The sequence below is a fragment of the Flavobacterium cryoconiti genome (genome assembly GCF_048158645.1).
In the GTDB taxonomy this organism is placed as follows: domain Bacteria; phylum Bacteroidota; class Bacteroidia; order Flavobacteriales; family Flavobacteriaceae; genus Flavobacterium; species Flavobacterium cryoconiti.
Genome location: NZ_JBLNKW010000001.1, coordinates 692,056 through 736,670, shown reverse-complemented (window position 1 = coordinate 736,670; position 44,615 = coordinate 692,056). Strand labels below are relative to the sequence as shown.

Here is a 44,615-nt window from a genome sequence, read left to right as displayed (position 1 = left end):
AAAATAAAAGCATTCAGATCAAGATTTAGAGGCGTTAGAAATGTAGAATTCTTCCTTTTCAGGCTAACCAATATTTATGCTTAATTTTTGCTTCTCCACAGGTTTTAGGATTGATCCGACTTGCAGCGGATAGCCCGACCCCATTATAACAAAAGAGGCAACTACCTATAATGATAATTGCCTCTTTTTTCATAATGGGAAACGCCCAAATAGTATTTCTAGTAAGTCATTTTAGCTCAGAACTCCCCTGAATCAATATAATGATTATAAAACAATCCCCAAAAACCTTATAAATAGACAATCCTATAGGACTAAACCCATTTAGACTAACCAATATCCATGTAATAATTTTTATCACTCCACTGAGTTTAGGACTTGATCTTGATTCGCTTTAACCTACAAACTTCCTGAAATCAAAAAAGCCTTTCAGTTACGAAAGGCTTTTTTTTTTAAATCTAGCGGTCTGGACGGGACTCGAACCCGCGACCCCATGCGTGACAGGCATGTATTCTAACCAACTGAACTACCAAACCTGCTTTATTTTTAATCAAAAAAGCTATCCACAAAAGTGGAAAGCTTTTCATTGGTCTAACTACTAAACCCGCTACGAGTTACAAATTCGCAGCAAACAACACAACTAGCTTTAGATACCTTATTGGGACAAAAAAGCCTTTCAGTTATGAAAGGCTTTCCCCAATATTAGCGGTCTGGACGGGACTCGAACCCGCGACCCCATGCGTGACAGGCATGTATTCTAACCAACTGAACTACCAAACCTGCTGCTTTATTGCGGTGGCAAAGATACAATAGATTTCCGTTTACGCAAGCGTTTTTTGAAAAAATATTTGATAAAAATTCGCCGTATCACCCAAAGTTTTGTTTTTCAACTAAGTATGTCATTAAAATTTTTTCGAAACTTTCATCTACCCCTACCGGAATGTACTTTATTCGGTTTTGCGCGCAAGTTAACGCCAGCTTCTTGAAGTAACTTTCTACCTGTTTTTCGTATTCTTCTTTTACATTATCTGCAAAAACCGCCACTTCTTCACCCGATTCCACATCAATAAACTTTCTTGGCGCATTGTCAAAGTCAAAATTCAGCTCCGTTCTGTTATCCACAACATGAAATAAAACCACTTTATGCTTGTTGTGTTTCAAATGTTGCAGGGCATTAAACAGCGCTTCTTCTCCAGACGTGTCAGAACCGGACTGAAACATATCCGTAAATAGGATAATCATCGAACGACGGTGGATTTTCTCCGCTATTTGATGCAAGAATGTAACCGTATCAGTGCTTTTTTTGATTGCAGGTTTTCCCAGCAACCCTTCAAGTGCATTCAAAATCATTCTGTGATGGCGATCACTACCTTTTTCAGGCGCGTAATACTCATATTGATCCGAAAACACACTTAGTCCCACAGCATCGCGTTGTTTCTTTAAAAGATTCATTAAAACTGCCGAAGCCAAAACCGAGAAGCCAATTTTGTTTTCATAGAATTGCTGACTGTCTTTTAATTTAGGATAATGCATCGAAGAGGAATTGTCAATGATGATGTGGCAACGTAAATTGGTCTCTTCCTCAAAACGTTTCGTGTACAAACGATCTGTTTTGGCAAACAACTTCCAATCGATGTGTTTGGTGCTTTCACCCACATTATAGACCTTATGCTCCGCAAATTCTGCTGAAAATCCATGAAACGGACTTTTGTGCATGCCCGAAATAAAACCCTCCACAACCTGATTGGCCAGCAATTCAAGGTGCTGAAAACTGGAAATTTTCTCTATTTGCGATTCGATCTTCATATTCCAAATATATTAAAAGATTGAACGATTTAAAAATTTAAAGATTTTAAAAATAAAACTAAATCGGGAAGCTGAAATAAGTTCAGCTTATACAAAAAAAAGGTCTGACTTTCGTCAAACCTTTTATCTGAATCCGTACAGATTCTATGTAAATCATAATCTACCGATTACAACAAAGCGTCTAAACTATCTGCGTAGGTTTGTTTCGGAGCAACTCCTACTTGTTTTCCTACTACTTCTCCGTTATGAAAAACCAATACTGTTGGAATATTTCTCACTCCGTATTTTGCAGCAAATTCTTGGTTTGCGTCAACATCAACTTTTCCAACTACTACTTTCCCTGCGTATTCTTCGCTGATTTCGTCAATGATTGGTCCAACCATTCTACAAGGCCCACACCATGCTGCCCAAAAATCCACCATTACCGGTTTGTCTGATTTCAAAACTACTTCATCAAAAGTAGCATCTGTTATTGCTAATGCCATATTTTTTTTATTTAAATGTTTAAGGTTTCAAACCTGAGTACAAATTTAGAAATTAAAAACTAATCAAATGCCATTCGTAAATTAGTTTTGATTATAAGTGTATTGTCAATTGCTATTTTCAGTAAATTCAGGAGCTATTTCCTGCTGTACGCTGTATCTTTCCTTGCTTAAAGAAGACAAGGAAAGGATGTCGCTTCCATCAGGGCTAGGGCATTGTGCACTAATTCAACTTAAAATTAATTTGCATTTTCTCCAGCTCCACCAGCAATTCATTTGAGATTTTGATTTTCAATTTTCTGCTCGGCATCGTCAACTTGGTTACAACCTTAATTTCTTCGACTTCTTCCACTTTTGCTTCAGTATTTATCTCCGGAATTTCGAGAGCTTCCATTTCAGAATCTTCATTTTCATCGACAAAAACTTCTTCCTCATTTTCTATTTCAACAGGAGCTACGGTAACTAGTCGTTTTATTTTCTCCAGTTCCATAATTTCAAAAGACACCGTATTATCGCCTTTATTTTCTTGAAAGAGGTGACTTAATTTATGGATAAAATCATTTTCTAAATCTGATATGTTCAGAAGCAAGATTAATTTCTTAGCAAAAATGTCCAATACATCCTGTAATTGTTTTGCATCAGTAAACTGCATTCTTGGTTCAGATTTTTTTCCAGTTTCTCTATTGACCCATCCGTCTTTAATCAGGATTTTAAAATAAACAAAATTATTAGGAAGCAAGTATCGATGAAAATTCAGGTACTCTTCATTAAATATTTTAAATTCAAAACTTTCGTCAAAACCTTCTAAGTTAAAAATCGCCCATTCCTTACCGTTTTTGGCTATCCGTCTTTGCACATTAGAAACTATACCTCCAAAAGCAAGGGTTTTACCCACGTAAAGCTCCATGTTTTTAAGCATCTCCAATTTCGAATTGCAGAAATACTTCATTTCAAATTTAAAATCGTCTAAAGGATGTCCCGAAATATAAATCCCTACGACTTCCTTCTCTTTGGCGAGTTTTTCCATCGTACTCCAATCCTCGCAAGGCGGCACGACAGGTTCTGCGATTTGTACTTCGCTGGTATCGCCAAACAAACTTACTTGCGATGAATTTTCATTTTCCTGAAACTTCGACCCATACCGAATCGCTTTTTCATAAAAGGTAATTCCATCCCCATCATCATGAAAATATTGCGCTCTCGTTGTTCCTAAAAACGAATCAAAACCTCCAGCCAAAACCAGATTCTCCAATGCTTTTTTATTTGCTGCACGCAAATCAATGCGTTTTGTCAAATCAAAAATCGACTTATATCTTCCATCTTTTCTATTCTCAACAATCGTAGCCACAGCTCCAGACCCAACGCCTTTTACGGCTCCCATTCCAAAACGCACCGCATAATTATCATTTACGGTAAATTTATAAAACGACTCATTTACATCAGGTCCTAAAACCTGTAATCCCATACGCTTGCATTCCTCCATAAAAAAAGAAACCTGCTTAATATCACTCATATTATTAGACAAAACCGCAGCCATATATTCGGCAGGATAATTGGCTTTCAAATAAGCAGTTTGATAGGCAATCCATGCATAACAAGTCGAGTGCGATTTATTAAACGCGTATTCCGCAAAAGCTTTCCAGTCATTCCAAATTTTCTCTAATTTATCTTTAGCATGTCCTTTAGCCATAGCTTGCGAGATGAATTTTGGTTCCATTTTTGCCAAAACATCAATCATCTTTTTCCCCATAGCTTTACGCAAAACGTCGGCATCACCTTTGGAGAAATCCGCCAGTTTTTGGGACAAAAGCATTACTTGTTCTTGGTAAACGGTAATTCCGTAGGTGTCTTTCAGCAATTCTTCGCAGTCATCCAAATCATATTCGATAGGTTCTTCCCCGTTTTTCCGTTTAATAAAACTTGGAATATAAGCAATCGGTCCCGGACGATACAACGCATTCATGGCAATCAAATCGGGAAACACTGTCGGTTTTAATTCCTTCATGTATTTCTGCATTCCGGGACTCTCATATTGAAAAATCCCTACCGTTTCTCCTCGTTGAAAAAGCTCATACGTCTTCAAATCATCAATCGGGAATTCATCGGGATTCAGGTCGATTCCAGTTCTATATTTTACTAATTTTACGGTATCTTTTATCAGAGTCAGGGTTTTCAAACCCAAGAAGTCCATCTTCAACAAACCGGCACTTTCTACAACCGAGTTGTCAAATTGAGTCACATACAAATCGGAATCTTTGGCGGTAGCCACAGGAACAAAATTCGTAATATCGCTTGGCGTAATAATCACTCCACAAGCGTGAATTCCGGTATTCCTTAAATTCCCTTCTAAAACTTTGGCTTGTTGAATGGTTTCTCCACCCAAATCACTTTCATTAGCAAGATCTATTAATTCTTTTATTTTATCGTATTCTTCCGGACGAACCGCTTTCTTGATTACATCTTCTTTTTCATTCAAAAATCGCGCTAAATTCCATTTTGACGGCATCATTCCCGGAATCAATTTCGCAATTTTATCGGCTTCAAATAAAGGTAAATCCAGTACACGAGCGGTATCTCGAATAGCCGATTTAGTTGCCATTTTACCATAGGTGATAATTTGCGCCACTTGTTTCGAACCGTATTTTCGAATCACATAATCCATAACGCTGCTTCGTCCCTCATCATCAAAATCGATATCAATATCGGGTAGTGACACACGATCCGGATTCAAGAAACGCTCAAAAAGCAGGTTGTACATTAACGGGTCAATATTGGTGATTTTCAAACAATATGCCACCACTGAACCTGCCGCAGATCCCCGACCGGGCCCAACAGAAACGCCCATACTTCTCGCCTCGGCAATTAAATCCTGTACAATCAGAAAATAACCCGGATAACCGGAATTCGATATCGTCAATAATTCAAAATCCAGTCGTTCTTGAATTTCTTCGGTGATTACAGGATATCTTCTATTAGCTCCTTCAAAAGTCAAATGCCTTAAATAAGCATTTTCCCCTCGTACTCCGCCATCAACTGCATCTTCGGGATTATTAAATTCAACAGGAATCTCAAATTTTGGAAGTAAAACTTCACGAGCCAAATCAAAAATTTCAATTTTATCCACAATCTCAGAAATATTCGAAATCGCTTCCGGTAAATTTGCAAAAAGCTGTTTCATTTCGTCTCCCGACTTGAAATAGTATTCCTGATTGGGCAATCCATACCGATAACCACGACCACGTCCTATTGGCGTAGTTTGTTTTTCACCGTCACGCACACAAAGTAAAATATCGTGCGCATTCGAATTTTCTTTGTCTATATAAAAGGTATTGTTCGTCGCTATAATCTTGACATCATGTTTTCTCGCCAATGAAATCAAAGACGCATTCACCCGATTCTCATCTTCCTGATTGTGACGCATCACCTCAATATAAAAATCTTCCTTGAACTCGTTTTTCCACCAAATCAAGGCTTCTTCAGCTTGGTTTTCACCAATATTTAAAATCTTGTTTGGGATTTCGCCATAAAGATTTCCAGACAAAACAATAATATCTTCTTTGAATTCCTGAATGACTTTCCTGTCGATTCTTGGGACATAATAAAATCCTTCCGTATAAGCGATGGAAGACATTTTGGCCAAATTATGATAGCCTTTTTTGGTCTTCGCCAAAAGCACTATTTGGTACCCATTGTCTTTAACCGACTTGTTGTTATGGTCTTCACAAACAAAAAATTCGCAACCTACAATCGGTTTCATAAGGACTTCGGTAGGCTCTTCACCATTTGCGACAGCAGCTTTATTTTTCGTTTCAGCGGCTTTATTATGGTATAAAATATCGCGAACAAAATGAAAAGCACCCATCAAATTTGCATGATCCGTCATGGCAACCGCAGGCATTTTTTGTTGTGCCGCCGCTTTTACCAATGCCGCAATACTTATGGTAGATTGCAACACCGAAAATTGGGTATGATTATGCAAATGCACGAAAGGCGTATCAACAAGTACCTTTTTATTCTCAGAAAGCTCTTCTCTTGAAACGGCCGGCGCTTGTTTTTCTCCAAACTGCTGGCGAATTTTATCGGACGCTTCCTTAAGATTGATATGCTTTAATCCAATCAGTTGAATCTCATGTGGATTCTTATTTTGGAAATCTTTAAAATAACCAATTTCTACATCGAGTTCTTCTTTAGTGAAAACATCACGACGAATTAATTCCAAGAAACAACGCGTAGTTGCCTCCACATCGGCAGTGGCGTTGTGCGCTTCCCCAAAAGGTTTATTAAAAAGATAAGAGTGTAATTCCGTTAAGGTTGGTAATTTAAATTTACCACCACGACCACCTGGCAATCGCAATAAAGAAGCGGTAACTTCAGTACAGGTATCCAAAATAGGCATGGAACTCATTTGGCTTTCAACCCCCATCCTGTAAAATTCACAACCCATAATATTGATGTCAAAACCTAAATTCTGACCTACAATAAATTTGGCTTTGCCTAAAGCTATATTGAATTTTTCCAAAACTTCTGCCAACGAAATTCCGTCGGCTTCAGCCAATTCCGTAGAAATACCGTGAATTCGTTCCGCATCATACGGAATATTAAAACCTTCGGGCTTCACCAAATAATCCTGATGCTCGATGAGTTTTCCCATATCGTCGTGCAACTGCCAAGCGATCTGAATACAACGTGGCCAGTTATCCGTATCTGAAATGGGAGCGCCCCAACGCTTTGGTAATCCTGTAGTTTCGGTATCGAATATTAAGTACATAAATCCCCTCCCCAGCCCTCCCCGAAGGGGAGGGTGCCTAAACCTATAGATTCAGACCGTGTATTTAACTGGTTTTAAACACTTTAAATTTATAATAAATTACAAAAAATGAATTTCAAATTTAGGATTTTTTTAGATAGAATAACACCTAAATCCGAACAAAAAAATTCAAAATAATCGTTAAGAATCACCCTACGAATTACTTCATCTTTTAGGACAAAATCACCCAATAATACTCCATCAAAAAGAAAAATAAACGCACTGTGGGTTTTTTGGATGTCGTAGTATTTCATCAAAACAAATTGAAATAAAAGCCCAAAAAAAATACTGCTTTAGTTATGTAAAAAGCCCAAAAAAGGCATGCTATAGAAAATAAAACACAAGGCTAATTTTGTTAATTATTACTATTTTAATTCGTTTTGTTACATTTTTTGAATCAAAAAACCCTCATTTACACCAAAATAGCGATGAATTTGCAGATTATCAAATTGGACTTATTTAAAATAAAAATAGCTTTAAAAAGAAATTTAATATCAAAATAAAAAGAAGGCATTCAAACTACAAACCTATAACAGAAGAGGTAAGGTGTTGTAAAAACAGTTTGGGTATCGTATATAATGAAATATTAAAATTGACAACCTTATTTCTTTTTTTAAATTTGTTCCCATTGTTACAACTTTATGTAAATAATTTGGTTGTAAAAAAAGAAATACACTTAAAAAATATTTAAAATGAGTACTACATTATTTGACAAAGTATGGGATTCGCATGTTGTGCGTAAAATTGAAGATGGACCAGATGTGTTTTTTATTGACCGTCATTTCATCCATGAAGTTACTAGTCCTGTAGCTTTTTTAGGTTTAAAAGAAAGAGGGATTTCGGTTTTATACCCAGAACGCACTTTTGCAACTGCCGATCACAATACACCAACAATAAATCAACACTTGCCTGTTGCTGATGCCTTATCTGCCAATCAATTAAAAGCATTGGAAGACAACGCAGCAGAATATGGTATTTCTCACTGGGGATTAGGTCACCAAAAAAATGGAATCGTTCACGTGGTAGGTCCTGAAAACGGAATTACTTTACCTGGCGCAACTATTGTTTGTGGAGATTCTCATACTTCTACACATGGTGCTTTTGGCGCTATTGCTTTTGGTATCGGAACTTCTGAGGTAGAAATGGTGATGGCTACACAATGTATCATGCAACCGAAACCAAAGAAAATGCGTATCAACGTAAATGGTGAATTGAGTAAAGGTGTTGGTCCAAAAGACGTTGCACTTTATATTATTTCTCAATTAACTACTTCTGGAGGTACGGGATATTTTGCAGAATATGCGGGAGATGTTTTTGAAAACATGTCTATGGAAGGTCGTATGACTGTTTGTAACTTAAGTATCGAAATGGGTGCTCGTGGTGGTATGATTGCTCCGGACCAAAAAACATTTGATTTCTTAGAAGGAAGATTATACGCTCCAAAAGGCGAAGCTTGGACAAAAGCAGTTGAATATTGGAAAACGTTAAAAACAGATGCTGATGCAATTTTTGATGCAGAATTAAACATCAATGCTGCAGATATTGAACCAATGATTACTTATGGTACAAATCCTGGAATGGGAATTGGTATCTCAAAAAATATTCCAAATGCCAACCAAGTTGAAGGTGGTGAGGAAACGTATAAAAAATCTTTGGCTTACATGGGCTTTGAAGAAAATGACGTAATGATTGGTAAACCAATTGATTTTGTTTTTCTTGGAAGTTGTACCAATGGTAGAATTGAAGATTTCAGAGCTTTTACAGAAATTGTAAAAGGAAGAAAAAAAGCAGATAATGTTACGGCTTGGTTAGTTCCAGGTTCTCACGTAGTAGAAGCTCAGATTAAAGAAGAAGGGCTGCTGGACATTCTTACTGAAGCCGGTTTTGTATTGCGTCAGCCAGGTTGTTCCGCTTGTTTAGCGATGAATGATGATAAAGTACCTGCAGGAAAATATGCTGTAAGTACTTCAAACAGAAACTTCGAAGGTCGTCAAGGTCCAGGTTCAAGAACATTATTGGCAAGTCCAATTATGGCAGCAGCAGCAGCAGTTACTGGAAAACTAACAGATCCTAGAGATTTATTCTAGTTGAAGGTCAATTTCAATGGCAATAATACTATCAAAAGAGAATTAAAAATAAAGATTTTAGTTTTTTAAAATTCAATTTTTCGAAGGAAAATCTGAAATCAAAAAATCCTAAATCAAAAATCATAAATCACAATGGCATACGATAAATTTAATATCCTTACGAGTAGTGCAGTGCCACTACCAATAGAAAATGTGGATACCGATCAAATTATCCCAGCACGTTTCTTGAAAGCTACCAAACGTGAAGCTTTTGGAGACAATCTTTTCAGAGACTGGAGATACAATGGAGATAATACTCCAAAAGCAGATTTCGTATTGAATGACGCAACTTACAGTGGAAAAATATTAGTAGGCGGAAAAAACTTTGGTTCGGGTTCTTCAAGAGAGCACGCAGCTTGGGCAGTTTACGATTACGGATTTCGTGCCGTTGTTTCAAGTTTCTTCGCAGACATCTTCAAAGGAAATTGCTTAAACATTGGTGTTTTACCAGTACAAGTTAGTCCAGAATTTGCAGAAACAATCTTCAATGCTATTGAAGCTGATCCAAAAACAGAATTGGAAATAAATCTTCCTGAACAAACCATTACGCTAAAAGCAACTGGTCAAAAAGAATCTTTTGATATCTCCGGATACAAAAAAGACAATATGGTTAACGGTTTTGATGATATTGATTATTTACAAAACATCAAAGAAGAAATTGTTGGGTTTGCCAATAAGCTTCCTTACTAAAAAACAAATCACATTTAGTTAAGAGACCCGACAGATTTTTTAAAACCTGTCGGGTCTATAAATAAAAATTAGATATGATTTTAGAAGTTGCCATACTTTATATAAAAAAAGGAGAAGAATTACTGTTTGAGAAAGATTTTGAAATTGCAGGACAACATATAAGCTCAATAAATGGATATGTTGGCCATAGTTTAAGAAAATGTATCGAACAGGAAAATAAATATATCCTGCTTGTTGATTGGGGAAAAATCGAAGATCATACAATTGGTTTCAGAGAATCTGAGCAGTATTTAGAATGGAAAAAATTACTTCACCATTATTATGACCCTTTCCCGGTTGTAGAGCATTTTGAGACGATATTGGAAAATAAAAAACAATAATTTCCAAATAACACAATTTATTTATATAATGACAATTAACAAACACATTCAAAGAGACGGACAACAAGCCTCAAAGATATTTGACAATAGAAGCCTGGCAAATGACTACAGACATCTAACTCAAATTTTGAAGCCCGGAATGAATGTTTTGGATGTTGGTTGTGGAACTGGTGCTATCTCGAAAGATATTGCCAATATTGTTGGAGAAAACGGAAAAGTTACCGGAATTGACAATACTGAAAATTTTATTTTAAGTGGCCAAGAGACATATCGGTCCGTTGTCAATTTAGAACTAATCTCAGTTGATTTATTCGAATATAATTCAGAAGAAAAATATGATTTAATTGTTTCAGCAAGAACTTTACAATGGTTGAGTAATCCAAAAGAGGCTTTGATTAAAATGAAATCAATGTTAAAACCTGATGGTCAAATTTCAATTCTTGATTACAATCACAACAATCTAAATTGGAATCCGTTGCCGCCAGAAAGCATGCAAGAGTTTTACAAAACCTTTTTGAAATGGAGACAAGATGCTGGAATGAATAATGAAATTGCAGAGGATTTACCTAATTTATTAGAAGAAGTAGGATTTCATTCTATTGAAAAAATAAATTCAGATGAACATTATAATCAAGAAATATCTGATTATAAATCTAAAATGGGAATTTGGTCGAAAGTAGCTGGCTCTAAACAAATGGTTGAGGAAGGTTATTTAAATAACGAATTGCGATTAAAAGCGATTGAAGAATATGACAATTGGATTGGAACTTTAGCAATTTCTATGACAATGAAATTAAATGAAGTACGAGGAAAAATATAATCCCGTTCTTTCTCATACAGACATTTACAAATAGTAAAAATAAACATTTACAATACCTGAATTAGTATTTGCAATTTGTTTTTTTAATAATACCAACAGTTTAAACTGTTACAACTTATTTTAATCGATATGACAAAAAGAAAAATTGAAATAATGGATACGACGCTTCGTGATGGTGAACAAACCTCGGGAGTATCATTTTCTGCTGCAGAAAAACTAACCATTGCACAATTGTTACTGGAAGAATTAAATATTGATAGAATCGAAATTGCTTCTGCACGCGTAAGCGAAGGCGAATTTCAAGGTGTAAAAGGGATAATGACCTGGGCCAATGAAAAAGGATATTCTAACCGAATCGAAGTTTTAACATTTGTTGACGGTGGACTTTCAATAGACTGGATGAAAAAGACTGGAGCTAAAGTCCAGAATTTATTAACCAAAGGATCCCTCAACCATTTAACGCATCAACTAAAGAAAACGCCCGAGCAACATTTCACCGAAATTGCTCAGGCCATTGCATTAGCTCAAGAAAATAATATTGAGACCAATGTCTATCTTGAAGATTGGAGTAACGGAATGCGTAATTCACCTGAATATGTGTTTCAATATTTAGATTTTTTGACCAAACAACCTATAAAAAGAGTCTTATTACCGGACACTTTAGGCGTTTTAATCCCTTCTGAAACTTTTGAATTCATTTCGAAAATTATAGCGAGATACCCAAATACCCATTTTGATTTCCATGCACACAACGATTACGATTTAAGTATCGCTAATGTAATGGAAGCTGTAAAGGCGGGTATTCAAGGACTTCACGTAACCGTAAACGGAATGGGAGAACGTGCTGGAAATGCACCACTTGAAAGTACCGTTGCTGTAATCAATGACTTTTTACCAGAAATAAAAATCAGTGTAAAAGAATCTTCATTGTATTCTGTGAGTAAATTGGTAGAAACTTTCACAGGATATAGAATTCCTGCTAACAAACCTATTGTTGGAGACAATGTGTTCACCCAAACAGCAGGTATTCATGCCGATGGAGACAATAAAAATAATTTATATTTTAATGATTTGCTTCCGGAACGTTTTGGAAGAAAACGAAAATATGCATTAGGAAAAACATCTGGCAAAGCCAATATTGAAAAAAACCTTCAGGAATTAGGGTTAAAATTAAATCCCGAAGATCTAAAATTAGTTACCCAACGCATCATTGAATTAGGCGACAAAAAAGAGACCGTTACCAAAGAAGACTTACCTTATATTATTTCTGATGTTCTAGACAGCCAGACTTATGAAGAGAAAATTGTAGTGGTATCCTATGTATTGGTTCATGCCAAAGGAATGCGACCTTCTACTACACTCTGTTTAAAAATAGATGGTGAAGTAATCGAAGAGCATGCTCAAGGTGATGGACAATTTGATGCTTTTATGAATGCTTTAGCAAAAATTTATAAAAGTAAAAAAATGGAATTGCCTAAATTGATTGACTATGCTGTGCGAATTCCTCCAGGAAGCAGCTCTGATGCATTATGCGAAACCATAATTACATGGACTAATCATGGAAAAGAATTTAAAACAAGAGGATTAGATTCAGACCAAACAGTTGCAGCAATCATTGCTACGCAAAAGATGTTGAATGTAGTTACTGCTCAATAAAAATAAATAAAAAACGATACTAATATAAAACTTACCTAATGAAATTTAACATAGCTCTTTTAGCCGGAGACGGAATTGGACCAGAAGTAATCAATGAAGCAGTAAAAGTTTCTGATGCTATTGCTAAAAAATTTAACCACGAAATCAATTGGACTCCAGCTCTTACAGGAGCTTGTGCTATTGATGCCGTTGGAGTTCCTTATCCTGATGAAACGCATGAAATTTGTATGGCTGCCGATGCAGTTCTATTCGGAGCTATCGGGCACCCAAAATACGACAATGACCCAAGTGCTCCAGTAAGACCAGAACAAGGTTTATTGTTAATGCGTAAAAAATTAGGCTTATTTGCTAATGTACGTCCTACATTTACTTTCCCTTCTTTGATTGACAACTCTCCTTTAAAAAGAGAACGTATCGAAGGAACTGACTTAATTTTCCTTAGAGAACTTACCGGAGGAATTTATTTTGGTGAAAAAGGAAGAAAAGACGATGGTGAAACTGCTTTTGATACTTGTACGTACACCAGAGCTGAAGTAAAACGTTTAGCAAAAAAAGGTTTTGAACTGGCTATGACACGTTCAAAAAAATTATGTTGTGTTGATAAAGCAAATGTATTAGAAACTTCCCGTTTATGGAGAGAAACAGTGCAGGCTATGGAAAAAGAATATCCTGAAGTAACTGTAAGTTATGAATTCGTTGATGCCGTAGCAATGCGTTTGGTTCAATGGCCAAATTCTTATGACGTCTTGATTACTGAAAACTTATTTGGAGATATATTAACGGATGAAGCTTCTGTGATATCTGGTTCTATGGGATTAATGCCATCAGCATCAGTAGGAGAACATACATCATTGTATGAGCCTATTCATGGTTCTTATCCTCAGGCGACAGGATTAAATATTGCCAATCCATTAGCGACGGTATTATCTGCAGCAATGATGTTTGAAGATGCTTTTGGATTAAAAGAAGAAGCAGAAGCAATCAGAGCAGTAGTAAACAAATCTCTGGAACAAGGAATTGTAACAGAGGATTTAGCTGGAAAAGGTGCAAAAGCGTATAAAACTAGTGAAGTTGGTGACTGGTTAGTTGCAAATTTGTAAAATAATTATAATTCTCTAGAAATGCAACACGTTGCATTTCTAGAGAATATCTACCAAACAAAAAAGGTGTCAATTTATTGACACCTTTTTTTATATTGTAGAAAAAAATATTAATATCCTCCTCTGTTTCCACCACCACGGTTATCTCCACCACGGCTGTTTCCACCACCATAACCACCGCGTGAATCACCACCACGACTGTTATTGTTAAAACTTCTTCTTTCACCTTCTGGTTTTGGCTCAGATTTGTTTACTACAATTGCACGTCCTTGAACAGTAGCTCCGTTCAATTCATCAATTGCTTTTTGAGCTTCGTCATCATTTGTCATTTCAACAAAACCGAATCCTTTACTTCTTCCAGTAAATTTATCAGTGATGATTTTAACTGAATCAACTGCTCCGTAAGCCTCGAAAGACTCTCTTAAATCTGCTTCCTCAATACTGAATGGAAGACTTCCAACAAAAATATTCATATGTACTTATTTAAATAATAGAACAAATGTACTCTTATTTTATTCTAATCTACTATATATTAGCTTATTTATGATTTTTATTTTAATCCCAGAAAAAACAACACTATCATAAAGTACCTAAGTAAAGCCTCTTAAGAATACAACTTACCCTAGTTTATTGAATAGGTGAACTTACAGGAACTTTATAAAAAACGCCTTGTTGGAAATTTACCAAAGGGCCCGCCAAAGGGTTATTGTAGGTGTTTTCTGCGTTAAATTTAAAAGTACCGGTAACCGTTTTATTTACAGCATCATATTCTGTTATTACAATTTGACCATCTCCAATACCAAAACCCGTAGAAAAAGTAATCAAACTACCCGTAGCATCCGTAATAGTATACGTCACTTTTTTTGATTCACTGGTTCCTAAAAAATAGGTTTGAGCTTTTGTAGCAGTAGTTTTCAAAGACAAAGTCTCATTACTGGTGTAGGCCTGAATAAGCAAAGACCCATCTGCAGCTATACTTGCTTTAGATTCTACTGCTCTCCAAAAAACATTATCCTTAAGACCTTGCAGTGAAGGATTATTAAACCGAACATCTTCCTGACAAGAGATTAAAGAAAAAAGCACGACAATAAACAGAAAGTATTTTTTCATAAACGCATCTTTTAAACAAACAAAAGTATGATATTATAGCTAAAAAAAAATAAAGTAGACACAAAAAATACCGATCAAATACTCTCTAACACATTACCATTCATTAAAATACTATTCGAATTAGCATTTATAAATAAAAAATGTATCTTTGCACCCTTAATTAATCGAGGTCGAGTACCTCAAAATTTAATCACAAGATTATGTCAGTAAAAATTAGATTACAAAGACACGGTAAAAAAGGAAAACCTTTTTACTGGGTTGTAGCAGCAGATGCTCGCTCAAAAAGAGATGGTAAATATTTAGAGAAAATCGGTACTTACAATCCAAACACAAACCCAGCAACTATCGACTTGAACCTTGATAGCGCAGTAAAATGGTTGCACAATGGTGCTCAACCAACTGATACTGCAAAAGCAATTCTTTCTTACAAAGGAGCTTTATTGAAACATCACCTTGATGGTGGTATCCGTAAAGGAGCTTTAACTCAAGAACAAGCTGATGCAAAATTAGCTACTTGGTTAGAAGCTAAAACTGGAAAAGTTGATGCTAAAAAAGAAGGTTTAACAAAAGCACAAGCTGATGTTAAAGCTAAAGCTTTCAAAGCAGAACAAGATGTTAATGCTAAACGTTTAGCTGCAGCTGCTCAAGCAGAAGCTGATGCTATCGCTGCTGCAACTCCAGCTGTTGAAGAAGAAGTTGCTGAAGTTGAAGCTGAAGAAGCTCCTGCTGCAGAAGAAAATAACGAAACAACTGAAGCATAATTTAGAAGGCGAACATGCGTAAAGAAGATTGTTTCTATTTAGGTAAAATCGCTAAAAAATTTAGTTTCAAAGGGGAAGTTCTTGCCTATTTAGACACGGACGAACCTGAGTTATACGAAAACTTGGAATCAGTGTTTGTTGAATGCAACAAGCACTTGGTTCCATTTTTTATTGAAAATAGTTCACTACACAAAAACGACTTCCTCAGAATTCGTTTTGAAGATATGAACACCGAAGAAGATGCTGATGCCATTATAGGCAATGCCATTTATCTTCCTTTAAATATGTTGCCAAAACTTACCGGCAATAAATTTTACTTCCATGAAGTAATTGGTTTTGAAGTTGAAGACAAACGCTTAGGTGTTGTTGGAAAAATCCAATCCGTAAATGATACTAGCGCCCAACCTTTTTTTGAAGTTTTAAACGGTGATGTAGAAATCCTTATTCCTATGATTGACCATTTTCTTGTAAAAATTGACAGAGAAAATAAAAAAGTCATTATGGATTTACCTGAAGGATTAATCGAAATGTATCTTTAAAAAGTTCAATCGGTTATTTGTTTATTCGGTTAATCGATAAAATCAAAGACTTCATTTTACTATACTATTTATTGAAATCCAGTAAATCCGCATTTACAAAAAAATCCAAAATCAAAAATCGTTAATCTACAATCTTAAATCATCATGTTTTCATTCAAGCAATTTACAATCCAACAAGATCGTTGTGCCATGAAAATTGGGACCGATGGTGTTTTACTTGGCGCTTGGACACCAATTGACAACAATCCATTTAGTATTTTAGATATTGGAGCCGGAACAGGAATTATCGCTTTAATGCTTGCGCAAAGAAGCAATGCAGAACAAATTGACGCTTTGGAAATAGACGAAGAAGCCTACGAACAATCCGTAGATAATTTTGAAAACTCCCCTTGGAGTGATCGCTTATTTTGTTTTCACGCCGGTTTGGATGAATTTGTAGAAGAACCAGAAGATGAGTACGATTTAATTGTTTCCAATCCCCCATTTTACACTGAAGATTACAAATCCGAAAACGAACAACGCGATTTAGCCCGTTTTACTGACGCGATGCCTTTTGAAGATTTAATCGAAGCGGCCGCTTTACTACTTTCTGAAAACGGTATTTTCTCCGTCATAATTCCTTTTAAAGAAGAAGAACTTTTTTTGGCTCTTGCCAAAGAATATGAATTACATCCTTTGAAAATCACCCGGGTAAAAGGAACTCCAACTACCGAAATCAAGCGCAGTCTATTGGCTTTAAGCCGAAATGAAAATGCTATCATTACTATTGATGAATTAATTATTGAAACTTCAAGACATCAATACACACCCGAATATATCGAATTGACAAAATATTTTTACTTGAAAATGTAATTTGGAATTTTATCCAAATACGTCAACTCCCTTATTTAAAATAAATTTCGAACACAATTAGCTATTTTATTGTAAATTAGTAGTCAATGATTTTTCACTAAAATCATACTTTAACAAACACCTTATTTGATTGTAAAATTTTGTTATTTTCAATAAAATTAAAAAAATATAACATTTATTAATGCTTTTGTTATATTTCTTTATGTAAATTTGTCGCATAAAAATTACCAAACCATGAAACCAGACTTATTTCAAGCTCCAGATTATTATAACCTAGACGATTTACTAACTGAAGAACACAAATTAGTTCGTGATTCTGCCCGTGCATGGGTAAAACGCGAAGTCTCTCCTATTATAGAAGAATATGCTCAAAAAGCTGAATTTCCAAAACAAATTATAAAAGGTTTGGGTGAAATTGGCGGTTTTGGCCCTTACATACCTGAAGAATATGGTGGCGCAGGTCTAGACCAAATTTCGTATGGTTTAATCATGCAAGAAATTGAACGTGGAGATTCTGGTGTTCGTTCTACTTCATCTGTACAATCTTCTTTAGTGATGTATCCAATTTGGAAATATGGGAACGAAGAACAACGCATGAAATACTTACCAAAACTGGCCACTGGTGAATTCATGGGCTGCTTTGGACTAACGGAACCCAATTACGGTTCTGACCCAGGAAGTATGATTACGAACTTTAAAGATATGGGCGATCATTATTTATTGAATGGTGCCAAAATGTGGATTTCGAATGCTCCTTTTGCAGATATTGCAATTGTTTGGGCAAAAAATGAAGAAGGACGAATTCACGGTTTAATTGTGGAAAGAGGAATGGAAGGTTTTACCACTCCAGAAACACATAACAAATGGTCCCTTCGTGCCTCTTCTACAGGAGAGTTGATTTTTGATAATGTTAAAGTACCAAAAGAAAATTTATTGCCAAATAAATCTGGATTAGGAGCGCCACTTGGTTGTCTTGATTCAGCACGTTACGGAATTGCCTGGGGAGCCATTGGTGCAGCAATGGACTGTTATGATACGGCGTTGCGTTATGCCAAAGAAAGAATCCAGTTTGACAAACCTATTGCAGGAACTCAATTGCAGCAAAAGAAATTAGCTGAAATGATTACTGAAATCACCAAAGCACAACTATTGACTTGGAGATTAGGTGTTTTAAGAAATGAAGGCCGAGCAACAACAGCTCAAATCTCTATGGCCAAAAGAAATAATGTAGATATGGCAATACATATTGCTCGCGAAGCCAGACAAATGCTAGGTGGAATGGGAATTACTGGTGAATATTCTATTATGCGTCACATGATGAATCTGGAATCAGTAATTACGTATGAAGGAACGCACGACATTCACTTACTAATTACAGGAATGGACATTACTGGAATTCCAGCTTTTAAATAGTAATAAACGACTATTAAAGTATTTATAAAATTGATAGTAAAAGCTTCTTGGAAACAAGAAGCTTTTTTATATTTACATAAAAATACCACCGATGAATATTGAAACAATCAACAATAGGATACAGCCCCAAAAAGAACTATTGTTACAACATCCTTTATACAAAAAAGTAAAAACCATTGAAGACTTACAGTGTTTTCTAGAGAGTCACGTGTATGCGGTTTGGGATTTTATGTCATTATTAAAAGCATTACAATCCAAATTAACCTGTACAACAACTCCTTGGTTCGCCACAGAAAATCCAGAAACCAGATATCTCATCAACGAAATAGTCCTTGCTGAAGAATCAGATTTGACCATCGACGGTCGTCGCCAAAGTCATTATGAAATGTACATTGAGGCGATGATAGCCTGTGGAGCTAACACGACAGGTATTGAACAATTTTTATCAGAAGTAAATTCGCTTAAAAATATATTTGTTGCTATCAAAAAAAGCAACTTACACCCTAATATCAAAGCATTTTTAGATTTTACTTTCAGAGTTATTGAAGAAGGAAAATCGCATGAAATAGCTGCTGCATTTACTTTTGGAAGAGAAGATCTTATTCCGAGTATGTTCACCGAAATTTTAAAAAACTTTCAAGCTAATTTTCCTAAAAAAGATTTGAGCAAGCTAATTTATTATTTCGAAAGACATATCGAATTAGATGCTGATGATCATGGCCCTATGGCTATGAAAATGATAACGGAACTTTGTGGAACTGATGCACAAAAATGGTCAGATGTAGAAGAAATTTCGATTTTAGCTTTAGAAAAACGCATCGGACTTTGGGATGCCATCGAAGAAACCATAATGATGAATGTGGAATTAGCTTAAAAGCAAAACCAATACCATCAAATAAACGTAACTATTATTTAGAAATGACTTATCCCAAATTTCAAAATAATGAAAAACCAATTCAAAATAATAGTTGCGGTCTTTTTACTACTTTTTATCGTGAGTTGTAGCAGCGAAAGTCCAATCCCCACTAAAACAACTTCCGCACCAATAGTTACAAATCCTGCAACCACTACTAATCCTGTAGTGATAACAGTCCCACAAACACAAAATCAAACCTTTAGTTATTTAGCTCTTGGCGACAGCTACACTATTGGACAAAGCGTTTGTGAAACCTGCAGATTTCCGGAACAACTCAAGAAAAGCCTGAGTCATTTAAATCCAAACAATACCTATCCTTTAAAAATTATTGCGCAAACTGGCTGGACAACCACCAACTTAATTTCGGCAATTGATTTACAAAATCCAGCATCAGATTATGATTTGGTCACGTTATTAATTGGCGTAAATAATCAATATCAAAACAGATCTTTTTCGTTATACGAGAAAGAGTTTCCTGAATTAGTAACTAAAGCTATTGCTCTTGCAAAAGGGGATAAGGCAAATGTCATTGTAGTTTCTATTCCAGATTATGCCTATACTCCTTATGGACAAGGATCAGGAATTCAATCGAAGATTTCTATGGAAATTGATGGGTATAATGCTTTTGCAAAAAAGTATTGCACCGATAACGCTATTGAATTTATAAACATTACTGATATCACCAGACAAGGTTTAACAAATACCAATCTTGTTGCTCAAGATGGATTGCATCCTTCGGAATTAGCGTATTCTTTATTTGTAGAACGGATTTTGCCAAAAGCGGCCACAGCCATACAAAAATAAAAAAAGCGTTCACCAAGAGATGAACGCTTTCAATTAATTTTCCGGAGCCAACTCCAGTTCTAATCCTTCGAGGCTTTCGGTGATTGGGATTTGACAGCCCAAACGACTGTTGGATTTTACATAGAATGCTTCAGAGAGCATCGCTTCCTCATCGTCTCCCATTTCAGGTAATGCAACATCATTAAGAACATAACATTGACAAGAAGCACACATGGCCATTCCGCCACAGGTTCCTTCTACAGGAAGTTCATATGCTTTACATAATTCCATGATATTCATGGCCATATCTGTAGGAGCCTGTAATTCATGCACTACTCCTTCTCTGTCTTTAATTTTTATTAATACATCCATTTTTTACTATTTGGAATTGGTTGGTTAATCAATTGTATCTTTTTGGCATCCATATTTTTTTGCGTGAGAGATAGCAGCTAGCTACCGAAGTAGCGCGGATAGCCCGACCATTTTAATAAAAAAGGCTGTTACCCATTATATCGAGTAGCCTTTTTTATTAAAAGGGGCACGCCCTAATCATTTATAGGATATTTACAACAGTTTCTATTTGAGGAGCAAACTTTTTGATGGTAGTTTCCACGCCGGCTCTCAATGTCATTTGGTTTACACTGCAACTAGTACACGCTCCTTCGAGACGCACTTTTACATGTTTGTCGTCCTCGATGGAAATAAGGGTGATGTCTCCGCCATCAGAGTTCAAAAAAGGTCTGATTTCTTCAAGTGCTTTTTGAACTTCTAGTGTTAATTCTTCTGTTGTCATTTTCTTTATTTAAAGATTGAAAGATTAGAAAATTGAAAGATTAAAAATCATTTTCAAAGATTCTAATTTCTATTTTTTTACTGCTGAACAACCTGCCATAGTTGTAATTTTAACAGCTTCGGTAGCAGGCAAACTTTCGTTTCTGCTTACTACTTCCCGCACCACATTTCTGGTGATTTCTTCAAAAACGGTTTCAATAATTGAACCTGTTTGCATCGCTGCAGGACGACCGTAATCTCCCGCTTCACGAATTGATTGCACAATTGGCACTTCTCCAAGGAATGGAACTTCTAAATCTTCTGCAAGATTTCTGGCTCCTTCTTTTCCAAAGATATAATATTTATTTTCAGGTAATTCTTCCGGTGTGAAATAGGCCATGTTTTCAATAATTCCCAATACAGGAACATTTATTGCTTCAGACATGAACATAGAAACTCCTTTTTTAGCATCGGCCAAAGCTACCGCTTGCGGTGTGCTTACAATTACAACACCTGTGATAGGTAATGATTGCACGATTGAAAGGTGAATATCACCTGTTCCCGGAGGTAAATCAACCAACATAAAATCTAATTCTCCCCAGTCTGCATCAAAAATCATTTGGTTTAATGCTTTGGAAGCCATGGGTCCTCTCCAAATTACCGCTTGACTTGGCGCCGTGAAAAAACCTATAGAAAGAATTTTTACTTCGTAACTCTCAACCGGTTTCATTTTTGATTTTCCATCCACCATTACGGAGACTGGTTTTTCATTTTCTACGTCAAACATGATTGGCATCGATGGTCCGTAAATATCAGCGTCAAGAATTCCTACTGAGAAACCCATTTTAGCCAATGATACCGCTAAGTTTGCGGTAACGGTAGATTTTCCTACTCCTCCTTTACCAGAGGCAACTCCGATAATATTTTTAATCCCAGGTATTGATTTCCCTTTAATTTCCGGTTTGTCCGGAACCTCAACTTTACTATTGATTTTGATTTTAGCATCAGGAGATACTAATTCAAGAATTGTTTTTTTGATATCGTCTTCAGCACGTTTTTTAATGTGCATTGCCGGTGTGTGCAATACTAAATCTACTACAACCTCATCGCCAAAAGTAATTACGTTTGCTATTGCGCCACTTTCAACCATGTTTTTTCCTTCTCCAGCTATAGTAATCGTTTCTAAAGCTTTGAGAATGTCTTTCCTATCTAATTTCATTTTTAGTTTATTGTTTTCTATTGGCATTTTAGCGCCAGAATATTATCTTTATTTAAACTGATTTCAGATTACAAAGATACTATGAAAAGTTCTTATTATAAAGGATTTGTATTGCATTTATTGATATGGAAATTGACGGTGTTTATAAGCCAATTTCAGCGTTATAATTTTCCAATACCAATCCATCAAAAGGGAGTTATTTTCTTTCTGATATAATTAAAAAACAACATCATTAAATCCAATAAACTAAAATTTATAATTTAAATTTATAATAAAAAATTATGGGATTAAGTTTTCATTATAAGGGTGCCCTGAGAGACCCTACCCTTTTAAAAAAAATGATTGAAGAGGTGACTGACATCGCGCAGGCAAACCAATGGAAATTTCATGTTTTTGAAGAAGCATTTCCAAGTCCTATTTTTACTCTTGATAGCTATAATGATTCCATTTACGGTATTTGTTTTAGTCCTCCCAATTGCGAAGTTGTTTGCTTAACTTTTCTATCCAACGGAAAAATGTGTACTTTCTATAATTTCGAATCTTCCAAAGTTTCCGCAAATGAGTTAGACGAGAACTATTTATCTGTAAAAACGCAATTTGCCGGACCTGAAATTCACAAACAACTGATTAACATCTTCGATTATATAAACAAAAAATATTTAGAAAATTTTGACCTTACCGATGAAGGAAATTATTGGGAAACAAAAAACGACCAATTACTCCAGGATACATTTGAGAAATACACCAATTTAATTAATGGATTTGATAGCTTATTAAACAATATCCCAATTGGAGAAAACGAAACCATCGAAGCCTATTTAATTCGAATTGCCGAAATAAATAATAAAAAGAACGATAAAAATGAATAAAGAATAAACAACAACGAAAGTGAACTTCTAAAACTGTAAAAATCACTCCTGCCTAACTTCTGGCTGCCAAAAATGTTTTTCGAAATCCACAATTTGATTGTTCACAACTTCTACCCCTTCGTTTTCCAATAATTGTTGCATAAGATTCGTTCCGTCAAAATGAAGTTTTCCGGTAAGCAAACCCTTTCTATTCACCACCCGATGTGCCGGAACATCTTCCATATTATGCGAAGCATTCATCGCCCAACCCACCATTCGGGCAGAGCGCGCAGTTCCTAAAGCTTTTGCAATAGCGCCATAAGAAGTGACTTTTCCATAAGGAATTTGTCTGGCGATGGCATATACTCGTTCGAAAAAATTTTCGTTTGACATGGTTATAAATCTGATGAAAAATGCTTTTTATTTTGCGCAAAGTAAAAAAACTAACTCAAATAATATCGTATAATGTTGAATAACGTTACTGCAGCAATCAATCCGGTTATTGTTCCAATAATCGTATTCATATTCCTCATGATATAATCCGTTTTGTTTTGTATTTTTTCAAAGAATGTGATATAGCAGTAAAAAACCAAAAAAGAACCCAACACCACACCTGTCACAAAAACAAAAATATAGGCCATATCATAAAAAAACAAATTGTAAGACGACAAAGTGATGCTTACAAAAACATAATAGGGAATAGGAAAAAAGTTAAGCGCAGAGAGTAACATCCCCAGAAAAAATCGTTTTGTACTACTGTACTTTTTTATTTTCCCCTTTTTTTTCTTTGGCTTTTTTGCAATCCAAAGAAAATAAATAGTTAACAATGTAAAAACACCAAATCCCGCTTCCCGCAATAAAATTAAAATATCAGGATTTTCATTAATATAGCGAGCAAATAGTATCGCAAGATAAGCTTGAAAAAATATTATAATAACAGCCCCTGAAACAAACCATAATGCACTTCTTTTTCCTTCTTTGAGATTTACTTTAGCAGCTGTCATATTGAGTAAGCCTGGAGGCGTAATACCAATAAAAGCAGTAATAAATCCCAAAAACAAAGATATAATTAGATTCATAGGCAAGTTTTTTGCATTAAAATAAAGAGTACGAATTCAAGTTATAAACGTGAGGCTATTCTTTAATTTTGAATCTAATGTACGTAATTGCTTTATTAATTTCCAAATATTGTTTTTCGTAAAAAGTTTGAAAAGCAGTCACTTCCTCCGGACTTCCTTCGTTTACATACACATTATGATTTGCATACAAAACTTCATGACCTTCCCCATGCAGCAATCCCAGCGTATATCCATGCATGAACTCACTGTCGGTTTTTAAGTTTACGACTCCGTCTTTTTTGAGGATTTTTTTATACAACTGCAAAAACTCCGAATTCGTCATTCTGTGTTTCGTGCGTTTGTATTTTATTTGCGGATCTGGAAAAGTAATCCAAATTTCGTCCACTTCATTTTCAGCAAAAATATGATTGATTAACTCGATTTGAGTTCTGATAAAAGCCACATTATGAAGTCCTGTATCAACAGCCGTTTTGGCACCACGCCAAAAACGAGCTCCTTTGATATCGATACCTATAAAGTTTTTATTTGGGTATCTTTCGGCAAGACCTACTGAATATTCTCCTTTTCCACAGCCTAATTCCAGCACCAATGGATTTTCATTTTTGAAGAACTCCGAGTTCCATTTCCCTTTAAGCGGAAATAAATCCCCTACTACTTCTTCTCTTGTTGGTTGAAAAACGTTGTTGAATGTTTCGTTTTCCTTGAACCTTTTTAATTTATTTTTGCTTCCCACTTTTTCAGAATATTTCGGCAAAATTAAGGAAATATATAAGACCGAATGGTTTGCTGAAGAAAAAATAAAGAAAATCATTTCGAGAGCCTTTTCTATTGCAAAAGTATTTGTGCTATGAATCGTTTTTATCAGAAGATTTCCAATTCTTGCCTTAATTGGACTGACCAAATCCTTTGAACACAAACTCGATTGTCATTCGTTTTTCCCCAAGAAAATATTTCATTATCTTTATATAAATAATTACGCTATGAGAAACTTTGTAGTATCGTTTGTAATTATATTTTTCGGCTTTACTCTTGCCATCGTTTACCGCAATAACAAAGAAAACGAGATGGTAAAAGCAATTGCTATTGCCTTATCCCTTCAAAAATCATCGGATGCTAAATCCGTAATTCTCATCAACAGCGCTATTATATCGGATTTTTTTAAGAAATATCCTGATTTAAAAAAATACAAATCAGATGTTAGTGCTTTATACAAAAAACGAAACTATAAATCTATTTGGTATGATCGCAAAGGAGTCATTGAGTTTGCTAATTTGTTATATTCGAAAGTAAATCTGCTTGATGAAGAAGGTATAGCATCCAATTTAGCCTACAAAGATAAGATTGACGGGATTTTCAAAGAAAAACGCACAGACGACCTATCTCCTGTCTATACCGAATTATTATTATCCTCTCTTTATGTTTTCTATGCTAAAAAAGTATTCCAAGGAATTGACACTAAAAAAATCAGGGAAATAGGATGGTTTTTACCCCGAAAAAATGTCTCGTATGAAAATCTATTGGATTCACTACTAGTCGATCCTCAATTGCTGAGTAGAAACGAAAAACAAGTATTTGGACAATATTATAAGCTACGTGAGGCTTTAAAAAAATACCGTCAGATAGAACAAAATGGAAATTGGAATCCCATAACAACTGATTTCTTGCCAAAAGAATACAAACCTGGTGACAGCTCAAAAACCATTGGTCAAATTAGGCAACGTCTGGCGGTTACCGGAGATATAAAACAGGATTCCAAAAGCAATTTATACGACAAAGAATTAATGGCGGGTGTATTGAATTACAAAAAAAGAAACAGCATGAAAATGGATTATTCAATAACTTCAATGCTTATTCAGCGCATGAACACCCCAATTGAAAAATACATCAAAGCCATTATCGTTAACATGGAACGCTGCAGATGGATTGCTCCAGAAATGACTAAAGCGGATGAATATATCATTATAAATATTCCATCCTTCAAACTGATTTTTAAAAGAAATGGTAAAAAAGAATTAGAGTCGGATGTATTTGTAGGCGAAACCATGAACGAAACAGTTATTATTAGCAGCAATGTGACACAAATTGTATTCAGCCCGTACTGGAACGTTCCTAATAGCATCATAGAAAATGAGTTGATTCCTGCTATGTCTCGCGAAAAAAATTATCTGGAAGCCCATAATATGGAATGGAATAACGGTAAAATCAGACAGAAACCCGGAGAAAAAAATGCCTTGGGACTAGTGAAGTTTATTTTTCCGAATGCTAATGATATCTATTTACACGACACTCCTTCTAAAAGCTTATTTGAATCGGAATACCGAGCCTACAGTCACGGCTGTATCAACATGAGCAAAGCCAAAGAACTGGCTTTATTACTTTTAAAAGATGATCCTGACTGGCCTATAGAGCGAATTAATGACGCCATGAAAGGGGAAAAGGAAACCATTTGTATCCTAAAAAAGAAAATCCCTATCCATATAGGCTATTTCACAACTTGGGTAAACGATTCCGGCGAAATTAGTTTCTATAATGACGTGTATGAAAGAGACGACCGCTTAGCCGAATTGCTATTTTCGGATGATTCCAAATAAATAATTCCATACAAAACACCAGTCTATTCTTCGTCAATAACCAGATCTGAACACTCAATTGGATAAAGTGTTTCGTCATGCTGCGAAAGGTCCAATCCTATAATCTCCGATTCTTCGGTAACGCGCATTGGAATAATTCTATTGGTTATTTTAAATAAAATATAAGCACCAAAAAAAGTATAAATGGAAACCAAAACCAATGCCATCATGTGATGCCCAAAAACGTTCCAGCCACCATGAAGCAAACTGGCATCTTCGCCATGCGCAAAAATTGCCGTTAGAATCATTCCCATAATTCCGCCAACACCATGACAAGCAAAAACATCTAAAGTATCATCAATCCCTTCTAAAAATTTAGCATTGACAACCGAATTTGAAACAAGAGCAGCAACAAAACCAAAAAACATACTTTCAGGAACGGATACATATCCTGCTGCCGGAGTGATTGAAACCAGTCCTACTACAGCACCGATACAAGCTCCAAGTGCCGAAACTTTTCTGCCATTTATACGATCAAAGAAAATCCAAGTTAACATGGCTGCTGCCGATGCGGTTGTTGTCGTAGCAAAAGCCATTGCCGCAACGCCATTGGCTTCCAAAGAAGAACCGGCATTGAAACCAATCCAACCAAACCAAAGCATTCCCGTTCCCAATAAAACAAAAGGAATATTAGTAGGTACATGACGGCTATTTTTTCTTTTTCCCAAAACAATAACTCCTGCCAAAGCGGCAAATCCAGCACTCATATGTACAACTGTTCCACCTGCAAAATCTTTAACCCCAAAGTAGGAACCTAAAATTCCCGTAGGATACCAAACGGCATGGCACAAAGGCGCATATATAAACAACGTAAACAAACAGATGAATAGTAAATAGGAAATAAAACGAACACGCTCTGCAAAAGACCCCGTGATAATAGCTGGCGCAATCACCGCAAATTTCATTTGGAACAAAGCATACAACATAAAAGGAACCGTACTGGCTATTTTTTTATGTGGCAACATCCCAACATAATCCATAAACGCAAAAGTTCCTGGATTACCCACAAAACTATAAAAACCGGAACCTATATGAATTCCCATAGGTTCACCAAAAGCCAAACTAAAGCCTACAACTACCCACAATAATGTGACTACACCCAAACAAATAAAACTTTGCAACATGGTAGAGATTACATTTTTCTTTCCTACCATTCCACCATAAAAGAAAGACAATCCAGGCGTCATTATTAACACCAAACAACAGGACGTTAGCATCCAGGCAACATCCGCAGGAATAATGTGATCTGTTGTTGCAAATTGTGAAAGAACAGGACTAGTTCCTGACACCGCTGGCCATAATACACCAGTGATACAAACCATACTTATAATGACAAAGGATATGATCCAGCGTTTCTCTATTTTCATTTTCTTTACTTAACCCCGATTTATTAGGGGGCAAAGTTAAAAAAAAATTGATTTCGAGTCATAAAACAATTTAAAATAGGGGTCGACAAAACAATTATCACTGAATTAGCAATTATAAAGGCATTTTTTTAAATTTATTCGATTTAGCACCTATGTTTTTAAGCATTTATTGAGGAATATATTATAATGAATTCTTTAGCAAAATTAAAAATGGAATATAAGTACTACTTATTTTGCAAGCGCTTTATAAGTGCCTCTTCTAAGGGTGCTTTTATTTTGATGACAGCGTCTACATTTTCATTAGGAATGGTCATTGATAAAACATATTGTTTTATCTTCCACTCCTTACCTATTTTTACAAGTACTCCTGAACCCCGACAAATTTTCATTTGGGTATCCAACAACTCATCAAACCAAGCCGTTTTTCCTGTTTTATCAAAATAAATGTGGCGTTCCAATGCGGTAAAATTCCAAGTTTTACCTTTATCAAAAAAAGGTTTTGCCCAAACTTTGAAAGCCTTTTTATTCCAATTTTCCGTGGCATCCGTGCCAATGAAAATAGCATCTTCCGTCATGACATTAAAATACGCATTATAGTTTGCTTCGGCGGCAGCTTTGTGCCAAGCATCAAGCACAGTATTGATGCTTTCTTTCTCGTTTTCAGCTTCTTGATTCTTTGGAATAAAAGCTGAAAACAGTAAAAAACTTAAAGAAAACAGGATTATTTTTTTCATAATTTTTGGATTTACATAAATTGATTTGATAAAAAAAATTGATTTAAAAATTAAATTAAATACATAAAACATTAATAAACAGTAAGTTATTAATTAATTTTATTTAATTACTACACCAAAAGTAAAGATAGAATTTAAAGCTTAAAAAACACCCCCTTTTAGAACAGGTATTACAACACTCGATTTGACGTATTTTTGTAATGCCTTCAAATGAATTATTACGCATTAAAGTTCAACCTATGAGAAAGTTACTATTCCCAATTATAGTTATTGTTTTTACAATAGTATTCACCACCGTTTCCTGCAAAAAGAAAAGCGAAAATAATCCTGCAGGAAAACAGCAAAACACAAGCAGTCCAGAAGACATGGCTTTTGACAGCACTCAAGTCGAAACGTTTTTCGCGAAGTATCCAAAACTGGAAAAATACAAACCTGAAGTAGAATCGTTATATCGCAAACACCAATTTCATTATGTATGGTTTGATAAAAACGGAATCAATGAATTTGGAAATTTGCTACATAACAAAATCAATAATCTGGCACAAGAAGGCGTTCAGACTGTTATTCCTTACAAAGAAAAATTAGACGAAATTTACGATGATTCTGATGACAATCAAAAACCAAACATTGATATCGAACTGTTAAATTCTGCACTGTACTTTTTTTATGCTGACAAAGTATATCATGGTTTAGACGCACAAAAAACAAAGGATATTGGATGGTATTTGCCTCGAAAAAAACAATCTTATGTCAGTTATTTAGATTCATTGCTCATCAATCCTTCATTAATCAATAAAGACGAAAAAGGGGTGTTAGGGCAATATTATTTACTGAAAGACGTCTTGCAAAAATACCGTCAAATAGAAAAAAAAGGCGGTTGGAAAGCCATAACTGTTGATCCAGACATGAAATCATACAAACCTGGAGACAGCGCTGTAGCAATTGCTCAAATCAGACAACGGTTATTTGTCACTGGCGATATTACAGCCGATTCAAAAAGCGCTGTATATGATAGTGCATTGGCCACAGGAATTTTGAAATACAAAAAAAGAAGTGGCAATACCCTAAATAAAACTATTTTGCCGGAACACATCAAAAACATGAATGTGACTGTAGCCGAACGTATTAAAACTATCATGGTCAATATGGAACGCTGTCGTTGGATTTCAAATGACATTACCAAAGCCAGAGAATTAATTGTCATCAATATTCCCGCATACGAATTAACGTTTCTTAGAGATGGAAAATCAGTATTAAAGTCTAAAGTCGTAGTGGGAAAAGCCTTGAATAAAACGGTTATTTTCAGCGCTCCAATGAAATATATTGTATTCAGACCATATTGGAATGTCCCAGCGAGTATTTTAAAGAAAGAAATCCTTCCGGCAATCGAGAAGAATCCAAATTACTTGGCGGAACACGATATGGAGTGGAAAGACGATTACGTAAGACAAAAACCGGGACCTGAAAATTCATTAGGACTCGTGAAATTTTTATTTCCTAATTCGAATGCTATTTATTTGCATGATACGCCATCCAAAAGTTTGTTCAGTCAAGAAGACCGCGCTTTCAGTCACGGATGTATTCGTGTCGCCAAGCCAAAAGAGCTTGCAGCTATGATTATGAAGAATGACAAAAACTGGGATCTTGAAAAAATAGAAACGGCGATGAACAACGGAGAAGAATATTGGTACACCCTCAAAAATAAAATTCCGGTTTACATTGGCTATTTTACCGCTTGGGTGGATACTGACGGAGTGGTTCATTTCTATGAAGATGTTTATGACAGGGACGAAACATTAGCGCGATTGCTGTTTAACAGATAAATTAGTCGGTTTTCAAAAATCATAAATAAATTCAGAATTAAATTTGAGATCAAATCTAGGACTGGTTGTTGATTCTATTTTATCATAATACTAACCTTTGGATGTAATTAGTTTTTGATGATATTTTTTCGTCAGTTCGAGTGTGAATAGTATCGAGAAGTTTTGTTCCGTTTTACTACACAAAAAACACTCGAATTGACGTTTTTAATAATTATATCCAACGAGTTTTAATACTATTCCTTTAATTTATCATTTTTCTCTTTTAAAATTTTTGCATTTTGTGAGCTAACGATTTTTTTACCGGTTTGTTCTTCAATTTGTTTTCTCGTATCGCCCGCAATTTCACCACCTTTTAGGGCTATTCTTTTATTGTCTGCAAAAGTTTTAGGATTGTTTTCTTTGCTTATTTCTGTCGTAGTTGCTTCAGCCAACATATTTAAGACCAACTCTAAATTGGTCATATTATCTCTTAGATTTTCTTTTTTCAACCCTTTTAGATTCTTTGTTTTACCGTATTCCCACTCCAAGCCTGAGTAATTATATCGGTAAGCGAGGCAAATTCATGCCCTTTTTTAACGCCCCTATTTTCCCATTCATCGGTAAGTTCTTTTCTAACTTCTATGCTTTTCAACCGCTGATTAATCCAAGCCGTACTGTACCCTAAATTCAAATAATTTTCCATGGCGCGATCAATCGCCTTTTCAGGATCTTGACTTTCCTCTATTCTTTCATAACCTATTTTGGCTAACCATTGTTTAAAAGGCTCTGCTTTTGGCGACGGAATGGATTGAATCAAACGAAATAGTTGCTCGGTATCTGCAACATCTGTTTGTCTCATTTTACCATCATCAGCCATCATTTTCAACTGTCCCAAATTATGGGACAGTTCGCTTCCTTCCTTTTTAAGTTTTGTTTTCAGGGCACTCCAATACTTCCTTGGTCTTGGGCTATCCGTCAGAACTTGTATAATATCTACAATCGAAAAAAACCACTTCTCTTGTTCGTTATCCCAAGAGGAACGTATTTTTTGACTTTCAAATAATTTTATGTTTTCCATTGTTTTGCTCTATAAAAATTCGACACTAATGAGTTGCAAGTTTTAAATTCCGTTTCATCCTTAAATTGAATATACTAATTTACTGCTAAAACTAACAAAAACCACTATCGCAATTCTAAAGAATCTTAACCCCAAAAAAAAATGACACTTTCTTATTTAAAAGATTGTGTCATTTTTTTTAATTACTATCTGCCCAAAGGCAACCTATTTTAATACGTTTTCTGTTTTTCGAAAGTTGTATCCAACACTTTTTTAATTTTATCCAATGCCCCGTGAAATGCTTTTTCCGTAGTATCTGCATGGTGAGTAACCGCCACAGGTTGCATGTTTATTGGTCGTGCCTCAATAAGACATCGCTTGTCATTGATTCCGGATTTATCACTGTTTTCATCTCCAAGATGTACTTCTAAACGAGTAACTTTTTCTTCAAAACGCGTTAACGCTTTTCCTAGTTCCTCTGAAATATACGCTTTCAAACGTGCGTGTCCTTCTACATTGTTGTCTGTGTTGATTTGTATTGTCATAATAATATCTATTTATTGTTGTCTTTCAAATTTACCGATCCCTTTATGAAAAACCGAGTCCATTAGTAAAACATTGTGATAATAAAAAAGAGAAGAAGGGAATTTCAAGGAAGGAATTGAACCGTGATTTGTAATTTACAACCTAGTTTTTTTTGATTTTCTTCGAAATAATTTCAAACTGGATTTTTAACCACTCAATCCTTCCAATTTTTTCTAATTTCCCCTTTTGAACAAGACAAACGCACCAGTTTCAAAAATAAAAAATCAGCCACGAATTACACGAATTAACACAGATTTGAATGTCATATATTCCAAGAATCTGCCAAAGGCAGATAAAATTCGTGTATTTTTTTTTTAGAATCACTAAAATTAGTGCAAATTAGTGTAATTCGTGGCAAAAAAACTCGTGCGTTTGCCCTCCCCTTTTGCACTTTATCTTTAGAATTAAAATCTTTTTCCTATATTTCTCCGACCATTCAATTCATTTTATGAACAGAGACAAGAGTATTGATTTTCTCAACCAAAACAACATAACCTGGGATGTAATTATCATTGGCGGTGGTGCTACGGGATTAGGCATTGCATTAGACGCCGTATTGAGAGGGTATAAAACGCTACTGCTGGAACAGGCCGATTTCACCAAAGGGACTTCCAGCCGAAGCACGAAACTAGTCCACGGAGGCGTGCGGTATTTAGCCCAAGGCGGCATCCGATTAGTGTTTGAAGCATTGCACGAACGGGGATTGCTCTTTAAAAACGCTCCGCATCTCACCCAAAATCAATCTTTTATAATCCCTTCTTTCAGTATTTTTGGAGGCTATTTTTATACTTTAGGCTTAAAAATCTATGATTTGATGGCAGGCAGATTGAGTCTGGGCAATTCGGCTTTTATCAATACGCGGCAGGTTCAAGAATACTTACCCGGAATTAAGTCAAAGCACCTGAAAAACGGGACACTATACCACGACGGACAATTTGACGATGCCCGTTTGGGGATAAACCTTGCACAAACCAGTGTCGAAAATGGAGCACATTTGCTCAATTACATGCAAGTAACGGGTTTAGGAAAAAATAAAAACGGAAAAATAAATCAAGTGCAAGCCACCGATTTAGAAACAGGAAAATCATATTCCCTAAAAACCAAAGCGGTAATCAATGCCACCGGCGTTTTTGCCGATGCCATTCTTGGCATGGATGTGGTGAAAAAAAAGCCCATTATAATGGCCAGTCAAGGGACGCACCTCGTTTTAGACCAATCTTTTCTCCCTACCGATTATGCCCTGATGATTCCTAAAACCAGTGATGGAAGGGTATTGTTTGCCATTCCGTGGTACAATAAAGTAGTGGTAGGAACAACGGACATCGTCATAGACCTGGAAAGCCTGGAACCTCGGGCACTAAAAACAGAAGTTGATTTTATACTAGCTACTCTCAACCAATATCTTGTTAAGACCGCAACCCGAGCCGATGTCTTATCCGTATTCAGTGGCTTACGCCCTTTGGCCAGACCGCAAAAGAAGCATCAAAAAACCAAAGAAATTTCAAGAAGTCATAAAATAATTGTGTCCAAAAGCGGCTTAGTCTCCATCATAGGCGGCAAATGGACCACCTACAGACGCATGGCCGAAGACACGCTGGACCGTGTGATCAAAAAAGGAAACTTAAAGCCCAGCAAATGCAGCACCAAAGATTTTAAAATACATGGTTACACCCTAAAGCAAGATCTTAAAGATCCGCTGCATCAGTATGGATCGGATGCAGAGGGAATTAGGAAATTAGCGCTTAAAAATCCAAAATGGGCAGAAAAACTGCATCCCGATTATTCTTTTATAAAAGCCGAAGTCATCTGGGCCGTACGCCATGAAATGGCACGCAAAGTCGAGGATGTACTCGCACGAAGACTCCGCATTCTGTTTCTGGATGCCAGAGCAGCGCTGCTAATGGCTCCCGAAACCGCACAACTCATCGCCACCGAAAGAGAAAAACCGGATTCTTGGGTACAGGAACAAATCAAGGATTTTGAGGTTTTGGCAAAAGGATATTGGTTGGAGTAAAAACAGGATTTATCAGTTTTTGGTAATTAGAATTGGCTTTTTTGATTTTGTTTCGAAATAATTTCTGACTGGATTTTAGCGATGCAATCCTCGAGATTTTTTTCTATCTCCGCACTCCAGAAACGAAGCACTTTCCAGTTTTGTGATTCGAGATTAGTATTGACCTCAACATCTCGTTCCATGTTTCGTTCTATTTTCTTTTGCCAAAACTCCGTATTGGTTTTCACGCGGTCTTTTTGGTTTTCCCAATCTTTGCCGTGGAAGAATTCGCTGTCTACGAAAATAGCGATTTTGAGTTTTTTGAAGGTTAAATCCGGTGTGCCGAAAATCGTTCTGTTGTTTTTACGGTAACGGTAGCCGAGATGCCACAGGGCTTTTGCCAAGCGAACTTCAACTTTGGTATTCGTGCTGCGAATGGCTCGCATAATTTTGGAACGTTGTAGTGGAGTTATACGATCCATGATACAACAATTTAAAATTGCTACTCAAAGTTAAGAACTTTTTTGCATACTAAGCGAACAGAATAAAACTGCATTATTTAAGACTCGAAAGCTTTTCCTTAGTTATAATTTGAGTACTCTCAATCACTTTAACTGTTGGGGGATCGGAAAACATATATTGTTTCAGTTCCTCTATTAAATCATTGAATTCCTCGCTAGTTGCTACTACAACTTTATCCAGCCCAATAACATCACCGCTTTTAATTTTTGCTTTTACTCCTTTTGCCTCATTAACGTCAAGAGTTACCAAATAGCTTAGTGCTTTTCTATGAACATATTTTAAAGCAATTGCCTCAAGGTCGGCTTGTTTATATCTTTCTCGTAAGCTTGTCTTTGCAGATATACATATCGGACCTCGTTCTGTTGTATAAAACATCAGATCATATATGACATTTGGCACGAATGCAACTTTAGCACTTAAATATAAAGGCAAAATATTTTCCCGAACACATAAAGTCGCAAGTATATATTCAAATATCTTCCCATTAAGATTGTTATTACCTTCAGGATGATTTTTATATGCTTCCCAATAAATCGAAATATATTCGGAAGGTTTTTCATATTTAATATCTAAAAAATTTGGAAATAAGCTATCGAATATAACATTGGCTTTTTTACCCTTTCCGACAGCTATTCCCAGTTGATTAAGTTTACTCATTTTATAAATCGAATTTGTAAATTTAGTTTAAAGAACAACTCCCCATTTTCTTCATAAACACATCCAAAGTCATGTCTTGTTGAACTAGCTGTATCCAATTTTGTATTATTTATTAAATAGTTTTCAAATTCATTTTTATTATAAATATGATAACATAAAACATCCCCATCTTCTTTCACAATCAAATATCCCCCAGTTGCATCATACTCTCCAGACCAAACTTTTGAAGGCATCATTCCTAAAGCTATATCCGTTAAAAGTCGCTTAGTTTTATATGTGTAAAATTTATGTCTGTCAGAAACATCAAAATTCAAAGGATTATCCTCTTCAACTTTCGAAATCAAATCAATGATTTTTGAAGAGTTACTCGTATAAAAATTAAAAATCATGCTTGCCAGAATTTGTGGCAGTAAACTATCAATTAAAACTAAATTATTTGAAAAAACTTTCTGTTCAGTTCTAAAAAATTCAAAAACTCCTCCTATGTTTTCTAAACACTCGATACGATCTTTTATCTTACTTCTAGTCTCTATAGCGTTAACCTTATTAATTCCTTCTTCATCAAGATTCAATCCATTAATTTTAAAAATAAAATTTGTAGTTCTTCCTGCATTAAGTAAAGTTGAAGGATTCCCTAATTGAGATTTTATGCTAAATCCAAGAGTCGGTTGTTGATTTGTTCTTTGATCATGAACAACAATTGTGATGTCAGTTTTAGTATTAGAATCTGCTTTCAAGGAAATACAATTAATACTAAGCATAAACTGTTCAATTTCAGGAATAGAAAAGGTAGTTTCTCTGTTTAATTTTATTAAGTTTAATAAAAAAATAGCTTTCTCTTTAAATTCTTGAATAGGAATTCTTAGAACTTCTTCATTACCAGAAATCAATACAATATCATCTTGAATTGAATATTCATAATTCCCATTTGTGCCAGAGCGTAATATCTTGATTATAGGGTAAAATACATTTTCAATTTTCATGATATTTTCATCTCCAGGCTGAAGTATTTTATCACCTAAAAGCTTGAATAAAGTATATATTTCACTCCATTCCCCTTTATTTCCTGTAATCATAGTCTAGCCTTTATAAGATCAATAATTTTTTCTGCTGTTGCCTGAATAGCTGGTACAGCAACCGAATTCCCAAATTGTTTATATGCAGATGCATCAGCAACAGGAATTATAAAATTATCGGGAAAGCCTTGTAATCTAGCCCATTCTCGTGGAGTCATTTTTCTGATTCCTTCACGATTGACTTCTCCTTTGATATGAGTTGTTGGAGTATAATCTGTTATTCGATTATCAATAACTAAATTTCTTTCTCTACCCATTCCACCAACTACAATTGCATTTGATATCTCATCATCTTTAATAATTTCATATCCAAATCCATTTCCTTTACTTGCGTGTCTTTCTTTATGACTAATTAGAGTACGCAAATATTGAGTTGATAAATAATATTTTGTAGGAACTACGTTTTCTTCTTTTACTTTTCCGAAAAAGACTTTTTCTTCTAAAGGTTCAGGATACGAAAATGAATCTATATTTAAATCATTTCTAAAACCAACTATATATATACGCTCACGATTTTGTGGCACTCCAAAATTTTTAGCATTAACTATTTGAGGTTCTGGGACAAAATAACCCAAGTCATTACGTAAAACATTTAGGATTGTTGCTAACGTTTTCCCTCCATTATGATTTCTTAAACCTTTTACATTTTCTAAGAAAATTGCTTTTGGTTTTCTGTTTTTTATTACCTCTGCAACGTCAAAAAAAAGCGTTCCTCTTGTGTCTTCAAAACCTCCTCTTTTACCTGCAATTGAAAAAGCCTGGCACGGAAATCCTGCACACAAAACATCAAAATCGTCTGGTATATAATTCTTAGTTCTTTCTTTAGTTATGTCACCGAATGGTGTCTCTCCATAATTAGCTCTATAAGTTTTCTTTGCATTTTCATCCCATTCAGATGTAAAAACACATTTCCCTCCAAGATTTTGCATTGCCATTCTAAATCCTCCAATCCCCGCAAAAAGATCAATAAATTTAAAAGTGTAATTTTTAGGTGTTGGAAATGGAACAGTTTCAACTTCAAATAATAATTGTTGTAATGCTACATCAGAAACGAGATTTAATTTCTCTTCATCATTTTTATATTCAATTATTTCTTTTAAATATTCTTTCGCTTCTTTTTCAAAATGCTTTTTTACACCATTATCATAATTATGAAGATAATGTGTCAACACAGCTTTTTTATTGTCTTCTTGTTCAACAAAACGCATTTTGAATTTCTTGTTATCGAATTCTTCAATTGATATATTCTCTTTCATTATCATTTTTTAAAACTATTATCATTAAAGAAGCTTGCAAAATCAGTGTCGAGTGCGAGTATGATTTTTTCAATTATTGTTATTGAAACATTTCTTTTTCCTTTCTCGATGTCAGAAATATAATTCCTGTCAACATTCGAAATATTAGCCAGTTGCTCTATAGAGAAGCCTTTTTGCTCCCTTAATTCTTTTACTTTTTGACCAAATTTTTCTTTAATCTCCATATTTGATAAAATTAGTTTTACGCCTACAATTGACCCGCCTACAATTGACCTCATTAATTTTTAGTTTTCAACTTGATTTGTTAAAACAAAAAAACGCTACTCTTTCGAATAGCGTTTTTTGAACTTCTTGTTGGTTTATATCCGTGATGTGATTGCTTCGTTCCTCGCAATGACAATCGTCTGGGGAATCGAATGCCCTAGCCCTGATGGGAACGGCATCCTTTTCCTTCCGCCTTTTTCGGCGGAGGAAAAGATACAGTGTACAGCAGGAAATAGCTTCTGAAATAAATTCAGAATAAATCCTGAAAAAAATCCTGAAATGAATCCTGAAATGAATTCAGGATAAATCCAGGGCAAGCCTAATTAGCTAACTTTTTCAATTCCGTTACACCCATATTGTACAACGTAAATACCTGAATATCGACGTTTTCCTGAATAGTTGCCGCCACGGATTTACCTGCGCCATGTCCTGCATTGATGTCAATTCTAATTAAAGTTGGATTGGTTCCCGTTTGTTTTTCCTGTAATTCGGCAGCAAATTTAAAACTGTGCGCCGGCACAACTCTATCATCGTGATCGCCCGTGGTGACCATCGTGGCCGGATATTGAATCCCTTTTTTTATGTTGTGTACGGGAGAATAGCCCTTGATGTAGGCAAACATTTCCTTGTTGTCCTGCGCGGTTCCGTAATCATATGCCCAGCCCGCGCCTGAGGTAAAGGTGTGATAGCGCAACATGTCCATCACGCCTACGGCCGGCAAAGCGACTTTCATCAAGTCCGGGCGTTGCGTCATGGCAGCACCTACAAGCAATCCTCCGTTTGACCCGCCACGAATGGCAAGAAATTGCGAAGACGTGTAGTTGCCGGCAATCAAATATTCGGCTGCTGCGATGAAATCATCAAAGACATTTTGCTTTTGCATTTTGGTTCCTGCATCGTGCCATTTTTTCCCGTATTCGCCACCGCCACGTAAGTTTGGCACGGCCAAAATGCCTCCGTTTTCCATCCAAACGGCATTGGCAATACTGAAAGCTGGTGTCAAGCTTATGTTGAATCCACCGTACCCATACAACATCGTTGGGTTTTTACCGTCCAGTTTCAATCCTTTTTTATGGGTGATAATCATTGGGATTTTGGTTCCGTCTTTGGAAGTGTAAAACACTTGTTTGGACTCATAATCTTCGCTGTTGAAATCTACTTTGGGTTTTTGATACACCGCAGAAGTTCCTGATTTTGGTTCAAACGAATAGATAGAACCCGGAGTGATGTAATTCGTGAACGAATAATAGAGTGTTTTTTCTTTTTTCTTTCCGCTAAAACCGCCGGCAGTTCCTATACCCGGCAACTGAATTTCCCGAACCATCTTTCCGGAATAATCGTATTGTTTCACCACTGAAACGGCATCTTTCATGTAATTAGCAAAGAAATAACCACCGCCAGTTGATGGCGTCAAAACATTCTCGGTTTCCGGAATGAAATCTTTCCAGTTTTCCGGTTTCGGGTTGTTGACATCCACGGTAACGATGCGTTTGTTGGGCGCATTCAAGTCGGTTTCTATGAATAATTTCGTGCCTTCGTTGTCAATAATGTTGTTGTCGCTCTTGAAATTATCCACAATGGTCACAATAGGACTCTTGGGCTTGGTCAAGTCTTGGATGTACAATTCGTTTCCATAGGTGGAAGTCGATGCCGTGATGACCAAATAATGATTGTCCTCTGTAACACCGCCGCCTACATAACGTCGTTTTTTATCGGTGCCAAAAATCACTTTATCTTCTTTTTGTGGCGTTCCTAACTTGTGGAAATACAGTTTGTGTTGGTCCGTTTTTGCCGATAATTCACTTCCTTTTGGTTTGTCATAACTGGAATAATAGAATCCTTCGTTTCCTCTCCAAGACACACCGCTGAATTTTACATCGACTATTGTGTCTTCCAATACTTTTTTAGTGATGGCATCTAATATAATGACTTTCCTCCAGTCACTTCCGCCTTCTGAAATCGCATACGCCACTTTGGAACCGTCTTTGGAGAAATCCAGTCCGCCAAGCGATGTGGTTCCGTCTTTAGAAAACGTGTTGGGATCCAGAAAAACAGTTTCGGTTCCTTTGGCGTCTTTTCTGTACAACACCGATTGGTTTTGTAAGCCGTTGTTTTTGTAGTAATACGTGTAATTTCCCTCGGTAAAAGGTGCGCCTATTTTCTCATAATTCCACAGTTTTTCCATTCTTGTTTTTAACGCATCGCGAAACGGAATTTGGACTAAATAACCATAAGTCACTTCATTTTGGGCTTTTACCCAAGCGCCCGTTTCAGCAGATTTATCATCTTCGAGCCAGCGGTATGGATCAGCAACTTTAGTATCGAAATACACATCGACTGTTTCTCCTTTATGGGTAATGGGATATTTTATAGGATTTTGATTTTGTCCAAAAGGTGTGATTGTAGTTGAAACTGCCATTATTAAGAAGATTTTTTCATTAAATTCTGATTTAAATCATTACAAAAATAGACAAATAGTTCCTGTTCTGGATGTAAGTAACTGTTTCAAAACAGCACTAAGGAATTCTTAAAAAAAAGTTAGTCGCACAAATGCCGTTTTTATTACAGTTATGTGAAAATCGCAAATTAAAAATCAATTCAATTGCGAACGCACTGAGTTCGCAATTGAATAATTAAATCATTTCTTATATGTTGAAGAATATAAACCATATAAGAAGTTTAAGTTCATTTAAGTTTAAATAAAAAAACGCTACCCTTTCGATAATAGACTTGCCACGAATTACACTAATTCAAAACGAATTTCAAATCCAATTGTGCCCGCAGTGCAGACACAATTGAATAATTAAAATCATTTCTTAAATGGACTTATATTTTATATGAATGTCCGTTACTAGTACCTGAGCGATAAAATTAGCCACAGATTAAAAAGATTTTCACAGATTCCTTTAATAATACTTGTAAAATCTGTGTGAATCTTTAAAATCTGTGGCAAAAAAAAAGACTTGGTACGAATTAAGGACAGTCATCTATATTTATATGTTGAGAAATACAAACCATATAAAATATAAGTCCATTTATGCTAAAACCAAAAAACGCTACTCTTTCGAATAGCGTTTTGATTATTTTTTGCTGAAGCAAATGAATTACAAATTAAAATTCACACCCAAAACCACGTTTCTCCCTATGTTAGAAATTCCATCGGTTTTCAAGCGGGAAAGGTGTGCGATGTACCTTTTGTCCAAAAGATTATTCCCATTAAGATTCACATCAAAAACGGTTTTACCCAATTTTACTTTTCCTCCAAAACCCAGATTCAACAAGGAATAACCATTGGATTTGGTTTCAAAACCACTCACGTTATTTTGATTGAAAGTTGTGGACAGATTCAAAGTCGCAAAACCATCTTCGAGCCAGTTTTTGATATTGAATTCGGTTCTAATGGTGTTATTCCAATTATTAGCAGGAATTAAAGGCAGGAAATCGCCATTTTGTTTCTTGCCGGTTACGGTTTCAAAACTGGTTTCGTAATGCAACCAATCCAAAGGATGCGGGTGAAAATGCAGCCCTATTTCGCCTCCATACAACTTAGCATTATTCTGAATGTAATCAAAAACATCATTGTTGTCAATCACTACTCCTGTTGGCGAAGTGTAGATATAATTGTTGATGTGGTTGTAAAATCCATTGGCAAAAAACTCAAAATGGCTGTTTTTGTATTCCAAATTCACATCGGTTTGTACGTTTTGTTCCGTTTTCAAATCGCTGTTTCCTACTTCATAACGATTCGTTCCCTCGTGAACACCATTCGAAGTTAATTCCGCTAGGTTTGGCGCTCTAAATCCGGAAGCAAGATTCAATCGCAGCGTCAAATCATCAGCGAGATTGGTTTTGTAACCCAAGGAAGCATTAAAACTGTCGAATGATTTATCGATGGCTTTAAAATAACCTTCGGAACCTGCAATTCCATGTTCTATCGTAGTAATTTGTCTATTATCGAAACGCAATCCGGCTTGCAACACATTGGTTTTCCACTCATAATTAGCGGTTCCAAAAACACCAAAATCATTGGTAGTCGCATCTGGAATTAAATATTCTTCCCCAGAATTCGTGTTGGTTTGATGCATTCCCTGAATTCCAAAAATAGATTCTACTTTACCTATTTTTGGCAAATGGTATTTCGCATCGTAATTGAATGTTTTGAGTTTCATGTGTAAGCCAGCGACATTGCTGTCTACAAACTCGCTTCGGTCATTGGCAACATAACCCAAATCGACATCCAGTTTTGATTTTTGGAAAAAGAAAACATTGTTTAAACTCAGCAAATGATTGAAAACGCCCTGTCTTGGAAATCCTGTTTCCTTACTGGTCGTTTGTTCTGCAATGCCATCTTCCGGAATTCCTAAATCCAGCTTGTTGTAATTGTATCGCAACACACTTGAAAATTTCGCATTGCTGTAGCCAATCCCTGTTTTGAAATCGGTTTCATTGTAACGGGTATTCGTTACTCGGTCGCCATTAGCAATTTTATAATCAGAATGTGTATTGTAACTTCCACGAGCAAGGAATTTCCAATTATCAGTAGATGTTTTCAGTCCCAAAGAAGAATTACTTCCCAGCGTATTCGAGAATAATTTTTGGCTGAAATTAGCTTTGAAGGTATTGGCATCGGCAAATTTTTCGGGATTAAAATACAAAACACCACCCAAAGCATCCGAACCGTACAACAACGAAGCTGGTCCTTTGATGACCTCAACACTTTCTATTCCCGAGTCGTTTAGTCCCAAACCGTGTTCGTCACCAAACTGTTGATTTTCCATTCGAACACCTTGCGAATACACCAAAACCCGATTGCCGCTCAGTCCACGAATCACTGGTTTTCCAATGGATGTTCCTGTAGAAACCTGTGAAACTCCGGGAATTGTTGCCAATCCTTCGATTAATGTGGCAGTTCCTTTTCGTTGCAATTCTTTCATGCTTTGATGTTCCACTTTCATCACATTTTGCGATTGTATTTTATTGAAAGCGGTGGAAACAATCACTTCATCCATTTGAAATATCGTTTCTTCAAGGATTACATTCAATGTATTTTCCTTTTGCAAACCGGCTATGGTTTTATTTTGTGTTCCAAACCCTACGAATGTAAAAGTCAATTTTAAGTTTCCATTGGGCAGATTGATAAAGGCGTATTTCCCGTTTTCGTCTGTTGCAGTTCCCTTATGTAATTCTGATGCATAGACGGAAACGCCTTTTATGGGTTGGTTATTCCTATCGGTTACGATTCCTGAAAGGGTATTTTGCGCTTGAAGCATCGCCGAAATTCCCAAGAATAGGGCTATAATAAATTTTTTCATTGAAAATGATGGTATTGTTCCTCACCCCAACCCTCTCCAAAGGAGAGGGAGCCGAGTCCGGAATTATTTAGTAAATAAAATGTAGTTCCAAAATCACTTTGAACAAGTGAAATTGCATTTGAAATGAAACAAATTCAGTTAATACCCTATTTTTGACAAACTAGTCCTAACTGTCAGTTCGAGCGCAGTCGAGAACAATTAGCGCATCTCGACTGCGCTCGATGTGGCAAAAATCCTATTAGACTAATCAATATTAACTAAATTGTATAAAGACAAATAGGTGGTCCGCGATGTGAATATAAACTTCCGGAAAACGAAAGAACCGTTTCCTTAGCAGCAAAGAAATAAGGAATTTCTTTGTGACTGGAGTATAATTGATACGAAAAATTTTTTGGAGAAACATAACTGCCAAAAGTGAAATCACAGACATAACAATGATCAAAATTGTGGTGTTGATGCGTTATCTCTTTATTGGTAACATTGTATTTATGATGGCACTGCTTTTCGGAAAGCTGCTGCTCTAAATGTTCATAGGTATGGAAGGACTGAAACAGTATTGAGAACAATACCGCAATCGCCAAAGAAAGACTTACTATGAGTTTATTCTTTTTCATCCTTGGCAAAGGTAACAAAACATAAAAAAGAAAACCATTTGTTCTGACAAATTATATTTTGACAAAACAAATGGTTTTAATTTGGACTAAAAATTAAGTATTACACCAATTTAGCAGCAATCAAATATTCTGCAATTTGTATGGTATTTGTAGCGGCTCCTTTTCTAAGGTTATCAGCAACAATCCACATATTCAAGGTGTTTTCCTGGCTTTCGTCACGACGAATTCTACCTACAAAAACATCATCTTTTCCTTGTGCGTACATTGGCATTGGGTAAGTATAGGTATCATTGTTATCTTGAACCACAACACCATCGGTATGATGTAAAATATTTTGTACTTCGCTAATATCAAAATCATTAGTGAATTCAACATTTACCGCTTCACTGTGTCCACCAACGATTGGCACACGAACAGCAGTAGCCGTAACTGCAATTGAATTATCACTCAAGATTTTTTTAGTTTCACGAACTAATTTCATTTCTTCTTTAGTGTACCCGTTGTCTTCAAATGAATCACATTGTGGAATTGCATTTCTGTGAATCGGATATTTGTAAGCCATTTCACCTTGAACTCCTGCGTATTCATTTT

Annotated in this window: 41 protein-coding genes and 2 tRNA genes (1 of these 43 running past the window's edge); 16 read left to right on the top strand and 27 right to left on the bottom strand. The window is 35.7% G+C overall.

Going from position 1 to position 44,615, the window contains the following annotated elements:
- Nucleotides 1-459: 459 nt before the first annotated feature.
- The 5 genes from ACM55H_RS03000 to dnaE form a co-directional block, all read right to left on the bottom strand.
- Nucleotides 460-533, bottom strand: a tRNA-Asp gene (locus tag ACM55H_RS03000).
- Between the two features lie 170 nt (nucleotides 534-703).
- Nucleotides 704-777, bottom strand: a tRNA-Asp gene (locus ACM55H_RS02995).
- 87 nt (nucleotides 778-864) lie between these two features.
- The gene (locus ACM55H_RS02990; protein WP_416835085.1) at nucleotides 865-1,803 is read right to left on the bottom strand and encodes a DUF58 domain-containing protein; all 939 of its coding nucleotides are present in this window, start codon (nucleotides 1,801-1,803) and stop codon (nucleotides 865-867) included.
- 167 nt (nucleotides 1,804-1,970) lie between these two features.
- Nucleotides 1,971-2,288, bottom strand: coding sequence for a thioredoxin (gene trxA / locus ACM55H_RS02985; RefSeq protein WP_035668578.1), 318 nt, complete (start codon nucleotides 2,286-2,288; stop codon nucleotides 1,971-1,973).
- Between the two features lie 220 nt (nucleotides 2,289-2,508).
- The gene (gene dnaE, locus ACM55H_RS02980; RefSeq protein WP_416835084.1) at nucleotides 2,509-7,053 is read right to left on the bottom strand and encodes a DNA polymerase III subunit alpha; all 4,545 of its coding nucleotides are present in this window, start codon (nucleotides 7,051-7,053) and stop codon (nucleotides 2,509-2,511) included.
- A gap of 731 nt (nucleotides 7,054-7,784) precedes the next feature.
- Here dnaE and leuC point away from each other — a divergent pair.
- From leuC to leuB, 6 genes are all read left to right on the top strand, one after another.
- Nucleotides 7,785-9,179, top strand: a complete 1,395-nt coding sequence (leuC, locus tag ACM55H_RS02975) for a 3-isopropylmalate dehydratase large subunit (protein WP_039110348.1) — start codon at nucleotides 7,785-7,787, stop codon at nucleotides 9,177-9,179.
- Nucleotides 9,180-9,311: 132 nt separating this feature from the next.
- Nucleotides 9,312-9,908, top strand: coding sequence for a 3-isopropylmalate dehydratase small subunit (gene leuD, locus ACM55H_RS02970; protein ID WP_039110349.1), 597 nt, complete (start codon nucleotides 9,312-9,314; stop codon nucleotides 9,906-9,908).
- Between the two features lie 74 nt (nucleotides 9,909-9,982).
- Nucleotides 9,983-10,288, top strand: a complete 306-nt coding sequence (locus tag ACM55H_RS02965; RefSeq protein WP_416835083.1) for an antibiotic biosynthesis monooxygenase family protein — start codon at nucleotides 9,983-9,985, stop codon at nucleotides 10,286-10,288.
- A 28-nt stretch (nucleotides 10,289-10,316) separates the two neighbouring features.
- The gene (locus tag ACM55H_RS02960; RefSeq protein WP_416835082.1) at nucleotides 10,317-11,108 is read left to right on the top strand and encodes a methyltransferase domain-containing protein; all 792 of its coding nucleotides are present in this window, start codon (nucleotides 10,317-10,319) and stop codon (nucleotides 11,106-11,108) included.
- A 129-nt stretch (nucleotides 11,109-11,237) separates the two neighbouring features.
- Nucleotides 11,238-12,764, top strand: a complete 1,527-nt coding sequence (locus tag ACM55H_RS02955; RefSeq protein ID WP_416835081.1) for an alpha-isopropylmalate synthase regulatory domain-containing protein — start codon at nucleotides 11,238-11,240, stop codon at nucleotides 12,762-12,764.
- Nucleotides 12,765-12,802: 38 nt separating this feature from the next.
- Entirely contained in the window at nucleotides 12,803-13,864 is a 1,062-nt protein-coding gene (gene leuB, locus ACM55H_RS02950) for a 3-isopropylmalate dehydrogenase (RefSeq protein WP_039110353.1), read from the top strand.
- A gap of 110 nt (nucleotides 13,865-13,974) precedes the next feature.
- On the opposite strand, the gene ACM55H_RS02945 is transcribed toward leuB, so the two are convergent.
- Both ACM55H_RS02945 and ACM55H_RS02940 read right to left on the bottom strand, forming a co-directional pair.
- Nucleotides 13,975-14,337: an RNA recognition motif domain-containing protein gene (locus tag ACM55H_RS02945; RefSeq protein WP_035668600.1), complete on the bottom strand. Its 363-nt coding sequence runs from the start codon at nucleotides 14,335-14,337 to the stop codon at nucleotides 13,975-13,977.
- A gap of 154 nt (nucleotides 14,338-14,491) precedes the next feature.
- Nucleotides 14,492-14,974 carry a DUF6252 domain-containing protein gene (locus ACM55H_RS02940; protein ID WP_416835080.1) on the bottom strand — a complete coding sequence of 161 codons (483 nt, stop codon included), beginning with the start codon at nucleotides 14,972-14,974 and terminating at the stop codon, nucleotides 14,492-14,494.
- A 200-nt stretch (nucleotides 14,975-15,174) separates the two neighbouring features.
- Between ACM55H_RS02940 and ACM55H_RS02935 the strand changes: the two genes are divergently transcribed.
- The 6 genes from ACM55H_RS02935 to ACM55H_RS02910 all read left to right on the top strand — a co-directional run bounded on the left by ACM55H_RS02935 (nucleotide 15,175) and on the right by ACM55H_RS02910 (nucleotide 20,259).
- On the top strand, nucleotides 15,175-15,735 hold the full coding sequence (locus ACM55H_RS02935) for a 30S ribosomal protein S16 (RefSeq protein WP_416835079.1): 561 nt from the start codon (nucleotides 15,175-15,177) through the stop codon (nucleotides 15,733-15,735).
- A 14-nt stretch (nucleotides 15,736-15,749) separates the two neighbouring features.
- Nucleotides 15,750-16,274 (top strand): ribosome maturation factor RimM, encoded by a 525-nt coding sequence (gene rimM, locus ACM55H_RS02930; protein WP_416835078.1) that lies wholly within the window; start codon nucleotides 15,750-15,752, stop codon nucleotides 16,272-16,274.
- Between the two features lie 144 nt (nucleotides 16,275-16,418).
- Nucleotides 16,419-17,126, top strand: coding sequence for a tRNA1(Val) (adenine(37)-N6)-methyltransferase (locus ACM55H_RS02925; protein ID WP_416835077.1), 708 nt, complete (start codon nucleotides 16,419-16,421; stop codon nucleotides 17,124-17,126).
- Nucleotides 17,127-17,360: 234 nt separating this feature from the next.
- Complete coding sequence (locus ACM55H_RS02920; protein ID WP_035668615.1) at nucleotides 17,361-18,539, top strand: acyl-CoA dehydrogenase family protein; 1,179 nt, start codon at nucleotides 17,361-17,363, stop codon at nucleotides 18,537-18,539.
- Between the two features lie 91 nt (nucleotides 18,540-18,630).
- Nucleotides 18,631-19,413, top strand: coding sequence for a DUF3050 domain-containing protein (locus tag ACM55H_RS02915; protein ID WP_416835076.1), 783 nt, complete (start codon nucleotides 18,631-18,633; stop codon nucleotides 19,411-19,413).
- Between the two features lie 69 nt (nucleotides 19,414-19,482).
- Nucleotides 19,483-20,259 (top strand): SGNH/GDSL hydrolase family protein, encoded by a 777-nt coding sequence (locus ACM55H_RS02910; protein ID WP_416835075.1) that lies wholly within the window; start codon nucleotides 19,483-19,485, stop codon nucleotides 20,257-20,259.
- 33 nt (nucleotides 20,260-20,292) lie between these two features.
- Here the strand turns inward: ACM55H_RS02910 and ACM55H_RS02905 are convergent, their stop codons facing one another.
- The 3 genes from ACM55H_RS02905 to ACM55H_RS02895 all read right to left on the bottom strand — a co-directional run bounded on the left by ACM55H_RS02905 (nucleotide 20,293) and on the right by ACM55H_RS02895 (nucleotide 22,228).
- Nucleotides 20,293-20,610: a 2Fe-2S iron-sulfur cluster-binding family protein gene (locus ACM55H_RS02905; RefSeq protein WP_035668621.1), complete on the bottom strand. Its 318-nt coding sequence runs from the start codon at nucleotides 20,608-20,610 to the stop codon at nucleotides 20,293-20,295.
- A 181-nt stretch (nucleotides 20,611-20,791) separates the two neighbouring features.
- Complete coding sequence (locus tag ACM55H_RS02900) at nucleotides 20,792-21,031, bottom strand: NifU family protein (RefSeq protein ID WP_035668624.1); 240 nt, start codon at nucleotides 21,029-21,031, stop codon at nucleotides 20,792-20,794.
- Between the two features lie 69 nt (nucleotides 21,032-21,100).
- Complete coding sequence (locus ACM55H_RS02895; RefSeq protein WP_416835074.1) at nucleotides 21,101-22,228, bottom strand: Mrp/NBP35 family ATP-binding protein; 1,128 nt, start codon at nucleotides 22,226-22,228, stop codon at nucleotides 21,101-21,103.
- A gap of 281 nt (nucleotides 22,229-22,509) precedes the next feature.
- Between ACM55H_RS02895 and ACM55H_RS02890 the strand changes: the two genes are divergently transcribed.
- Nucleotides 22,510-23,097: a hypothetical protein gene (locus ACM55H_RS02890; RefSeq protein WP_416835073.1), complete on the top strand. Its 588-nt coding sequence runs from the start codon at nucleotides 22,510-22,512 to the stop codon at nucleotides 23,095-23,097.
- Nucleotides 23,098-23,139: 42 nt separating this feature from the next.
- Here ACM55H_RS02890 and ACM55H_RS02885 read toward each other — a convergent pair whose 3' ends face one another.
- Genes ACM55H_RS02885 through trmB form a run of 3 tightly spaced genes read right to left on the bottom strand, consistent with a single transcriptional unit; the run spans nucleotide 23,140 to nucleotide 24,888 of the window.
- The gene (locus ACM55H_RS02885) at nucleotides 23,140-23,469 is read right to left on the bottom strand and encodes an MGMT family protein (protein WP_416835072.1); all 330 of its coding nucleotides are present in this window, start codon (nucleotides 23,467-23,469) and stop codon (nucleotides 23,140-23,142) included.
- A gap of 50 nt (nucleotides 23,470-23,519) precedes the next feature.
- Nucleotides 23,520-24,155: a LysE family transporter gene (locus ACM55H_RS02880; protein ID WP_416835071.1), complete on the bottom strand. Its 636-nt coding sequence runs from the start codon at nucleotides 24,153-24,155 to the stop codon at nucleotides 23,520-23,522.
- A gap of 55 nt (nucleotides 24,156-24,210) precedes the next feature.
- Nucleotides 24,211-24,888: a tRNA (guanosine(46)-N7)-methyltransferase TrmB gene (trmB, locus tag ACM55H_RS02875; RefSeq protein ID WP_039110480.1), complete on the bottom strand. Its 678-nt coding sequence runs from the start codon at nucleotides 24,886-24,888 to the stop codon at nucleotides 24,211-24,213.
- A 247-nt stretch (nucleotides 24,889-25,135) separates the two neighbouring features.
- Here trmB and ACM55H_RS02870 point away from each other — a divergent pair, with 247 nt between their 5' ends.
- Nucleotides 25,136-26,746, top strand: coding sequence for a L,D-transpeptidase family protein (locus tag ACM55H_RS02870; RefSeq protein WP_416835070.1), 1,611 nt, complete (start codon nucleotides 25,136-25,138; stop codon nucleotides 26,744-26,746).
- A gap of 23 nt (nucleotides 26,747-26,769) precedes the next feature.
- Here the strand turns inward: ACM55H_RS02870 and ACM55H_RS02865 are convergent, their stop codons facing one another.
- The gene (locus ACM55H_RS02865) at nucleotides 26,770-28,152 is read right to left on the bottom strand and encodes an ammonium transporter (RefSeq protein WP_416835069.1); all 1,383 of its coding nucleotides are present in this window, start codon (nucleotides 28,150-28,152) and stop codon (nucleotides 26,770-26,772) included.
- A gap of 224 nt (nucleotides 28,153-28,376) precedes the next feature.
- On the bottom strand, nucleotides 28,377-28,886 hold the full coding sequence (locus ACM55H_RS02860) for a nuclear transport factor 2 family protein (protein ID WP_416835068.1): 510 nt from the start codon (nucleotides 28,884-28,886) through the stop codon (nucleotides 28,377-28,379).
- Nucleotides 28,887-29,125: 239 nt separating this feature from the next.
- On the opposite strand from ACM55H_RS02860, the gene ACM55H_RS02855 reads away from it, so the two are divergent.
- Complete coding sequence (locus ACM55H_RS02855; protein ID WP_416835067.1) at nucleotides 29,126-30,709, top strand: L,D-transpeptidase family protein; 1,584 nt, start codon at nucleotides 29,126-29,128, stop codon at nucleotides 30,707-30,709.
- A 233-nt stretch (nucleotides 30,710-30,942) separates the two neighbouring features.
- On the opposite strand, the gene ACM55H_RS02850 is transcribed toward ACM55H_RS02855, so the two are convergent.
- From ACM55H_RS02850 to ACM55H_RS02840, 3 genes are all read right to left on the bottom strand, one after another.
- Entirely contained in the window at nucleotides 30,943-31,197 is a 255-nt protein-coding gene (locus tag ACM55H_RS02850) for a hypothetical protein (protein WP_416835066.1), read from the bottom strand.
- A gap of 5 nt (nucleotides 31,198-31,202) precedes the next feature.
- Nucleotides 31,203-31,766 carry a BRO-N domain-containing protein gene (locus tag ACM55H_RS02845; RefSeq protein ID WP_416835065.1) on the bottom strand — a complete coding sequence of 188 codons (564 nt, stop codon included), beginning with the start codon at nucleotides 31,764-31,766 and terminating at the stop codon, nucleotides 31,203-31,205.
- 209 nt (nucleotides 31,767-31,975) lie between these two features.
- Nucleotides 31,976-32,290: an HPF/RaiA family ribosome-associated protein gene (locus tag ACM55H_RS02840; RefSeq protein WP_416835064.1), complete on the bottom strand. Its 315-nt coding sequence runs from the start codon at nucleotides 32,288-32,290 to the stop codon at nucleotides 31,976-31,978.
- A 488-nt stretch (nucleotides 32,291-32,778) separates the two neighbouring features.
- Between ACM55H_RS02840 and ACM55H_RS02835 the strand changes: the two genes are divergently transcribed.
- A complete protein-coding gene (locus ACM55H_RS02835; RefSeq protein WP_416835063.1) occupies nucleotides 32,779-34,344 on the top strand; it encodes a glycerol-3-phosphate dehydrogenase/oxidase in 1,566 nt (521 codons plus the stop codon).
- A 26-nt stretch (nucleotides 34,345-34,370) separates the two neighbouring features.
- Here the strand turns inward: ACM55H_RS02835 and ACM55H_RS02830 are convergent, their stop codons facing one another.
- From ACM55H_RS02830 to ACM55H_RS02790, 9 genes are all read right to left on the bottom strand, one after another.
- Entirely contained in the window at nucleotides 34,371-34,805 is a 435-nt protein-coding gene (locus ACM55H_RS02830) for a very short patch repair endonuclease (RefSeq protein WP_416835062.1), read from the bottom strand.
- A 73-nt stretch (nucleotides 34,806-34,878) separates the two neighbouring features.
- Complete coding sequence (locus ACM55H_RS02825) at nucleotides 34,879-35,502, bottom strand: hypothetical protein (protein ID WP_416835061.1); 624 nt, start codon at nucleotides 35,500-35,502, stop codon at nucleotides 34,879-34,881.
- The gene (locus ACM55H_RS02820; protein ID WP_416835060.1) at nucleotides 35,499-36,578 is read right to left on the bottom strand and encodes an HpaII family restriction endonuclease; all 1,080 of its coding nucleotides are present in this window, start codon (nucleotides 36,576-36,578) and stop codon (nucleotides 35,499-35,501) included. The genes ACM55H_RS02825 and ACM55H_RS02820 overlap by 4 nt, the downstream gene beginning before the upstream one ends.
- On the bottom strand, nucleotides 36,575-37,834 hold the full coding sequence (locus ACM55H_RS02815; protein WP_416835059.1) for a DNA cytosine methyltransferase: 1,260 nt from the start codon (nucleotides 37,832-37,834) through the stop codon (nucleotides 36,575-36,577). Before ACM55H_RS02815 ends, ACM55H_RS02820 begins: the two co-directional genes overlap by 4 nt.
- Nucleotides 37,835-37,836: 2 nt before the next feature.
- On the bottom strand, nucleotides 37,837-38,112 hold the full coding sequence (locus ACM55H_RS02810; protein WP_416835058.1) for a helix-turn-helix domain-containing protein: 276 nt from the start codon (nucleotides 38,110-38,112) through the stop codon (nucleotides 37,837-37,839).
- A 305-nt stretch (nucleotides 38,113-38,417) separates the two neighbouring features.
- Entirely contained in the window at nucleotides 38,418-40,517 is a 2,100-nt protein-coding gene (locus ACM55H_RS02805) for a prolyl oligopeptidase family serine peptidase (RefSeq protein ID WP_416835057.1), read from the bottom strand.
- Between the two features lie 685 nt (nucleotides 40,518-41,202).
- Entirely contained in the window at nucleotides 41,203-43,410 is a 2,208-nt protein-coding gene (locus tag ACM55H_RS02800; RefSeq protein ID WP_416835056.1) for a TonB-dependent receptor, read from the bottom strand.
- A 257-nt stretch (nucleotides 43,411-43,667) separates the two neighbouring features.
- On the bottom strand, nucleotides 43,668-44,024 hold the full coding sequence (locus ACM55H_RS02795) for a hypothetical protein (protein WP_416835055.1): 357 nt from the start codon (nucleotides 44,022-44,024) through the stop codon (nucleotides 43,668-43,670).
- 100 nt (nucleotides 44,025-44,124) lie between these two features.
- A protein-coding gene (locus ACM55H_RS02790) for an aspartate-semialdehyde dehydrogenase (RefSeq protein WP_039110375.1) crosses the window boundary here: on the bottom strand, nucleotides 44,125-44,615 show its end. The gene runs 499 nt beyond the window's last position; 491 of the gene's 990 nt are visible here — the last part of the coding sequence; its start codon lies off the right edge, out of view — the gene reads right to left on this strand; it ends in the stop codon at nucleotides 44,125-44,127.

Excerpts from the sequence above, each read along its gene's own strand:
- ACM55H_RS02990 (WP_416835085.1), bottom strand. The coding sequence starts at position 1,803 with ATGAAGATCGAATCGCAAATAGAGAAAATTTCCAGTTTTCAGCACCTT.
- trxA (WP_035668578.1), bottom strand. The coding sequence starts at position 2,288 with ATGGCATTAGCAATAACAGATGCTACTTTTGATGAAGTAGTTTTGAAA.
- dnaE (WP_416835084.1), bottom strand. The coding sequence starts at position 7,053 with ATGTACTTAATATTCGATACCGAAACTACAGGATTACCAAAGCGTTGG.
- leuC (WP_039110348.1), top strand. The coding sequence starts at position 7,785 with ATGAGTACTACATTATTTGACAAAGTATGGGATTCGCATGTTGTGCGT.
- leuD (WP_039110349.1), top strand. The coding sequence starts at position 9,312 with ATGGCATACGATAAATTTAATATCCTTACGAGTAGTGCAGTGCCACTA.
- ACM55H_RS02965 (WP_416835083.1), top strand. The coding sequence starts at position 9,983 with ATGATTTTAGAAGTTGCCATACTTTATATAAAAAAAGGAGAAGAATTA.
- ACM55H_RS02960 (WP_416835082.1), top strand. The coding sequence starts at position 10,317 with ATGACAATTAACAAACACATTCAAAGAGACGGACAACAAGCCTCAAAG.
- ACM55H_RS02955 (WP_416835081.1), top strand. The coding sequence starts at position 11,238 with ATGACAAAAAGAAAAATTGAAATAATGGATACGACGCTTCGTGATGGT.
- leuB (WP_039110353.1), top strand. The coding sequence starts at position 12,803 with ATGAAATTTAACATAGCTCTTTTAGCCGGAGACGGAATTGGACCAGAA.
- ACM55H_RS02945 (WP_035668600.1), bottom strand. The coding sequence starts at position 14,337 with ATGAATATTTTTGTTGGAAGTCTTCCATTCAGTATTGAGGAAGCAGAT.
- ACM55H_RS02940 (WP_416835080.1), bottom strand. The coding sequence starts at position 14,974 with ATGAAAAAATACTTTCTGTTTATTGTCGTGCTTTTTTCTTTAATCTCT.
- ACM55H_RS02935 (WP_416835079.1), top strand. The coding sequence starts at position 15,175 with ATGTCAGTAAAAATTAGATTACAAAGACACGGTAAAAAAGGAAAACCT.
- rimM (WP_416835078.1), top strand. The coding sequence starts at position 15,750 with ATGCGTAAAGAAGATTGTTTCTATTTAGGTAAAATCGCTAAAAAATTT.
- ACM55H_RS02925 (WP_416835077.1), top strand. The coding sequence starts at position 16,419 with ATGTTTTCATTCAAGCAATTTACAATCCAACAAGATCGTTGTGCCATG.
- ACM55H_RS02920 (WP_035668615.1), top strand. The coding sequence starts at position 17,361 with ATGAAACCAGACTTATTTCAAGCTCCAGATTATTATAACCTAGACGAT.
- ACM55H_RS02915 (WP_416835076.1), top strand. The coding sequence starts at position 18,631 with ATGAATATTGAAACAATCAACAATAGGATACAGCCCCAAAAAGAACTA.
- ACM55H_RS02910 (WP_416835075.1), top strand. The coding sequence starts at position 19,483 with ATGAAAAACCAATTCAAAATAATAGTTGCGGTCTTTTTACTACTTTTT.
- ACM55H_RS02905 (WP_035668621.1), bottom strand. The coding sequence starts at position 20,610 with ATGGATGTATTAATAAAAATTAAAGACAGAGAAGGAGTAGTGCATGAA.
- ACM55H_RS02900 (WP_035668624.1), bottom strand. The coding sequence starts at position 21,031 with ATGACAACAGAAGAATTAACACTAGAAGTTCAAAAAGCACTTGAAGAA.
- ACM55H_RS02895 (WP_416835074.1), bottom strand. The coding sequence starts at position 22,228 with ATGAAATTAGATAGGAAAGACATTCTCAAAGCTTTAGAAACGATTACT.
- ACM55H_RS02890 (WP_416835073.1), top strand. The coding sequence starts at position 22,510 with ATGGGATTAAGTTTTCATTATAAGGGTGCCCTGAGAGACCCTACCCTT.
- ACM55H_RS02885 (WP_416835072.1), bottom strand. The coding sequence starts at position 23,469 with ATGTCAAACGAAAATTTTTTCGAACGAGTATATGCCATCGCCAGACAA.
- ACM55H_RS02880 (WP_416835071.1), bottom strand. The coding sequence starts at position 24,155 with ATGAATCTAATTATATCTTTGTTTTTGGGATTTATTACTGCTTTTATT.
- ACM55H_RS02870 (WP_416835070.1), top strand. The coding sequence starts at position 25,136 with ATGAGAAACTTTGTAGTATCGTTTGTAATTATATTTTTCGGCTTTACT.
- ACM55H_RS02865 (WP_416835069.1), bottom strand. The coding sequence starts at position 28,152 with ATGAAAATAGAGAAACGCTGGATCATATCCTTTGTCATTATAAGTATG.
- ACM55H_RS02860 (WP_416835068.1), bottom strand. The coding sequence starts at position 28,886 with ATGAAAAAAATAATCCTGTTTTCTTTAAGTTTTTTACTGTTTTCAGCT.
- ACM55H_RS02855 (WP_416835067.1), top strand. The coding sequence starts at position 29,126 with ATGAGAAAGTTACTATTCCCAATTATAGTTATTGTTTTTACAATAGTA.
- ACM55H_RS02845 (WP_416835065.1), bottom strand. The coding sequence starts at position 31,766 with ATGGAAAACATAAAATTATTTGAAAGTCAAAAAATACGTTCCTCTTGG.
- ACM55H_RS02840 (WP_416835064.1), bottom strand. The coding sequence starts at position 32,290 with ATGACAATACAAATCAACACAGACAACAATGTAGAAGGACACGCACGT.
- ACM55H_RS02835 (WP_416835063.1), top strand. The coding sequence starts at position 32,779 with ATGAACAGAGACAAGAGTATTGATTTTCTCAACCAAAACAACATAACC.
- ACM55H_RS02830 (WP_416835062.1), bottom strand. The coding sequence starts at position 34,805 with ATGGATCGTATAACTCCACTACAACGTTCCAAAATTATGCGAGCCATT.
- ACM55H_RS02825 (WP_416835061.1), bottom strand. The coding sequence starts at position 35,502 with ATGAGTAAACTTAATCAACTGGGAATAGCTGTCGGAAAGGGTAAAAAA.
- ACM55H_RS02820 (WP_416835060.1), bottom strand. The coding sequence starts at position 36,578 with ATGATTACAGGAAATAAAGGGGAATGGAGTGAAATATATACTTTATTC.
- ACM55H_RS02815 (WP_416835059.1), bottom strand. The coding sequence starts at position 37,834 with ATGAAAGAGAATATATCAATTGAAGAATTCGATAACAAGAAATTCAAA.
- ACM55H_RS02810 (WP_416835058.1), bottom strand. The coding sequence starts at position 38,112 with ATGAGGTCAATTGTAGGCGGGTCAATTGTAGGCGTAAAACTAATTTTA.
- ACM55H_RS02805 (WP_416835057.1), bottom strand. The coding sequence starts at position 40,517 with ATGGCAGTTTCAACTACAATCACACCTTTTGGACAAAATCAAAATCCT.
- ACM55H_RS02800 (WP_416835056.1), bottom strand. The coding sequence starts at position 43,410 with ATGAAAAAATTTATTATAGCCCTATTCTTGGGAATTTCGGCGATGCTT.
- ACM55H_RS02795 (WP_416835055.1), bottom strand. The coding sequence starts at position 44,024 with ATGAAAAAGAATAAACTCATAGTAAGTCTTTCTTTGGCGATTGCGGTA.